Source organism: Streptomyces sp. GbtcB6 (assembly GCF_019091475.1).
Taxonomy (GTDB): domain Bacteria; phylum Actinomycetota; class Actinomycetes; order Streptomycetales; family Streptomycetaceae; genus Streptomyces; species Streptomyces hyaluromycini.
In genome coordinates this window covers 114132-170460 of the sequence record NZ_JAGXJL010000013.1, presented here as the reverse complement: position 1 = coordinate 170460, position 56329 = coordinate 114132, and the positions used below count along the sequence as shown (strand labels likewise).

Annotated in this window: 54 protein-coding genes (2 of these 54 only partly in view); 19 read left to right on the top strand and 35 right to left on the bottom strand. The window is 72.4% G+C overall.

Translation table 11 applies throughout. The features are described 5' to 3' along the window. The 4 genes from KVT45_RS23255 to KVT45_RS23240 all read left to right on the top strand — a co-directional run. Positions 1-370, top strand: the 3' portion of a protein-coding gene (locus KVT45_RS23255; RefSeq protein ID WP_217550454.1) for an FMN-binding protein. 413 nt of this gene lie to the left of the window's left edge; 370 of the gene's 783 nt are visible here — the last part of the coding sequence; its start codon lies beyond the left edge, outside the window; it ends in the stop codon at positions 368-370. 4 nt (positions 371-374) lie between these two features. Next, positions 375-1166 (top strand): FAD:protein FMN transferase, encoded by a 792-nt coding sequence (locus tag KVT45_RS23250; RefSeq protein ID WP_217550624.1) that lies wholly within the window; start codon positions 375-377, stop codon positions 1164-1166. A gap of 269 nt (positions 1167-1435) precedes the next feature. Then, positions 1436-1606 carry a hypothetical protein gene (locus KVT45_RS23245; RefSeq protein WP_217550452.1) on the top strand — a complete coding sequence of 57 codons (171 nt, stop codon included), beginning with the start codon at positions 1436-1438 and terminating at the stop codon, positions 1604-1606. 75 nt (positions 1607-1681) lie between these two features. Beyond that, positions 1682-3496: an ABC transporter ATP-binding protein gene (locus tag KVT45_RS23240; RefSeq protein ID WP_217550451.1), complete on the top strand. Its 1815-nt coding sequence runs from the start codon at positions 1682-1684 to the stop codon at positions 3494-3496. Between the two features lie 7 nt (positions 3497-3503). On the opposite strand, the gene KVT45_RS23235 is transcribed toward KVT45_RS23240, so the two are convergent. The 11 genes from KVT45_RS23235 to KVT45_RS23185 all read right to left on the bottom strand — a co-directional run bounded on the left by KVT45_RS23235 (position 3504) and on the right by KVT45_RS23185 (position 15627). After that, positions 3504-4259 (bottom strand): zf-HC2 domain-containing protein, encoded by a 756-nt coding sequence (locus tag KVT45_RS23235; protein ID WP_217550450.1) that lies wholly within the window; start codon positions 4257-4259, stop codon positions 3504-3506. Further along, complete coding sequence (locus KVT45_RS23230; protein WP_217550448.1) at positions 4249-4836, bottom strand: RNA polymerase sigma factor; 588 nt, start codon at positions 4834-4836, stop codon at positions 4249-4251. Before KVT45_RS23230 ends, KVT45_RS23235 begins: the two co-directional genes overlap by 11 nt. 141 nt (positions 4837-4977) lie before the next feature. Next, a complete protein-coding gene (locus KVT45_RS23225; RefSeq protein ID WP_089103158.1) occupies positions 4978-5523 on the bottom strand; it encodes an arginine repressor in 546 nt (181 codons plus the stop codon). A 7-nt stretch (positions 5524-5530) separates the two neighbouring features. Beyond that, a complete protein-coding gene (locus tag KVT45_RS23220) occupies positions 5531-6727 on the bottom strand; it encodes an acetylornithine transaminase (RefSeq protein ID WP_217550446.1) in 1197 nt (398 codons plus the stop codon). Beyond that, positions 6724-7632 (bottom strand): acetylglutamate kinase, encoded by a 909-nt coding sequence (gene argB / locus KVT45_RS23215; protein WP_217550444.1) that lies wholly within the window; start codon positions 7630-7632, stop codon positions 6724-6726. The genes KVT45_RS23220 and argB overlap by 4 nt, the downstream gene beginning before the upstream one ends. After that, the gene (gene argJ / locus KVT45_RS23210) at positions 7629-8780 is read right to left on the bottom strand and encodes a bifunctional glutamate N-acetyltransferase/amino-acid acetyltransferase ArgJ (RefSeq protein ID WP_217550442.1); all 1152 of its coding nucleotides are present in this window, start codon (positions 8778-8780) and stop codon (positions 7629-7631) included. The genes argB and argJ overlap by 4 nt, the downstream gene beginning before the upstream one ends. Continuing rightward, positions 8777-9805, bottom strand: a complete 1029-nt coding sequence (argC, locus tag KVT45_RS23205; protein ID WP_217550440.1) for an N-acetyl-gamma-glutamyl-phosphate reductase — start codon at positions 9803-9805, stop codon at positions 8777-8779. The genes argJ and argC overlap by 4 nt, the downstream gene beginning before the upstream one ends. 659 nt (positions 9806-10464) lie before the next feature. Next, complete coding sequence (locus tag KVT45_RS23200; RefSeq protein WP_217550438.1) at positions 10465-10884, bottom strand: GtrA family protein; 420 nt, start codon at positions 10882-10884, stop codon at positions 10465-10467. Continuing rightward, positions 10884-11858 carry a glycosyltransferase family 2 protein gene (locus KVT45_RS23195; RefSeq protein WP_217550436.1) on the bottom strand — a complete coding sequence of 325 codons (975 nt, stop codon included), beginning with the start codon at positions 11856-11858 and terminating at the stop codon, positions 10884-10886. The genes KVT45_RS23200 and KVT45_RS23195 overlap by 1 nt, the downstream gene beginning before the upstream one ends. A 24-nt stretch (positions 11859-11882) precedes the next feature. Then, positions 11883-14507: a YfhO family protein gene (locus KVT45_RS23190; protein WP_217550434.1), complete on the bottom strand. Its 2625-nt coding sequence runs from the start codon at positions 14505-14507 to the stop codon at positions 11883-11885. A gap of 196 nt (positions 14508-14703) precedes the next feature. Beyond that, positions 14704-15627, bottom strand: a complete 924-nt coding sequence (locus KVT45_RS23185; RefSeq protein WP_217550432.1) for a DMT family transporter — start codon at positions 15625-15627, stop codon at positions 14704-14706. 81 nt (positions 15628-15708) lie between these two features. Here KVT45_RS23185 and KVT45_RS23180 point away from each other — a divergent pair, with 81 nt between their 5' ends. The 3 genes from KVT45_RS23180 (at position 15709) to KVT45_RS23170 (ending at position 18212) form a co-directional block, all read left to right on the top strand. Continuing rightward, positions 15709-16617: a LysR family transcriptional regulator gene (locus KVT45_RS23180; RefSeq protein ID WP_217550429.1), complete on the top strand. Its 909-nt coding sequence runs from the start codon at positions 15709-15711 to the stop codon at positions 16615-16617. Positions 16618-16695: 78 nt separating this feature from the next. Beyond that, positions 16696-17682 (top strand): phosphotransferase family protein, encoded by a 987-nt coding sequence (locus KVT45_RS23175; RefSeq protein WP_217550427.1) that lies wholly within the window; start codon positions 16696-16698, stop codon positions 17680-17682. 95 nt (positions 17683-17777) lie between these two features. Continuing rightward, on the top strand, positions 17778-18212 hold the full coding sequence (locus KVT45_RS23170; protein ID WP_217550425.1) for a carboxymuconolactone decarboxylase family protein: 435 nt from the start codon (positions 17778-17780) through the stop codon (positions 18210-18212). On the opposite strand, the gene KVT45_RS23165 is transcribed toward KVT45_RS23170, so the two are convergent. Then, positions 18199-20685, bottom strand: a complete 2487-nt coding sequence (locus KVT45_RS23165) for an alpha-L-arabinofuranosidase C-terminal domain-containing protein (protein ID WP_217550423.1) — start codon at positions 20683-20685, stop codon at positions 18199-18201. The genes KVT45_RS23170 and KVT45_RS23165 overlap by 14 nt on opposite strands. A 175-nt stretch (positions 20686-20860) precedes the next feature. Between KVT45_RS23165 and KVT45_RS23160 the strand changes: the two genes are divergently transcribed. Continuing rightward, complete coding sequence (locus tag KVT45_RS23160) at positions 20861-21304, top strand: DUF6314 family protein (protein WP_217550421.1); 444 nt, start codon at positions 20861-20863, stop codon at positions 21302-21304. A 105-nt stretch (positions 21305-21409) separates the two neighbouring features. Here the strand turns inward: KVT45_RS23160 and KVT45_RS23155 are convergent, their stop codons facing one another. The 3 genes from KVT45_RS23155 to KVT45_RS23145 all read right to left on the bottom strand — a co-directional run bounded on the left by KVT45_RS23155 (position 21410) and on the right by KVT45_RS23145 (position 24054). Then, a complete protein-coding gene (locus KVT45_RS23155) occupies positions 21410-22003 on the bottom strand; it encodes a histidine phosphatase family protein (protein WP_217550420.1) in 594 nt (197 codons plus the stop codon). Between the two features lie 116 nt (positions 22004-22119). Next, on the bottom strand, positions 22120-22566 hold the full coding sequence (locus KVT45_RS23150; RefSeq protein WP_217550418.1) for a GNAT family N-acetyltransferase: 447 nt from the start codon (positions 22564-22566) through the stop codon (positions 22120-22122). Between the two features lie 42 nt (positions 22567-22608). Next, positions 22609-24054: a PLP-dependent aminotransferase family protein gene (locus KVT45_RS23145; RefSeq protein ID WP_217550416.1), complete on the bottom strand. Its 1446-nt coding sequence runs from the start codon at positions 24052-24054 to the stop codon at positions 22609-22611. On the opposite strand from KVT45_RS23145, the gene KVT45_RS23140 reads away from it, so the two are divergent. After that, positions 24053-25015: a DMT family transporter gene (locus KVT45_RS23140; protein WP_217550414.1), complete on the top strand. Its 963-nt coding sequence runs from the start codon at positions 24053-24055 to the stop codon at positions 25013-25015. The genes KVT45_RS23145 and KVT45_RS23140 overlap by 2 nt on opposite strands. A 13-nt stretch (positions 25016-25028) precedes the next feature. After that, a complete protein-coding gene (locus KVT45_RS23135) occupies positions 25029-25229 on the top strand; it encodes a DUF1918 domain-containing protein (protein WP_217550412.1) in 201 nt (66 codons plus the stop codon). 37 nt (positions 25230-25266) lie between these two features. Here the strand turns inward: KVT45_RS23135 and KVT45_RS23130 are convergent, their stop codons facing one another. Further along, positions 25267-26514 carry a glycoside hydrolase family 10 protein gene (locus KVT45_RS23130; RefSeq protein ID WP_217550410.1) on the bottom strand — a complete coding sequence of 416 codons (1248 nt, stop codon included), beginning with the start codon at positions 26512-26514 and terminating at the stop codon, positions 25267-25269. A 171-nt stretch (positions 26515-26685) separates the two neighbouring features. Here KVT45_RS23130 and KVT45_RS23125 point away from each other — a divergent pair, with 171 nt between their 5' ends. Beyond that, entirely contained in the window at positions 26686-27546 is an 861-nt protein-coding gene (locus KVT45_RS23125) for a 3-hydroxybutyryl-CoA dehydrogenase (protein ID WP_217550408.1), read from the top strand. Positions 27547-27753: 207 nt separating this feature from the next. After that, the gene (locus tag KVT45_RS23120; RefSeq protein ID WP_189264734.1) at positions 27754-28011 is read left to right on the top strand and encodes a hypothetical protein; all 258 of its coding nucleotides are present in this window, start codon (positions 27754-27756) and stop codon (positions 28009-28011) included. Here KVT45_RS23120 and KVT45_RS23115 read toward each other — a convergent pair. The 10 genes from KVT45_RS23115 to infC all read right to left on the bottom strand — a co-directional run bounded on the left by KVT45_RS23115 (position 28008) and on the right by infC (position 39132). After that, positions 28008-28544, bottom strand: coding sequence for an NUDIX hydrolase (locus KVT45_RS23115; RefSeq protein ID WP_217550406.1), 537 nt, complete (start codon positions 28542-28544; stop codon positions 28008-28010). The genes KVT45_RS23120 and KVT45_RS23115 overlap by 4 nt on opposite strands. Before the next feature lie 65 nt (positions 28545-28609). After that, entirely contained in the window at positions 28610-29950 is a 1341-nt protein-coding gene (locus KVT45_RS23110; RefSeq protein ID WP_217550404.1) for a transcriptional regulator, read from the bottom strand. Positions 29951-30161: 211 nt separating this feature from the next. Further along, entirely contained in the window at positions 30162-31289 is a 1128-nt protein-coding gene (locus KVT45_RS23105; protein ID WP_217550402.1) for a PP2C family protein-serine/threonine phosphatase, read from the bottom strand. Positions 31290-31556: 267 nt separating this feature from the next. Next, positions 31557-34070 (bottom strand): phenylalanine--tRNA ligase subunit beta, encoded by a 2514-nt coding sequence (gene pheT, locus KVT45_RS23100; RefSeq protein ID WP_217550400.1) that lies wholly within the window; start codon positions 34068-34070, stop codon positions 31557-31559. Continuing rightward, a complete protein-coding gene (gene pheS / locus KVT45_RS23095; RefSeq protein WP_217550398.1) occupies positions 34070-35191 on the bottom strand; it encodes a phenylalanine--tRNA ligase subunit alpha in 1122 nt (373 codons plus the stop codon). The genes pheT and pheS overlap by 1 nt, the downstream gene beginning before the upstream one ends. A gap of 125 nt (positions 35192-35316) precedes the next feature. Next, positions 35317-36453, bottom strand: a complete 1137-nt coding sequence (locus tag KVT45_RS23090) for an ATP-binding protein (RefSeq protein ID WP_217550397.1) — start codon at positions 36451-36453, stop codon at positions 35317-35319. A 53-nt stretch (positions 36454-36506) separates the two neighbouring features. Further along, on the bottom strand, positions 36507-37361 hold the full coding sequence (locus KVT45_RS23085; RefSeq protein ID WP_217550622.1) for an RNA methyltransferase: 855 nt from the start codon (positions 37359-37361) through the stop codon (positions 36507-36509). 237 nt (positions 37362-37598) lie between these two features. Beyond that, on the bottom strand, positions 37599-37982 hold the full coding sequence (rplT, locus tag KVT45_RS23080; protein WP_020938960.1) for a 50S ribosomal protein L20: 384 nt from the start codon (positions 37980-37982) through the stop codon (positions 37599-37601). Positions 37983-38082: 100 nt separating this feature from the next. Next, positions 38083-38277, bottom strand: coding sequence for a 50S ribosomal protein L35 (gene rpmI, locus KVT45_RS23075; protein ID WP_016576627.1), 195 nt, complete (start codon positions 38275-38277; stop codon positions 38083-38085). A 135-nt stretch (positions 38278-38412) separates the two neighbouring features. Next, positions 38413-39132, bottom strand: coding sequence for a translation initiation factor IF-3 (gene infC / locus KVT45_RS23070; protein ID WP_217550620.1), 720 nt, complete (start codon positions 39130-39132; stop codon positions 38413-38415). Positions 39133-39532: 400 nt separating this feature from the next. Here infC and KVT45_RS23065 point away from each other — a divergent pair, with 400 nt between their 5' ends. Beyond that, complete coding sequence (locus tag KVT45_RS23065) at positions 39533-39907, top strand: DUF1844 domain-containing protein (RefSeq protein WP_217550395.1); 375 nt, start codon at positions 39533-39535, stop codon at positions 39905-39907. Positions 39908-39922: 15 nt separating this feature from the next. Here KVT45_RS23065 and KVT45_RS23060 read toward each other — a convergent pair whose 3' ends face one another. After that, on the bottom strand, positions 39923-40657 hold the full coding sequence (locus KVT45_RS23060; protein WP_217550393.1) for an SseB family protein: 735 nt from the start codon (positions 40655-40657) through the stop codon (positions 39923-39925). A gap of 150 nt (positions 40658-40807) precedes the next feature. Between KVT45_RS23060 and KVT45_RS23055 the strand changes: the two genes are divergently transcribed. Next, on the top strand, positions 40808-41812 hold the full coding sequence (locus KVT45_RS23055; protein WP_217550391.1) for a serine hydrolase: 1005 nt from the start codon (positions 40808-40810) through the stop codon (positions 41810-41812). Between the two features lie 112 nt (positions 41813-41924). On the opposite strand, the gene mycP is transcribed toward KVT45_RS23055, so the two are convergent. Together mycP and KVT45_RS23045 are read right to left on the bottom strand one after the other, a co-directional pair. After that, positions 41925-43088, bottom strand: coding sequence for a type VII secretion-associated serine protease mycosin (gene mycP / locus KVT45_RS23050; protein WP_217550389.1), 1164 nt, complete (start codon positions 43086-43088; stop codon positions 41925-41927). Next, a complete protein-coding gene (locus KVT45_RS23045) occupies positions 43085-43903 on the bottom strand; it encodes a hypothetical protein (protein WP_217550387.1) in 819 nt (272 codons plus the stop codon). Before KVT45_RS23045 ends, mycP begins: the two co-directional genes overlap by 4 nt. Positions 43904-44771: 868 nt before the next feature. Here KVT45_RS23045 and KVT45_RS23040 point away from each other — a divergent pair. Both KVT45_RS23040 and KVT45_RS23035 read left to right on the top strand, forming a co-directional pair. Continuing rightward, the gene (locus KVT45_RS23040) at positions 44772-45260 is read left to right on the top strand and encodes a hypothetical protein (RefSeq protein WP_217550385.1); all 489 of its coding nucleotides are present in this window, start codon (positions 44772-44774) and stop codon (positions 45258-45260) included. 665 nt (positions 45261-45925) lie between these two features. Next, positions 45926-47128 carry an amino acid deaminase/aldolase gene (locus tag KVT45_RS23035; RefSeq protein ID WP_217550383.1) on the top strand — a complete coding sequence of 401 codons (1203 nt, stop codon included), beginning with the start codon at positions 45926-45928 and terminating at the stop codon, positions 47126-47128. A 4-nt stretch (positions 47129-47132) separates the two neighbouring features. Here KVT45_RS23035 and KVT45_RS23030 read toward each other — a convergent pair whose 3' ends face one another. Genes KVT45_RS23030 through KVT45_RS23015 form a run of 4 tightly spaced genes read right to left on the bottom strand, consistent with a single transcriptional unit; the run spans position 47133 to position 51522 of the window. After that, on the bottom strand, positions 47133-47933 hold the full coding sequence (locus KVT45_RS23030) for a DUF2510 domain-containing protein (protein ID WP_217550618.1): 801 nt from the start codon (positions 47931-47933) through the stop codon (positions 47133-47135). A 48-nt stretch (positions 47934-47981) separates the two neighbouring features. Then, on the bottom strand, positions 47982-48773 hold the full coding sequence (locus KVT45_RS23025) for a 3-oxoacyl-ACP reductase (RefSeq protein WP_217550382.1): 792 nt from the start codon (positions 48771-48773) through the stop codon (positions 47982-47984). Then, positions 48770-50149 (bottom strand): aldehyde dehydrogenase, encoded by a 1380-nt coding sequence (locus tag KVT45_RS23020; protein ID WP_217550381.1) that lies wholly within the window; start codon positions 50147-50149, stop codon positions 48770-48772. The genes KVT45_RS23025 and KVT45_RS23020 overlap by 4 nt, the downstream gene beginning before the upstream one ends. Before the next feature lie 8 nt (positions 50150-50157). Continuing rightward, on the bottom strand, positions 50158-51522 hold the full coding sequence (locus tag KVT45_RS23015) for a glutamine synthetase family protein (RefSeq protein ID WP_217550380.1): 1365 nt from the start codon (positions 51520-51522) through the stop codon (positions 50158-50160). 99 nt (positions 51523-51621) lie between these two features. Here KVT45_RS23015 and KVT45_RS23010 point away from each other — a divergent pair, with 99 nt between their 5' ends. Together KVT45_RS23010 and KVT45_RS23005 are read left to right on the top strand one after the other, a co-directional pair. After that, entirely contained in the window at positions 51622-52356 is a 735-nt protein-coding gene (locus KVT45_RS23010; RefSeq protein WP_217550378.1) for a FadR/GntR family transcriptional regulator, read from the top strand. Between the two features lie 59 nt (positions 52357-52415). Continuing rightward, the gene (locus KVT45_RS23005; RefSeq protein WP_217550376.1) at positions 52416-53108 is read left to right on the top strand and encodes a gamma-glutamyl-gamma-aminobutyrate hydrolase family protein; all 693 of its coding nucleotides are present in this window, start codon (positions 52416-52418) and stop codon (positions 53106-53108) included. Here the strand turns inward: KVT45_RS23005 and KVT45_RS23000 are convergent. After that, positions 53086-54045 carry a phosphotransferase family protein gene (locus KVT45_RS23000; RefSeq protein WP_217550374.1) on the bottom strand — a complete coding sequence of 320 codons (960 nt, stop codon included), beginning with the start codon at positions 54043-54045 and terminating at the stop codon, positions 53086-53088. The genes KVT45_RS23005 and KVT45_RS23000 overlap by 23 nt on opposite strands. Before the next feature lie 331 nt (positions 54046-54376). Next, positions 54377-55297, bottom strand: a complete 921-nt coding sequence (locus KVT45_RS22995) for a LysR family transcriptional regulator (RefSeq protein ID WP_217550373.1) — start codon at positions 55295-55297, stop codon at positions 54377-54379. A 70-nt stretch (positions 55298-55367) separates the two neighbouring features. On the opposite strand from KVT45_RS22995, the gene KVT45_RS22990 reads away from it, so the two are divergent. Next, positions 55368-56329: the 5' portion of a TDT family transporter gene (locus KVT45_RS22990; RefSeq protein WP_217550371.1), read on the top strand. The gene runs 157 nt beyond the window's last position; only the first 962 of its 1119 coding nucleotides appear in the window; it begins with the start codon at positions 55368-55370; its stop codon lies beyond the right edge, outside the window.

Below are 56329 nucleotides of genomic sequence, written 5' to 3'. Positions count from 1 at the left end.
CAAGCAGTCGCTGCAGTCGGCGCTGGACAAGCTGAAGGAGGCGAGCGCCTCCGGTTCGTCGGGCTCCTCTTCCTCGTCCGGGTCCGCGCAGGCGCAGGCCAAGACGGTGACCGGGCAGGTCGCGCAGACCCAGTACGGGCCGGTCCAGGTCCGGATCACCGTCTCCGGCGGGAAGATCACCAAGGCGGAGGCGGTGCAGGCGCCCAGCGGCGGCACCAGCGACCAGAAGACCGCGCTCTCCGTCCCGAAGCTCAACCAGGAGGCGGTGGCGGCCGGGAACGCCAACATCGACTCCGTCTCCGGGGCCACCTACACCAGCACCGGCTACAAGCAGTCGCTGCAGTCGGCGCTGGACCAGGCCGGTGGCTGAGACCGTGGCCGAGTCCGCGGAAGCTCCCGCCGCGGTGCGTCATGCGGAGGAGGTCATGGGGACGGTCTTCTCCTTCGACGTCCGCGGCGGGGATCCGGATGCCGTACGGGCGGCCCTCGAAGAGGCGGTCGCCGGGCTGCACCGGGTCGACGAGGTGTTCAGCACCTACCGCGAGGACAGCCAGGTGTCCCGGCTGGCGCGGGAGGAGATCGGCGTCGCCGACTGCGATCCCGAGGTGGCCGAGGTGCTGGAGCTGGCGGCCGAGGCGGAGCGGGTGAGCGACGGCTGGTTCAGCACGCGCTACCGGGGGCGGCTCGATCCCACCGGGATCGTGAAGGGCTGGTCCGCCGAGCGGGCGGCGCGGGTGCTCCGGCAGGTGGCCGGGGTGAGCGGTGTGAGTGTGAACGGCGGCGGTGACGTCCAGATGTTCGGCGCGCCCGAGCCGACGCGGGCGTGGCGGGTGGGGATCGCCGATCCGCTCCGGCCCGGTGGGCTGGCGGCGGTGATCTCGGCGGCGGGGGTCGAGGAGCTGGCGGTGGCGACGTCGGGGACGGCGGAGCGGGGCGCCCATATCGTCGATCCGCGGACGGGGAAGTCGGCGGTGACGGACCTGGTGGCGGTGACGGTGGTGGGTCCGCGGCTGACGTGGGTGGACTGCTGGGCCACGGCGGCGTTCGCGATGGGATCGCGGGCCGGGTTGACGTGGCTGGAGTCGCTGCCGGATGTGGAGGGGCTGTTGATCACTGCGGGGGACGAGGTGCGGTGCACCGGGGGGCTGGCCGCCCGTCTGGGCTGAGGTGGCGGGTGGGGACGCTCACCGGCGCTTGCCGGGTGCCGCTGCGCCCACCCGTGCCGCCCTGCGGCACGCCTGCCCGCAGCTATGTAGCCGACGCGACTGCAGCGCCCCGTAAGGGGCGCGGGGAACTGCGCGACCAGCCACGAACCACCCGCGGACGAACGCTGAGCGCACACAGCTGCGACATTTTTCGGATTTATCCCACCGAACGCCATCCAAACTCCCCCTTCGGCCGTACCCCCTGTGAAGCAAGTTTCGGGAGGAACACCATGGCCGTCTTCAGCAACCTCATGCCGTTCAACCATCGGGACCGCGACCGCGATCACAACGACCGTCACGGCCACGACCACGGGCACGGCCACGACCACGATCGCGACCGCCACGACCGCCACGGGCACCGGCACGACCACGGCGACCGGCACGGGCACGACCGCTACTGACCACACCTGAAGGCGGAGCGGACCGGCGCCGGGTCAGCCGGTCCGCTCCGTCGGCGGTTTCCGAGGAACCCTGTCATGGCGCAAGTGCTGCGGCGTCTGCTGTCGGCCGGCGAACCCTCCGGCACCGTGGTCGCGGCCGCTCCCCCGGTCTCCCCACGCGAGGTCTTCCGGCGGTTCTGGCCGTACACCCACGGCGGCCGCCGCTGGCTCGTGCCGCTCGTCCTGCTGAGCCTGACCTCCCCCGTGTTCGACGCCGCGGAGCTGTGGCTCTTCAAGTTCGTCGTCGACGACGTGCTCGTCGCGCGGGAGTTGCGACCTCTGCTGTGGATCGCGCCCGCCTACCTGGGCCTCGTCCTCTGCTCCGGCGCCCTCGGCTTCGCCGACGACGTGACGTCCACCTGGGTCGGCGAACGCTTCCTGCTCACGCTGCGCTCCGGGGTGTTCCGGCATGTCCAGGGGCTCTCGCTCGGCTTCTTCGAACGCCGGCGGCTCGGGGACGTGCTGTCCAGGGTCACGGGCGACGTCGACGCGGTGGAGACGTTCCTGCTCTCGGGTGTCGCGGACGCCCTGTACTACCTGATCAGCCTGGGCGTCTACCTCGGCATGCTCTTCTACCTCCGCTGGGACCTGACCCTGCTCGCCCTCGTCGTCGTACCGCTGTTCTGGGGCTCGGCCCGGCACTTCTCGCGGCTGGTCAGGGAGGCCTCCCGGGAGCGCAGGCGCCGTGGCGGGGCGCTCGGCGCGATCGCCGAGGAGTCGCTGGGCAACGTCGTCCTCGTGCAGGCGTACAACCGGCAGGACTGGGAGGCACGCCGGTTCGAGCGGGAGAGCACCGGCCGGTTCCGGGCGGCGATGGCCTCGGCTCGGATCCATGCCGTGTACACGCCGGTGGTCGAGTTCGTGGAGGTGGCGGGCGGCCTCGCGGTGCTGGCTCTCGGCACCTGGAAGCTGGCCCAGGGCCAGCTCACGCTCGGCGGACTGCTGGTGTTCCTCGCGCTGATCGGCAAGCTGTACAGCCCGGTCCACGGGCTGTCCGGGCTCGGCACCACCTTCTACACGGCCTCCGCCGCCGCGGAACGCATCATCGAACTGCTCGACGAGCGGCCCCAGGTGACCGAGGCGGCCGGGGCACGCCGGATCGGCCGGGCACGGGGTGCCGTGGAGTTCGACGGGGTGTGGTTCCGCTATCCCGGTACGGCGGCCTGGGCGCTGTCGGACGTGTCGTTCCGGGCGGCTCCCGGGGAGACGCTGGCGCTGGTCGGGGCGAGCGGGGCGGGCAAGTCCACGCTCGCGAAGCTGCAGTTGCGGTTCTACGACCCCGACCGGGGCGCGGTCCGGCTCGACGGGACCGATCTGCGCGAACTCAGCCTGACCGACGTCCGGGAGAACATCGCCGTGGTGCTGCAGGAGACGCTCGTCTTCCACGGCACCGTGCGGGAGAACATCGCCTACGGCCGGCCGTCGGCCACGGAGGCGGAGATCGTCGCGGCGGCGCGGGCCGCGGACGCCCACGAGTTCATCGAGCGGCTCCCGGACGGCTACGACACCCTCGTCGGACAGCGCGGCCGGACGCTCTCCGGCGGACAGTGCCGACGGCTGGCGATCGCCCGGGCGATGGTCCGGGACGCACCGGTGCTCCTCCTGGACGAGCCGACCGCCGGGCTGGACGTCCGCTCGGCGCGGCGGGTGATGGAGCCGCTGCGCCGGCTCATGGCCGGGCGGACCACCGTGGTCGTCTCGCACCAGCTGCCGGCCGTCCGCGACGCCACCCGGATCGTGGTGCTCGACCGCGGCCGGGTCGTCGAGGACGGCGCGCACGCGGATCTGCTCGGGCGGCAGGGGCCGTACGCCCGGCTGCACCGGCCCGGCACGGGAGCGGTGCTGTCCTGACCTCCGTTCACACCACCGGGGTCACCACCTTGCCCTTCTGCAGCTGGGCGGTGGCGAGGACGGTGCCGTCGGGAGAGGTGAGGCGGGCGGCGGAGTACCGGGTGAGGTCGACGGGGACCGCCACGCCCCAGTTGCCGCGTCCGGCGCGCAGCGGGAAGTCGCCGACCCGCGTGGTCGTACCGTCGGCGCGGGCGAGGAGGCAGGCGACCTTGCCGTTGTAGGGGGTGCCGGGGAGGGCGACGGACACGAAGATCCAGGCGGGGCTGCCGGGGTGGGCGTAGACCTCGCCGACGGGCTGGCCGCCGCCGGCCGGGATCATGTCCCCGACCAGCACGGGCTCGGACTCGACGGCGGGCGACGAGGCGGCGGTGACGGCCCCCTCGACGGCGCTGCCGATCGCCCAGCCTGCGAAGCCGACGGCGACCGCGGCGGTGGCGGCGACCGCCGCGAGCCGCAGCCGGAGGCGCCGGACGCGGCCGCGCCGGCCCTGAGCGGCACCGGCCGGCCGGGCGCCCTCCGGCCCCGCCGTCTGCTCGGCCAGGCTGCGCGCCACCCGGGTCTCGAAGCCGGGCGGCGGGTCGCTCTCCGGCAGCAGGCCGATCAACCGGTCGCCGATCCCGGTGAGTTGGCGTACGTACTCCCGGCAGTCCGCGCACCCGTCCAGATGGGCGACCGCCTCGGCCCGCTCGCGCCCGGGCAGGACGCCCAGCGCCAGTTCGGCGCCGACCTCGCGCAGCTTCTCGCAGTGCGCGTCACCGGACATGGTCGCCTCCCTTCGGGGACGCGAGCGCGGTGCGGAGTTTCGCCATCGCGGCTCTGATCCGGGTCTTGGCCGTGCCCAGCGGGATCCGCTCCGCGTCGGCGATCTGCTGGGCCGTCATGCCGTAGATGCCGGCCATCATCAGGGCCCGGGCCTGGTCCCGCGGCAGCCGGGCCAGCGCGGCCCGGAGCTGGGTGGAGGCCTCGTCGGCCAGGGCCCACCGTTCGGGGGTCTCGGTGACGGCGTCGAGGAGGGGGTCGAGGTCCTCGGGTGCCATCGGTTCGGTCCGCCGGGCGCGGACGGCGTCGACGGCGAGGTTGTGCGCGATGGTCGTCAGCCAGGTCCCGACCGAGCCGCGGCGCGAGTCGTAGATCTGGGCATGCCGCCATGCGCGCTCGAACGTCTGCTGGGCGACGTCCTCGGCGAGCTGCTGCTCCCCGGTGACCGCCATGGCGACCCCGAAGACCCGGTGCTGGAATCGCCGTACGAAGAGCTCGGCGAGCTCCGGGTCTCCGGTGGCCAGCCCGGACAGCAGGGCCTCGTCCGGGAGGCGGCCGACGGGGAACCGGAATCCCGACACACCCCGGTATACGTTCGACGGCCGCCAGGGGATTGCCCGCCCGCCTGACCGCTCGCCGCGGAAGATCACACGGCCATTGTCCGTCGGCCGGCGGGGCCCCGCACGCGGGTGTCAGCGGCTGCCGGCGGCCGTCGGCGGCCGTCAGTGGCCGTTCTGGGCCAGGCGCAGCAGATGGTCCGCGAGGGCCTGCCCGCCGGTCGGATCACGGCTGATGAGCAGCAGGGTGTCGTCCCCGGCGATGGTCCCCAGGATGTCCTGGAGCTCCGCCTGGTCGATCGCCGAGGCGAGGAACTGGGCCGCGCCGGGCGGGGTGCGCAGGACGACCAGGTTCGCCGAGGCCTCCGCCGAGATCAGGAGCTCCTGGGAGAGGCGGCGCATCCGCTCCTCCTTGGCCGACTCCCCCAGCGGGGCGCGGGGCGTGCGGAAACCCCCCTCGCTCGGCACCGCGTAGATCAGCTCGCCGTCGGTGTTGCGGATCTTCACCGCGTTCAGCTCGTCGAGGTCCCGGGAGAGCGTCGCCTGGGTGACGGTGAGCCCGTCGTCGGCGAGCAGCTTGGCGAGCTGGCTCTGCGAGCGCACCGGCTGCCGGTTGAGGATGTCCACGATCCGGCGGTGCCGGGCGGTCCGGGTCTGCGGCACCGCGGGCCCCGCCCCGCCCGACTGGTCGAACTCCTGCGCCTGGCTCATCGTCGTCTCATTCTCCGGATCGTCCGTCCCCGCTCGCTGCGTCGAGGATGCCGGGCAGGGCGCTCAGCAGCGCGTCCGCCTCGTCGTCGCGGAGGTTCAGCGGCGGCATCAGCCGTACGACGTCCGGGGCGGGCGCGTTCACCAGGAACCCGGCCTCCTGAGCCGCCTGCTGGACCTGCGCTGCCAGCGGCTCGGTGAGCACGATACCCAGGAGGAGGCCCGCGCCCCGGACATAATCGATCAACCCGTGGCCGAGACCCTCGATTCCGTCCCGCAACCTCTCGCTCTGCCGCTTGACGTTCTCCAGCAACCCCTCGTTCTCGATGGTGTCGAGGACGGCGAGGCCGGCGGCGCAGGCCACCGGGTTGCCGCCGAAGGTGGTGCCGTGGTGGCCGGGCTGGAGCAGTTCGGCGGCCCGGCCGAAGGCCACGGTCGCGCCGAGCGGCAGGCCGCCGCCGAGCTGCTTGGCGAGGGTGACGACGTCGGGCAGCACGCCCTCGTGGGCCTGGTACGCGAACCAGGTGCCGGTGCGGCCGGTGCCGGTCTGCACCTCGTCGAGGACGAGCAGCGCGCCGGTGGCGGCGGTGATCGCGCGGGCCGCCTTGAGGTAGCCGGGCGGCGGTACGACGACGCCGTTCTCGCCCTGGACGGGCTCGATGATCACCAGGGCGGTGTCCTCGGTGACGGCTGCTGCCAGGGCCTGCGCGTCGCCGTAGGGCACGTGGGTGACGTCGGCGGGCAGCGGGCGGAACGGGTCCTGCTTGGCGGGCTGCCCGGTGAGCGCGAGGGCGCCCATGGTCCGGCCGTGGAAGCCGCCGTCGGTGGCGACCATGTGGGTCCGCCCGGTCAGTCGGCCGATCTTGAAGGCGGCCTCGTTGGCCTCGGCGCCGGAGTTGCAGAAGAAGACCCGGCCGTCCCGGCCGAAGAGCTGGAGCAGCCGCTCGGCGAGGGCGACCGTGGGCTCCGCCATGAAGAAGTTGGAGATGTGGCCGAGGGACGCGATCTGCTTGCTGACGGCCTCGACGATCGCCGGGTGGGCGTGGCCGAGCGCGTTGGTGGCGATGCCGCCGACGAAGTCGTGGTACGGGCGGTCCTCGGAGTCCCAGACCTTGACGCCCTCGCCGCGGACGAGGGGCAGGCGCGGGGTGCCGTAGTTGTTCATGAGCGCGCCCTGCCACCGGGTGGTCAGCTCCTGGTTGCTCACGACTGCTTCCCCTCTTGCTCGTCGGGCACGACCATCGTGCCGATGCCTTCGTCCGTGAAGATCTCCAGCAGGATCGAGTGCTGGACCCGGCCGTCGATGACCCGGGCGGTGGTGACGCCGTTGCGCACGGCGTGCAGGCAGCCCTCCATCTTCGGCACCATGCCGGAGCTCAGCTCCGGCAGCAGCTTCTCGAGTTGGGAAGCGGTGAGACGGCTGATCACCTCGTCGGAGTTCGGCCAGTCCTCGTAGAGGCCCTCGACGTCGGTGAGGACCATGAGGGTCTCGGCGCCCAGAGCAGCAGCGAGTGCCGCAGCCGCCGTATCAGCATTGACGTTGTAGACATGTCCGTCGTCCTCGGAGCGGGCGATGGAGGAGACGACCGGGATCCGGCCGTCGGCGAGCAGTGCCTCGATCGCGCCCGTGTCGATCGCGGTGATCTCGCCGACCCGCCCGATGTCGATCAGCTCGCCGTCGATCTCGGGCCGGTGCTTGGTCGCGGTGATGGTGTGCGCGTCCTCGCCGGTCAGCCCGACGGCGAGCGGCCCGTGCTGGTTGAGCAGGTTGACCAGCTCGCGCTGGACCTGCCCGGCGAGCACCATCCGTACGACGTCCATGGCGTCCTCGGTGGTGACCCGGAGCCCGGCCTTGAACTCGCTGACGATGCCGTGTTTGTCGAGGGCGGCGCTGATCTGCGGGCCGCCGCCGTGCACGACGACCGGCTTGAGGCCGGCGTGGTGGAGGAAGACGACGTCCTGGGCGAAGGCGGCCTTCAGGTCCTCGTCGATCATGGCGTTGCCGCCGAACTTGATCACGACGGTCCTGCCGTTGTGACGGACCAGCCAGGGCAGCGCCTCGATGAGGATCTGCGCCTTGGGCAGCGCGGTGTGCTTTCGCGTGGTGCTCATGACGAGTAGGCGCTGTTCTCGTGGACGTAGTCGGCGGTCAGGTCGTTGGTCCAGATGGTGGCGGTCTCGGAGCCGGCGGCGAGGTCGGCGACGATGTGCACCTCGCGGTAGCGCATGTCGACCTTCTCGCGGTCCTCGCCGACGCCGCCGTCCTTGCACACCCAGACGCCGTTGATGGCGACGTTGAGCTGGTCGGGCTCGAAGGCGGCCTTGGTGGTGCCGATGGCGGAGAGGACACGGCCCCAGTTGGGGTCCTCGCCGTGGATGGCGCACTTGAGGAGGTTGTTGCGGGCGATGGAGCGGCCCACCTCGACGGCGTCGTCCTCGCTGGCCGCGTTCACGACCTCGACCTTGATGTCCTTGCTGGCGCCCTCGGCGTCCCGGATCAGCTGCTGCCCGAGGTCGTCGCAGACGGCGCGGACGGCCTCGGCGAACTCCGCGTACTCCGGGGTGACCTCGGCGGCGCCGGAGGCGAGCAGCAGCACGGTGTCGTTGGTGGACATGCAGCCGTCGGAGTCGACGCGGTCGAAGGTCGTGCGGGTGGCGGCGCGCAGCGCCTTGTCGAGCGCCTCGCTCTCGACGACCGCGTCCGTCGTCAGCACGACCAGCATGGTGGCGAGGCCGGGGGCGAGCATGCCCGCGCCCTTCGCCATCCCGCCGACGGTCCAGCCGTCCTTCGTCACGACGGACGTCTTGTGCACGGTGTCGGTGGTCTTGATGGCGATGGCGGCCTTCTCGCCGCCGTGCTCGGAGAGCTGCGCGGCGGCGGTCTCGACACCCGGGAGCAGCTTGTCCATGGGCAGGAGCACGCCGATCAGGCCGGTCGAGCAGACGGCGACCTCGATGGCCCCCCTCCCCAGCACCTCGGCGGCCTTCTCGGCCGTCGCGTGCGTGTCCTGGAAGCCCTTGGGGCCCGTACAGGCGTTGGCGCCGCCGGAGTTGAGGACCACGGCCGAGACCTGGCCGCTCTTGAGCACCTGCTCGGACCAGAGCACGGGGGCGGCTTTCACGCGGTTGGAGGTGAAGACGCCCGCGGCGGCACGGCGGGGCCCGGTGTTGACCACGAGGGCCAGGTCCGGGTTGCCGTTCTCCTTGATCCCGGCGGCGATGCCCGCGGCCGTGAATCCCTTCGCTGCCGTCACGCTCACGGCGCAACTCCGATCGTGGTCAGCCCGGTGGACTCGTCGAGTCCGAGGGCGATGTTCATGCTCTGCAGGGCGCCACCGGCGGTGCCCTTGGTCAGGTTGTCGATGGCGCTGATCGCGATGATGCGGCCGACGGCCTCGTCGTATGCGACCTGCACCTGAACGGCGTTGGAACCGTGGACGGACGCCGTGGCGGGCCACTGACCCTCGGGGAGCAGGTGGACGAAGGGCTCGTCGGCGTAGGCCTTCTCGTAGGCGGCGCGCACGGACTCGGCCGTCACCCCGGCCACGGCCTTGGCGCTGCAGGTGGCGAGGATGCCCCGGGGCATCGGCGCGAGCGTCGGCGTGAAGGAGACGGCGATCCGCTCCCCCGCCACCGCGCTGAGGTTCTGGATCATCTCGGGGGTGTGCCGGTGGCCGCCGCCGACGCCGTACGGGGACATGGAGCCCATGACCTCGCTGCCCAGCAGGTGCGGCTTGGGCGCCTTGCCCGCACCGGAGGTGCCGGACGCGGCGACGATCACCGCCTCGGGCTCGGCGATCTGGGCGGCGTAGGCCGGGTAGAGGGCGAGGGAGACGGCGGTGGGGTAGCAACCGGGTACCGCGATGCGCTTGGACCCCTCCAGCGCGGCGCGGGCACCCGGCAGTTCGGGGAGGCCGTAGGGCCAGGTACCGGCGTGCGGGGAGCCGTAGAAGCGCTCCCAGTCGGCCGGGTCCTTCAGGCGGAAGTCGGCGCCCATGTCGACGACGAGGACGTCCGGGCCGAGCTGCTCGGCGACGGCGGCGGACTGCCCGTGCGGGAGCGCGAGGAAGACGACGTCGTGCCCGGCGAGGGCTTCGGGGGTCGTCTCCGCCAGCACGCGGTCGGCCAGCGGGAACAGGTGCGGCTGGAGCGCGCCCAGGCGCTGGCCCGCGTTGGAGTTGCCGGTCAGGGTGCCGATCTCGACCTCGGGGTGCGCGAGGAGCAGCCGCAGGACCTCTCCGCCCGCGTACCCGCTCGCTCCGGCCACCGCCGCACGTACCGCCATGTCCATCCTCCTCCAGATGGCATGACTATACGGTTCGCCGCACTTTTATGCAACGGAGTGCGCCGGCGGCACCCTGGTCATGCCCAGGCGACGGCCGCCGAGAACGTCCTCCCCGCACACCTTCCCGCACACCTTCTCTCGCGCCCTGCGGCGTCCTCGACGGCAGGATGTCCGGCGGGGAGCCGGCTTGCCGGGATCACGGGGGCGGGAGTGGCGGACATGGCCCTGGGCGCGCTGGACGATGTGCCGTGGGAGCGACTGGAGTCCGCCCGCGCGGACCGCCCGGCCGAGGAGATGCGGCACGCCCTGGTGGCGATGGGGCCGGCCGCGGCGTCCGCCGAGGCCGCCGTGCACGGTTGTGCGGTCCTCGACCATCCCGCCAACCATCAGAGGGCGGCATGGGGGGCCTGGCGCCTCGGCGGCGACCGTGACCGGGCGTTGCGAATCGTCGGCGAGGCGGTGCTGTCCGAGGACCGGCCTTGCGGCGCCGTCCTCCTCCTGGGCGACTTCGGCCCGGCGGCCCTGCCGTATGCCGACCGGGTACGGCAGCTCATGGCCGACTCCGACAACTGGTGCGAGGTGTCGGCGGCGACTCCTTCGTCAGCCTCCTCGAGGCTTTGCGCGCCGTCACCCGGATCGGCACGGCCTCTCCGGTCCGCCTACGCCGCCTCCGCCTTCGGCAGCATGACCCACCGCGACACCACGAAGGTGACCGGAATCGCCGCGGCCGACGCCATCAGCGGAGCGAACTTGCTTCCCACATGGAGCATGTCGACGATCACGTACACCCCCACTGTGGTGATCACGAAATTCGTCGCGTTGGTCAGCGGGAACAGCAGGAATTTCCGCCAGGTGGGACGCGTCCGGTAAGTGAACTTCGCATTGAGAAAAAACGAGCCGATCATACTCAGGAAAAACGCGAGAATATGCGCGGCCAGGTACGGCAAATACATCAGAAAAATCAGGTAAAGGCCGTAGTAGGTCGCCGTGTTGACGACACCCACCAGCGCGAAGGTGATGATCTGCCCGGATATCGGGCGGGTGGGTCCGGTGGCGGTCGACAGGGTGGCGTTCGGCATCAGGGGATGAGGTCCTTCGTCGTGCCGCGGGTGCGGTCTTCCGTTCGGTCCACGTTCGTCGCCTTCACCAGGAAGTGCGGGCGCCCCTTGACCTCGTAGTAGATCCGGCCGGTGTACTCGCCGATGACCCCGAGCATGATCATCTGTACGCCGGCCAGGGCGGTGACGGCTGTAATGATGGTGACATAGCCGGGCGTCTGCACGCCGTTGATCATCGCGGCGCCCACGATCCACGCCGTGTACGCGCCGGCGAGCGCCAGCAGGGTCATGCCGAGGTAGAGCGCGGCGCGCAGTGGGCGGTTGTTGAAGGAGAGCAGCCCGTCGAGGCCGTAGTTGAGCAGGCTGCGGAACGACCAGGAGCTGCTGCCGTGTTCGCGCACCGCGTTCTCGTACTCGAAGGTGGTGCTGGGGAAGCCCACCCAGGCGAACAGGCCCTTGGAGAACCGGTTGTACTCGGTGAGGCTCACGATCGCGTCCACCACCCGGCGCGACATCAGCCGGAAGTCGCCCACGCCGTCGACGAGTTCGACGTCGACGAGCCGGTTGATGAGCCGGTAGTAGAGGCGGGCGGTGAGGGTGCGGGTGACCCGGTCGCCCTGCCGGGTGCGCCGGGCGATGACCTGGTCGTAGCCCTCGCCGCGCAGTTCGACCATCCGCTTGATGAGGGCCGGCGGGTGCTGGAGGTCGGCGTCCATGACGATCACGGCGTCGCCGGTGGCGTGCTTCAGGCCGGCCAGCAGGGCCGCCTCCTTGCCGAAGTTGCGGCTGAAGGAGACGTACCGGACGCGCGAGTCACCGTCGGCGATCTTGCTGAGGAGGGGCAGGGTGCGGTCACGGCTGCCGTCGTCGACGTACACGAACTCCATGTCGTGGCCGAGCGGCAGAAGCTCGTTGGCGATCTTCTGGACCTGCTCGTGGAAGCGTTCTATGACGTCTTCCTCGTTGTAGCAGGGCGCCACGATCGATATCAGCATGGGTTTCTTCCCCCTGGGGACGGGTCAGTGAGCGGTGGTCGTGCGCTCGCCGGAGCGGACGGCGGTTCTGCGGCGTACGGCCGAGACGGTGCCGATGAGGATCAGGACCAGCAGCGAGGCGCCGCCGACGGCGGTGCCCAGGCGCAGACCGGGCGGGTGGAAGGTGCAGGTCAGGCTGGTGGCGGAGGCGCCCAGCGGGACGGCGATCAGGCCGTGGAACTCGCCCGCCGCGGCCTCGTGACCGCCGGCGGAGCAGCGCCAGCCGGCGATCCGCGGGGCGGCCACGACGGCGGTCCCCCTGCTGCCGGCGGGCAGTTCGGCGTGCAGGGTGCCGTCGGAGACGGTGACCTTGGTCGCGCCGGTGGACTTCAGGTGCTGTACGGCGGTGCGCAGTCGCGCGGTGTCGAGGCAGCCGACCGCGCCCTGCGCCGGGACGCGGCTGAGCCGGTTGGGCTGGAGGTCGATCCGGACCTGTCCCGCGGCGCGTACCGTGCCGAGCGGCTGCATCGCGGCGATCTTCGTGTTCTCGGCGTCGGACCGGTACAGCTTCTGCGCGCCGCCACCGACGAGTTGGGCGGTACCGGAGTAGTGCGGTGCCCACAGGAAGACCGAACTCCCGGGCCGGCACTGCGCGGTGATCGTCCGCTCCCCGCCGACCAGCAGTCCCCGCGCCGCGCCGCCCTTGCGCGCGCCGCTGAGGGTGGTGCGGGGCAGGGTGTAGACGCGGGCGCCGAGCAGGAGTTCCTGGTTGCGGTACGGGGACGGGCCGAAGGCGGCGGGGGTGGAGTGCGCGGCGGTGGGCCGTACCGTCACCAGCGGCGGGACGTCCTCGCGGGTGACGGTGGCCGGGCCGCCGCTCTGGGGCAGCCACTTCTGGTGCGGATCCGGCGGGTTGTGCACCCGGGCGCCCACCGAGAAGACGGCGTCGGTGACCGGGTTGTCGAGGCTCTGCAGGCTGCGGCCGCGCGAGGTCCAGCCGTCGCCGAGCGCGGTGAGGGTACGGCTGAGGACGTCGGCGGTGAGGCTGCTGTAGTACTGGGCGCCCTGGCCGCCGACCATCATGGGGTCGTTGGCGACGGTCTGGTCACGGCCGGGTTCGGTGCGGTACGCGGGCCAGTTGTCGGCGCTCGCGACCGCGTCCGCCTCCTGCTGCTGGCGGTCGCCCCAGGGCGCGTAGTCGTCCATCTGGCCGAGCCGCATCCGGGTGGCCACGGCCGAGGTGGCGGCGGCCTCGCCGAACTGCGCGCCGATCAGCAGCGCCACGGCCAGGCCGGCCAGCACCGGCCTGCCGTTGCCGAGGCCGAGCAGCACGAGCCCGCCGAGCGCGCCCGCGACCGCGAGCAGCACCACCGGCCAGGTGTGGTGGCTGTGCTGCTGGGTGAGGGTGCTGCGGCTCGCGGCGGCGGCGATCAGGACCAGCAGCACGGCGGCCGCGCCGAGTGCCCGCCGGTCCGGCAGCCCGTGGGCGAGTGCCTGCCAGGCGGCGATGACCAGCAGGGCGCAGAGCACGAAGGCCTGCCGGTAGGAGCTGCCGTTCGGGGCGGCGAAGGCGTGCCAGGCCAGGCTGGTCGGCGCCCACTGCAACGACAGGGCCACCGCGAGCACCAGGACCGTCCAGCCGGCCCGCACCCGGACCGGGACCTTCCGGTGGAATGGCAGGGCGAGGGCGAGCACCAGCGCGGTGACGCCGACGTAGAGGGCCGGGGAGCTGTAGCTGTAGGTGGTCGGGAGTAACCGGGCGAGCAGGTCCTCGGTGCCGACCGGGGCGAAGTGGCCCTCGCGGCCCGGGTAGGCGTGCTTGGTGCCGGAGTACACGACGATCACCAGCGGCGCGGCCAGGCCGATGCCCAGTCCGACGGTCACCGCGGCCCGGCCCGCCACCGCCAGGGCGCGCCGCCACGGCAGTTCGGCGAGGACCAGCCGGAGCAGCAGCACCAGGGCGGCGCCGAGGGTGGCCATGTAGGCGGTGTAGAAGTTGGCGATCCAGGCGAGCGCCACGATCGTCACCCCGAGCAGCGGGCGCCGGCCGGCCATGGCCCACTCGCCGACCAGGCACAGCAGCGGCAGTGCGATCAGGCCGTCGAGCCACATCGGGTTGTAGGAGGCGAGGGCGAGGCTCCAGCCGCACAGGGCGTAGGAGGCGCCCAGCACGCCGGCCGCCCACCAGCGGCCCCGGCGCAGGCTCATCAGCAGCCAGGCCATGGCGGCGCCGGCGGCGGCCGTCTTCAGCACGGTGATCGCGTACACCGCGAGGTCGATCTCGTCGCGCGGGAAGAGGGCGACAAGGAGCGCGAACGGACTGCTCACATAGGTGCCGAGGTCCGGCAGGAAGCTGGAGCCGTAGCCGGACTGCCAGTTGACGAGGAGGCCGCCGTCGGCCCTGCCGTGCAGCAGGTCCCACAGGTGGGCGTGGAAGGGCACGTACTGGTTGCCGAGGTCGTTGACGCTGCGGGTGCGGGACCCGAACGGGTAGCTGCGGGCGATCACGTCGGCGGCACAGAACGCCACGGTGGCGAGAAGGGCCGCGAACAGCGCGGCGGCCGCTCTCGGATCAACGCTCCGCCATTTCACGGGCCCGGTTTCCCGTTCCTCTTCGCCCCCTGCCGGTTTCGCCCCCTGTTCGCGCCCGGCCAGGGTGGTGCGATTCATTCTGTGCGGCCCCCAGATAAAAAACGGGGGCGTTACTCCCCGCAGGTCGGTGCTTCGCCGACTTAGACGGGGTGAGGTTCCTGATGGTTGTGCCACGCCTGTGAAGTAATAAGCAGAATTCCGAATCCGTGTGCGCTATCGGAAAGAATTCGCGACTTCGGAGAGAACAGAAGATTTCCGGAAAATGATTCGCAGGTTAACGAGCCGGTGTGGAACCCGTACCTGCACCAGGGCGGACCGCATCGCGGACCGCCGCCGGGGCGGGCCGGCGATGGGCCCGTTCGACGGCCTGGCCCCAGTACGTCCCCGTGACGATCAGCGCGGCCCCCAGGACGGAGAGCCCGGTGAGCCGCTCGCCGCCGAGGCCGGTGCCGACCAGCAGGGCCCACACCGGTTCGGTGCCCAGCAGCAGTCCGGCCCGGGTCGCCGAGGTGCGCTGGACCGCCCAGGTCTGGGCGAGGAAGGCGAACAGGCCGCAGAAGAGGGCCAGATAGAGGAGCTGGGCCCAGGTGGTGGCACCGGTCCGGGCGAGCGCCGGCAGCCCGGGGGCCGCGGGCAGCAGGAACAGGGCGGTGCCCACGGCACACTGCACGGCGGTCAGCTGCAGCGGGCGCAGGGCCCGGCCCGTGGTCACCCGGCCGACCAGCACCACATGACCCGCGCGGACCACGGCCGCCGCGAGCATCAGCAGATCACCGGCACCGGGGGCGCGGAGCCCGTTGCCGGAGACGAGCAGTCCGACACCCGCCATGCACACCCCGGCGGCGAGGAAGAACCTTCCCGGCAGACCGACCCGGTCCAGGACGGGGGTGAGGACGAGGGTGAGACTGATGATCAGGCCCGCGTTCCCGGCGCTGGTGTGGGCGACGCCGTACGTCTCCAGGGCGAGGACGGCGGCCTGGGTGAGGCCGAGCAGACAGCCATAGGCCTTCTCGTCCCGGGTGAGGCCGCCGAACCGGCGCAGCACGGCGGCGCACGCGAGCGCGGCGACGGCGTACCGCAGGAAGAGCACGGTCGGGACGGGGAGGGCGTCCGTGGCGGTCTTGGCCGTCAGGTAGCTGGAGCCCCAGACGACGGCGACGGCCAGGAGCACCAGGTCGATGCGGCGGGTGGTCGGCATGCCGTTCACGATCCACGGCCTGCATGTTGAAGTAAACGACGACCTTCTCAACCAACCCTTTAGCGAAGCTACACTCACATCGTGGACGAACGGCAGCTGCGGGTCCTGCGGGAGCTGGGCGAACTGGGCAGTGTCACGGCGGTCGCCGAGGCGCTGCGGGTGACGCCCTCGGCGATCTCGCAGCAACTGCGCCTGCTCCAGCGCTCGATCCCGGTGCCGCTCACCGAGCGGGCCGGCCGCCGGCTGGTCCTCACGCCGGCCGGGCAGGCCCTGGCGGACGCGGCGATCGGCGTGGAGACGGCGCTGGCGCGGGCCCGCCACACCATCGACGCGTACGTCGACGAACCCGACGGCACGGTGTCGCTGGCGGCCTTCCACAGCGGGGCCGCCGCGTTCTTCCCCCTGCTGCTACGACGGCTGGGCGGGCCGGGATCCCCCCGGCTCGCCCTGCACGACGAGGACGTGGCCCAGGCCGACTTCCCGCCCCTGACCCGCGGCTACGACCTGGTCCTGGCCCACCGCCTGGACCACGCCCCGCCCTGGCCACGGACCGCCACGGCCACCCCGCTGCTGCGCGAACCGCTCGACATCGCCCTGCCGGCCGGCCACCCGCTGGCCGCGCGGCCCGCCCTGACCGCGCAGGACGTCGCCGGGCAGCCCTGGATCACCGTGCACGACGGTTTTCCGCTGCTGGCCACGGTCGAGGCCATCGCGGCGGCGGCCGGGCGCGGAGTCGACATCGTCCATCGCGTCAACGAGATCGCCGTGGTCGCCGAGGTGGTCGCGGCGGGCGGCGGAGTCGCCCTGATGCCCCGCTGGACGTCCCGCCCGCACCCGGGCGTCACCCTCAGGCCGCTCAGCGGTATCGAGGCCCACCGCCACATCGATGTACTCCACCGCCCCGAGCGCACGGCCCGCAGGGCGGTGCGCACCGTTCTAGGCGAACTCCTGGAGGCCGCGGAGGTCGTCCGAAGCCGGGGTCACGGCTGACCCGGATCCCGTATCTTCGGGAGCGCTCCCCCGCACCGCACGCACGCATCGCACCGCCGGACGAGAGCGAGTCGCCGCATGCAGAGCCTGACCAAGCGCCGGTTGTCCGCCGCCGGGCTCGACACCCTCCTCCGGGAGGCGACGGGCGTCGGATGCCGGCTGGAGACGGAGCTGACCGACGGCTGGTTCAACACCGCCTACCGGGTCCGTCTCGACGACGGACGCGCGGCGGTGGTGAAGCTCGCGCCGCCCGCCGAGGCCCCCGTGCTGCGGTACGAGCGCGGGATCATGGGCACCGAGGCCATGGTCTACCGGCGCCTGGCCGGCCTGCCCGACGGCGCGGTGCCGACCCCCGAACTGCTGTACCGGGGAGAGGACTTCCTCGCCGTCTCCGTGCTGGAGGGCACCCCCTGGGACAAGGCGGCCGAGCGTCTCCCGGCCGCCACCGCCTCGGCGCTGCGCCGCGAACTGGGCGCCATCACAGCCCGGTTGCACACCCTGACCTCCGAGGACGGCCGGTTCGGCTATCCGGCGCCCGAGGCGGAGCTGTCCGCCGCCGACTGGCGCACCGCCTTCACCGCCATGGTGGACGCCGTGCTGGAGGACGCGGCCCGCTGGGGCTCCGACCTCGGGGTGCCCGCCGCCGGGATACGGACCCTGGTGGCCGAGGGCGGCCCGGCACTCGACCAGGTCACCGAGCCCAGGCTCGTCCACTTCGACCTGTGGCCGGGCAACATCTTCGTCGACGGCCGCGCGGGCGCCCCCCGGATCACGGGCCTCATCGACCACGAACGGGCCTTCTGGGGCGACCCGGCCGCCGAACTGGTCTCCCTGGAGTTCGGCGGGGACATCGGCCCGGACAGCGACCTGGTCGCCGGGTACCGCGCGGCGGGCGGCCGCCTCGACCTCTCCCCCGCCCTGCGCCATCGCCTGGCCCTGTACGGCCTCTACCTGGGCCTGATCCTCATCGTGGAGTGCGGCCCCCGCGGCTACGACGGGGACCATGCCGGCTGGACCCGGCGCTACCTGGCCGAACGGGTCGCCGCACTGCGCGCGCTGGGGTGACCCCGGCGCCGGCTTGACCTGGAGCACACTCCAACTCCTAGCGTTCTCGTCATGACCGGCGGACAGCCGCTCCCGAGGAGAACGGAAGAGCTGACATGAGCGACAGCACCACCCGTGAAGAGCGTTTCGCCCGCGGTCTGGCGGTCCTGCGGAAGGTCGACGGCGAGGCCGGGCAGCGGGTCATCGACTCGCTCGCCGACATCAGCCCCGAACTGGGCCACCAGATCGTCTCCTGGGGTTTCGGCGAGATCTACGCCCGGCCCGAACTCGCGCCGCGCGACCGCCAGTTGGTGACCCTGGGCATGCTCACCGCGCTGGGCGGCTGCGAGCCCCAGCTGGAGGTGCACGTCAACGCGGCCCTCAACGTGGGCCTCACCCCGGAGCAGATAGTCGAGGCCCTGATGCACGCGGCCGGGTACTGCGGCTTCCCCAAGGCGCTCAACGCGACCTTCGTCGCCAAGAAGGTCTTCGCGGAGCGCGGGCTGCTGCCGGTCGGGCAGCGGCCCGCGCCGGACGCTACTTCTGCCTGATCCGCAGGAAGGTGACCGAGTTCGCCGGGAAGGTGTAGGTGAACCGGTCGGCGACGCCGGTGAAGGTGGACGTGACCGGGGCGACCGCGGTGGACGTCTCGGTGTTCACCGCGTCGGGCGCCGCCGCCAGCGTGGTGACCTTGGCCTTCTTGGCCACCTTGGCGCCGCCGAGGTCGACGGCCGTACGGGCCGCCGCGGACTGGGCGTTGACGACCTTGACGATCAGGTCGCCGGTCTTCTTGTCCTCGGTGACGACCTGCCGGAACGGCTCGGCCGGCTTGTCGTCGGTGAAGCTGCCCCACTCCTGGCCGTCGAGCAGGAGGGTGACCTGTCGGCCCCGCACCTTGATGTCGACGTCGTAGGCCCGGCCGGTGTCGACCGACCCGGGCTTGGCGATGAGCGTCGACTTGCCGCCGTCGACGGCCTGTTCGACCGCGGTCTGGGTGTTGTTCCAGCCGCCGATGTTCCACCAGTAGTAGTTGCCGGTGTCCTTGACACCGAAGGCGACGAGGAAGCCCTCCTTGCCGGACTTCTTGGTCGCCTTCACGTGCAGGTCGTAGTCGTGCCAGGACGGGTCGCCGGCCTGGACCATGGTGTTCTCGGCGGTGTCGGAGGTCTCGACGTACTGCCCGTCCTGGACCGCCCAGCTGCCGCCGCCGGTGTGCGTCCACTGGGCGGCGTCACCGGAGAAGTCGTCGGTGAGCAGCGTGTTCCCGTCGGCGCCGGTCACCTTGACGTCGTCGTAGGCGGCGCTGGTGTTCCAGGTGGACAGGCCGACGGCGCCGGTGATCGGGGCGAGCAGGGAGGGGGTGCCGGTGGCCGTGGAGGGCACGACCCGGTCGCCGACGTTGTTCATGAACAGCTTCTGGACCTCGTAGTTCGCCGAGCCCCAGGAGGCGTGGTTGTTGAACCAGACCAGGTCCGGGCGCCACTGGACGTAGTCCTCGTTGGCGAACAGCGGGGCGTAGGAGGCGAGTTCGACGACGTCCGCGTTGCGTTCGAGGCCGGTCATGTAGGCGGCCTCGGCGAGGCCGTTCTTGAAGGTGTTGCCGCCGGAGGCGTACTCGCCGACGAAGACCTTCGGCCCGCTCCGGTCGTAGGAGTCGTAGCGGTCGTTGTTCTGCAGGAACCACTGCGGGCTGTTGTAGTAGTGCTCGTCGACCATGTCGACCTTGGCGTCCTTGTTGAGCTGCCAGGCCGCGTCGAAGGTCGTACCGGAGTCGTCCGGGCCGGAGTTGGAGATGACCTGCATGTACGGGTACTCCGCCTGGACAGCCGTCCGGAACTGGGTGAAGCGGGCGAAGAACGCGGCGGGCAGGTTCTCCTCGTTGCCGACCTCGATGTGCGTGAGGTGGAAGGGCTTCGGGTGCCCCATCTCGGCGCGCAGCCTGCCCCACTTCGAGGTCACCGGGCCGTTGGCGAACTCGATGAGGTCGAGGGTGTCCTGGATGTGCCGCTTGAGCAGCGCGTCGTCGTCGACGGCCTGGTTCTGGCCGCAGCCGGTCACCAGGGCCGGGACGACGGGCAGCGGCATGGCGCCGATGTCCTCGGCGAAGCGGAAGTACTCGTAGTAGCCGAGGCCGTACGACTGGTTGTAACCCCAGAAGTTGGCATTCGTGGCGCGGGTCTCGACCGGGCCGACGGTGTCCTTCCACTGGTAGGACCGCTTGCGCTGGTAGCCGGAGGCCTCGCTGTAGTCCTGCATCGAGCCGGTGTTGACCAGGCAGCCGCCGGGGAAGCGGACGAAGCCCGGGTGCAGGGCGGCGATCTTCTCGGCGAGGTCCTTGCGCAGGCCGTTGGGCTCGTGCTTGTAGGTGTCGCGCGGGAAGAGCGAGACCATGTCGAGCGCGGCGGCGTCCGCCGTGGCCACGGTGAGACGGGCGGCGGAACTGGTCCGGGTGGCGGTGAAGGTCGCCTTGTACCGGGCCCAGCCGTTCTTCTTCACGGCCACCTGGCGGGCGGTGGCGAGGGCGCCGCCGGAGTCCTGCAACGACACGGTCAGTGCCGTACGGGCCTCGGCGCGGGCCCAGACCGAGAAGTCGTACCTCTTGCCGTCCTCGACGCGGATGCCGGTGTTGTAGCCGGAGTTCGTGACGGCCGAACCGGCGGACAGGGACAGGTAGTTGCGGTTACGGGCGTTCAGCCGGCCGTCGTCGTTCACGACCCGGGCGCCGCCCGTGACCGACCAGGCGGTGAGCGGGGTGTACGACTTGTTGTCGTCGGCCGTGTACTCGAAGGACCGGTTCTGGACCAGCTCCGCGTACAGACCGCCGTCGGCGGCGCGGTTGATGTCCTCGAAGAAGACGCCGTACATCGTCTTGTCGATCTCGGCGCCCGGGGTGGCCGGGTCGACGGTGATCGAGTAGTCGGTGACGTCCTCGGCGTGGGCGGGGACCGGGAGGAGACCGGCAGCGAGAAGGAAAGCGCTTGCCCCAAGGCCGAGTCTCAGCCGGGTGCGCATGGTGCGTGACATGGATACTCCGCGGCTCGTGAGGAGAATTATGTCGTTCGAAATATCGGACAACGGTCAGCACTTCGAACGGCAAGATAGGTAAAGGGTCATGAGCGCGTCAATGGGGCGGGGGTGCCGGGCACCTCGGCCGAGGGCTGGGGGCGGCGTAGGGTTGTGGGCCGACGAAGGGACGACCGTGGGCGAGTTCTGGCCGGTGGCGGACGTACTGGCACATCTGGCCGGGCGGTGGCGGGTGGACCGGACCGTGCGGGACCTGGCGAGCGGGGACGAGGGCCGCTTCGAGGGGGCCACGGTGTTCCGGCCACTGGACGGCGGCGGCCTGCTGCACGAGGAGTCGGGGACGTTCACCTGGCAGGGCGTGGCCCGGCCCGCCGAACGCACCCTGCGCTTCCTGCCCGGCCCGCGCCCCGGCACGGCGGACGTACGCTTCGCCGACGACCGCCCCTTCCACGACCTGGACCTCACGTCGGGCCGGTACATCACCGACCATCCCTGCGTGGCCGACCTCTACCGGGGCGAGTTCACGGTCCAGGACGCCGACCACTGGCACACGCTGTGGCGGGTGGCCGGCCCGGCAAAGGACTTGGTGTTGACGACCGAGTACGCGCGCGACCGCTGAGGGACGGTTCGGCAGCGCCCCGTAAGGGGCGCGGGGAACTGCGCGACCAGCCACAACGACGCCGCAGCCAACCGACGACGCATCGCGGCCCTCCCAGCGGAGCGCCTACGTACGCGAGGCCTGAGCCGACGCCGTGTCGAAGCGCAGGTTCCAGCGGCCGCCCCGGCCCGTCACCGTGGTGGTCGAGAGCGGGCGGACATCGATGTTCCAGTAGGTCGACGGCGGCGCCTTGAGCGCGTAGACGAGGGCGGCCCGGATCACCGAGGGCTCGGCGACGGCGACGATGCGGCCGCCGTCGTCCACGGGGCGGGTGTCGAGCCAGCCGCCGACCCGGGAGATGAACGCCAGCAGCGACTCGCCGCCGTGCGGGGTGGCGCGCGGGTCGGCGAGCCAGGCGTCCACCTGGTCCGGCTCCCTGGCCATCGCCTCGCCCAGCGTCAGCCCGCGCCAGCGGCCCATGTCGCAGTCGCGCAGGGCGAGCTGGACCAGCGGCGCGTAGCCGAGGACGTCGCCGGTCGCGCGGCTGCGCGGGGTCGGCGAGCAGTAGCGCAGCTCGGCCGCCGCGAGGGGCAGCAGCTCACCGGCGACGCGCTGCACCTCGTCCCAGCCCGCCGTGTCCAGCGGGCGATCGTCCTCGAAGCGCTCCGCGAGCAGCGGTGAGCTGCGAGCGGCCGCGACGAACGTGACCCGAAGTGGCATGCGGCGATGGTGTGACGCGCATGTGCGCAGGTCAAGGGCGATCGGGCTGTGAGTTGTCGGACGTGGAGGAAATGTTACTCAGAGGTCAGGAGGTGTCCGACAAGTCGGCCGGAATGTCACTCGGGCGACGGGTAGTAGAGCGCCATCCACTGGTCCGGGTGTTCGAGCGGGGCGAATCCGAGCTTCGCGTAGACCCCGTGGGCGTCGTGGGTGGCCAGCAGCACGCGCCGCACACCGGACGGCCGCAGGTGCTCGCGGACCGCGCCGACCATCGCCGTGCCCACGCCCTTGCCGCGCACCGACGGGTCGACGTACACGTCGCAGAGCCAGGCGAACAGCGCCCCGTCGGTCACCACGCGCGCGTACGCCACCTGCTCCCCGGTGACCGTGTCGTAGACCCCGAAGTTGAGCGAGGCCGCCATCGCGCGCTCCTGCTGCTCCGACGGGCGGCCGGTCGCCCAGTAGGCGTCGGTCGACAGCCAGCGGTGGACGCGTTCGACGTCCACGCGGTCGGTGTCGGCGGAGAACTCGTAGCCCTCGGGGAGGCCGGGTGTGTCGCTCATGCGGGGATCCTCGCCGGTCGGGCCCCCGGCGTCGATCGGATTTCAGGGTCTGGGACGCAGCACCTCGTCGCACGCGGCCCGCAGCCGTCGTACCCCCTCCAGGATCTCCCCCGTCCCGGCGACCGCGGCGAAGCTCAGGCGGACGTGGGCGGCCGGGGCCTCGGCGCTGAAGTAGGGGCGGCCGGGGGTGATGGCAACGCCCGCGCGGAGGGCGGCGGCGGTCAGGGTCGCGTCGTCGGTGCCCTCGGGGAGGCGCGGCCAGAGGTGGTAGCCGCCGGAGGGGATGTACGGAAGGGCGAGTTCGGGGATGTGGTGGGCGAGGGCGCCGGTGAGCGCGGCGCGGCGGGTCTTCAGCTCGGCCGCGAGGTTGCGCAGGTGGCGGGGCCAGGCCGGGGAGCCGACGAGTTCCAGGGCGGCCTCCTGGAGCGGGCGGGGGACGAAGAAGGTGTCGACGATCTGGATGGCGCGCAGGCGTTCCAGGACCGGGCCGCGGGCGGCCAGGGCGGCCACCCGGAAGCTCGGTGAGGTGGCCTTGGTGAGCGAGCCGACGTGGACGACGACTCCGTCGGGGTCGTCGGCGGCGAGCGGGCGGGGCAGCGGGCCCGCGTCCGCGTGCACCAGCCGTCGTACGAAGTCGTCCTCGATCACGAACGCGCCGGCCTCGCGGGCGATGCGCAGCACCTCGGCGCGGCGGTCGGGGGCGAGGACCGCGCCGGTCGGGTTCTGGAAGAGGGGCTGGCAGACGAAGACCCGGGCGCCGGTGGCCCGGAAGGCGTCGGCGAGAAGGGCGGGCTTCACGCCGTCGGGGTCGACCGGGACCGGGACCGGGCGGAGGCCGGCGGCGCGGGCGATGGCGAGCATGCCGGGGTAGGTCGGCGACTCGACCAGGACCGGGGCGCCGGGCGGGGCGAGTGCGCGCAGGGCGGTGGCCAGGGCGGACTGGCCGCCGGACGCGATCAGCACCTCGGCGGCGGTGACCGCGCCGCCGATGTCCCGCGCGAACCACTCGCGCAGCTCGGGAAGGCCTTCGAGCGGCGGCCGGCCCCAGGCGCCGGGACGGCGGCCGGCCCGCGCCAGTGCCGCCGCCAGCGCGCGCTCGGGCTCCAGGGAGGCGTGCAGATAGCCGCCGCTGAGTTCCAGGACGCCGGGCGGCGGGGCGGCCAGGCACACCGTGACCCCGGAGGCGTCGACGGTGCGCGGGACCACGTCGAGGGCCCCGTCGGCGCTGAGCGCCACCTCCTGCCAGGAGGTGTCCCCGGCGGGCTCGGCCGCGGTGCGCGGCGGGGCCTTGAAGGCACCGGCGCCGGGCCGGGTGACGACCAGCCCCTCCGCGACCAGCTGGGCCAGCGCCCGGGAGACGGTCACCGGACTCACCCGGAACCGCTCGACCAGAGCCCGGCTCGACGGGAGCTTTCCACCAGGTGAGTAGCGGTCGAGGTCCCGTCGCAGCTGTTCCGCCAGTTCCAGCACACTGCTACGCTCTTGCATGAGAGCACAGAGTAGCGCTACCAGCCCGACTTCGATAGCGGTCAGCACGCCCCCGGCCGACGCCCCGGCCCCTCCCCCGGCCGACGCCTCCGCTGTCCGCTCCGCCCAGCGGCTCGGCACCCTGCAGGCCGCGCTCGGTGTCGTCGCCTTCTCCCTCACCTTCCCGGCCACGGCCTGGGGCCTGGAGGGCTTCGGGCCGTGGGCGCTGGTGGCGGTGCGCTGTGTGCTCGCGGCGGCCATGGCGGGCGGCTGCCTGCTGTTCCTGCGGGTACGACTGCCCGAGCGCCGGCACTGGGCGGGGCTGGCGGTCGTAGCGGCCGGGGTCGTCCTCGGCTTCCCGATGCTGACCACGCTCGCCCTGGAGACCTCCACCACCTCGCACGCGGCCGTCGTGGTGGGCCTGCTCCCGCTGACCACCGCCCTCTTCTCGGCCCTGCGCATGGGTATCCGCCCCTCCCGCACCTTCTGGGCGGCGGCCCTGGCGGGCGCGGCGGCCGTGCTGGCGTTCACGGTCGCGCAGAGCGGCGGGGCGCTCACGACGGCCGACGGCTACCTGTTCGCGGCGCTTGTGGTGTGCGCGGCCGGCTACACCGAGGGCGGCCGGCTGGCCCGGATCATGCCGGGCTGGCAGGTCATCGGCTGGGCGCTGGTGTTCTGTCTGCCGCTGACCGTGCCGGCCGCCGTGGTGGCGCTGTCGTACGAGCCGGTCGTCTGGAACGCGCACGGGGTGGCCGGTGTGCTGTGGGTGGCGGCGGGCTCGCAGTTCCTCGGTCTGGTGGTCTGGTACCGGGGCATGGCGGCCGTCGGCATTCCGAAGGCCAGCCAGTTGCAGTTGGCGCAGCCGCTGCTCACACTGGTGTGGTCGGTGCTGCTGCTGGGCGAGCACCTCAGCGCGGCCGCTCCACTCACGGCCGCCGCCGTGCTCGTGTGCATCGCCGTCACCCAACGATCGCGATCGTGAGGAGGCCCTGGAGATGCGTGCATCCGAGGGCGACCAGCTTGTCCAGCACGGCAGGGTGGTCGGTCAGCACGACCAGGTCTCGGAAATCGTCCAGGTACTCGGCCCCGAGGGCAATCCGCCCTACCGGGTCCGCTTCGAGGACGGCCACGAGGCCATCATGTCCCCCGGTCCCGACTGCCAGGTCAGGCACCGGGAGACCCACCGGCAGAAGTAGCCCGCGACGAGACGAGGAGATCGCCGGCCGCTCGCGGTCAGCCCGGCGGAAGCGCGGGCTGCTGGTAGTGGTCGGCGACCACCCGTGACAGGGCCCCGATCGGATCCGCGGCCACGTCCTTGGCCGCGAAGTACACATGCCCGCCGACCTGCGGGTACTGGTCGGCCAGGGTGAGGTGCCGGGACAACTCGGCCGGGTCCTGCCAGGCCGAGGGGGCGTCTGCGGCCCCTGCCTGGTAGAGCGCCTCCCCGATGTACAGCGCGGTCCCCGACCCCTTGGCCACCCCCGCCCACCAGTCGACCACCTTGGCGTAGTCCGCGGCCGAGTTGCCGATCTGCCAGTACACCTGCGGGACGATGTAGTCGATCCAGTTCTTCTGCACCCACTTCCGGGTGTCCGCGTACAGGTCGTCGTACGTCTCGACGCCCGCCTTGGTGTCCGAACCACGGGAGTCGGTGGTGGCGTTGCGCCACACCGCGAACGGGCTGACCCCGAAGCGGGTGCCGGGCCGCAGCTTCTTCACCCCGTCGGCGATCTCGGTCACCAGCTTGTCGATGTTGTCCCGCCGCCAGGCCGCCCGCGACGAGAAGTCGCCGCCGTGGGCGTCGTACGCCTCGTCGTCGTCGAAGGTCTGGCCGGCCACCGGGTACGGGTAGAAGTAGTCGTCGAAGTGGACCGCGTCCACGGGGTACTTGGCGACCGCGTCCAGGATCGCCTGCTCCACGAAGGTGCGGACGGCCGGGATGCCCGGGTTGTAGTAGAGCTTTCCGCCGTACGGCACCACCCAGTCCGGGTGCTTGCGGGCCGGGTGCGAGGCGACCAGCTTGCCCGGGTCGGTGTTGTTGGCGATCCGGTACGGGTTGAACCAGGCGTGCAGTCGCAGGCCCCGGGCGTGCGCCTCCGCGACGGCGGTGCCCAGCGGGTCCCAGCCGGGGTCCTTGCCCTGGGTGCCGGTGAGGTACTGCGACCAGGGCTCGTACGTCGAGGGCCAGAAGGCGTCGGCGGTGGGCCGCACCTGGAACATCACGGTGTTGAGCCGGTAGTGGACCGCCTTGTCGAGGAAATCGGTCAGCTCCTTGCGCTGGTCCGCTGCCGACAGCCCGGTGCGGGAGGGCCAGTCGCGGTTGGAGACTGTCGCCAGCCACATGCCGCGCATCTCGGTGGCCGCCCGGCGTGGCCGCCCCGCCGGCGCGGCCGGGGCCGGCGCGGCCGACGCGCCCGGTGCCGTCGACGCCACCAGGGACAGCGCCGCCAGCGCGAACGCCCTGCGAGACACTCGTGCCATCGTAAGACCCTCTCACTCTCCGGATCCGCTCGATCACGGATCGCCTCCGCGGCACAGGATGCCCCCACCCGGACGATCGATCATCGATACTTACGGGTAACGTGCACGAACGGAGCAGGCACCGGATCCGGAGGTCCTGCCGGCCGCCCGTAGATCAGCGAAGGGGACGATGTGACCGACATCGAGAAGGTCGGAGTCGTGGGCTGCGGCCAGATGGGAGCGGGCATCGCCGAGGTCATCGCCCGCTCCGGTCTGGACGTGCGGGTCGCCGAGACCACCGGCGAGGCCCTGGAGTTCGGCCGCACCCGGCTGTTCGGCTCCCTGGCCAAGGCCGCCGAGCGCGGCAAGATCTCCGAGGAGGAGCGGGACGCCACGCTGGCGCGGCTGAGCTTCACCACGGACCTCGGCGAGTTCGCCGACCGCGACCTGGTGATCGAGGCCGTCGTCGAGAACGAGCAGGTGAAGACGGAGATCTTCCAGGTGCTCGACCAGGTGGTGACCCGCCCGGACGCGATCCTGGCCTCCAACACCTCCTCGATCCCGCTGGTGAAGCTGGCGGTCGCCACCTCCCGCCCCGACCACGTCATCGGCATCCACTTCTTCAACCCGGCCCCGGTGCAGAAGCTGGTCGAGCTGATCCCCGCGCTCACCACCTCCGAGGGCACCATCAGCCGCGCCCAGGTCTTCGCCGAGAAGGTGCTCGGCAAGCACGCGATCCGCGCCCAGGACCGCTCCGGGTTCGTGGTCAACGCGCTGCTGGTGCCGTACCTGCTCTCCGCCATCCGGATGTTCGAGTCCGGCATCGCGGGCCGCGAGGACATCGACAACGGCATGGAGCTGGGCTGCGCCCACCCGATGGGCCCGCTGAAGCTGTCCGACCTGATCGGCCTGGACACCATCGTCTCCATCGCGAACAGCATGTACGCCGAATACAAGGAGCCGCTGTACGCCGCTCCCCCGCTGCTCCAGCGCATGGTCGAGGCGGGCCGGCTGGGCCGGAAGACCGGCTCGGGCTTCTACACCTACGGCTGAGCACACCCCGCCGGTTACAGGGAGCGATCTGCCACGGGCCCAGCACCGTCACCGGTGCCGGGCCCGCGTGTTTCACACACCGTGTGCACCACGGGCACGCATATGCCCTTCGCACACTCTCCCCACACGCTCACCAGGCGAGTTCACTCTTCATGCGCATGTAAAGGGATGCGGAACAACACCCTCGATCACGCAAAGGAGTGGACCGTGACCGCCGAACCGGAGCATCCCGTGGTCCAAGGAGAACTCGCAGAGTTACGTCGTCGCCTCGATGTGGCCTACGCCCAGGTCGAGGGAGGGCTGAACCTGCTCAGCCACCGGACCAAGGAGACCGCCAAGGAACTGGACGAGCTCAACACCCGCCTGGCCTCGCTGGAACACGCCCGCTGGCCCCTGCCCTCCATCGCCGCGCTCACCGCACTGGGCGCCCTCGTCGTCACGGTCTGGCAGGCGCTGGCCCACTAGTCGTCGGTGAGCCTCATGTGATGCAACAGGAGTAACGCGGCCGCCATGTTGGCGGCCGGGACCTCCCCGCGGGCGATCATGTCCGGGACGAGCTTGAGGGGGACCCACTCCCGGCGGTCCGATTCGAAGTCGTCCACGGGGTGTCCGACGTACTCGCCCTCGTCGGACCAGTAGATGTGGTGCCGGGCGTCGGTGAGGCCGTTGGACGGCTCCACTGTCATGAGATGGTGCAGGGTTCCCGGCCGCCAGCCGGTCTCCTCCTCCAGTTCCCTGGCGGCCGCGACGGCGATGTCCTCGCCGTCCTCGACGACTCCCGCCGCGAGTTCCCAGCCCCAGCTGTCGGTGATGAAACGGTGGCGCCACAGGAGGAGGACCTCGCCCGCCTCGTTGACCACCGTCGCCACGGCCACGGGCCGCAGCCGTATCAGGAAGTGGTCGAGGTGCCGGCCGTCCGGCAGCTCGACATCTGCGAGATTGACGCTGAACCAGCGGTTTTCATACACAGTTTGTTCGTTCTGTTTCGTCCACTGCACGGTTCTGCCACCTTCCGCCGAGTAAGTGGCAATATCGCAGCAGCGGCTCTGAAGGCCTACCGCGCCTAGAGCGGTACGCGCAGTGCGCCGTCGATCAGTTCGGCGGCCTCGGCGGTTCCCACACCGCCGCTGCGCACGAGGTGCTCGCGTACCGCGCGGAGTCTGTCGCGCAGGCGCTGGGACTCCATTCCGCGGGCCTGCTCGGCCATCTGCACGGCCGTGGCCACCGCGTTGTCGGCGTTTCCCTGGCGCAGTTCGATGGTGCTCAGCATGGCGAGCCGGTGCACCCGCCCCCGGTCGTGGGCGGGGTTGTCGACGGCGGCCGCGGCATGCTCCCGGGCGGCGGCGAGCTCGCCGAGGCTGAGCAGCGCCTCGGCCACCTGCACATTGACCAGACCGGGCTGGACATAGCCGGTCTCGTCGGGTTCGTGGCCCCGCCGGATGCGTTCGGCGGCCGTCTCGGCCCGCCGGATGCAGGACAGCGCGCTCGTGCCGTCGCCGAGGTGGGCGTACGCCTTGGCCTGCATCGCGTAGAGGTCAGAGGCGAGGGCGGGGGTGATGTGCTTGCCGGCGGTGCGCAGCGCGGCCTCCGCGAAGGCGACGGCCTGCCGGAACTCCCGCATGAACAGCGACTGGTTGACGAGCAGTGCGATGACGTAGGCGCCGAGTCCCCGGTCCCCGCTGGCCTTTGCCAGCCGCAGCGCCTGGTGGAAGTAGCGCTGGGCCAGCCCGTGCGCGTCGGAGTCGTACGCGCAGATGCCCGCGATCGCCACCAACCCGCCGGTCGCCCGGTGCAGTTGACGCCCCGTGGCATCCGTGTAGCTGCCGCGCAGCAGCGGCGCCGCCTCGGCGTTGAGGAAACCCACGATCCGGGTGCGGGTGGCCATGCCGCCGGCCTTGCGGTACATCTGCTCGTAGTGGGCCCGGGCGGCACGCAGCATCTCCAGGTCGGCCTGGGTGACCCGGTGCCGCCCGCCACGCGAGACGTCCACGTCCTCAGGCGGGTTCTCCCACTCCCACACCGGCATCACCGCGGGCGTGCCGGTGACGGCGGGGGCGCCGAGTATGTGCGGGCGCTGCTGTTCGTCGGAGCGCCACAGGGCGGTGGCCCGCTCCACGAAACCGGAGAGCGAGGTAGCGTGCGGGACGCTGGGTTCGCCGGGGACGCCGAGCCCGATGTCGTCGAGGGTGACCTGGCGGTGCAGCCGGGCGGCGAGCACCTCGCAGATCAGGTCCGGCACCTGGCCGCGCGGCCGCTGGCCCTTCAACCACCGCGCGACGGCGGTGTGTTCGTAGCGCAGCGAGAGTCCACGGGCCCGGCCCGCCTGGTTGACGTGGGCGGCGAGCCCGGCGTGCGAGATCCCCGCCTCGTCCAGGATCGCGTCGAGCAGAGAGTTGGGCTGCATGGATGCCCCCCGAGTGGCCTGGTGCCGTCAGCGTAGTGCGGTTGCGTTCACACGGGGTGTGAACGAAGTGCGCGCATCCGTAGCGTGCGCGCACTGTCGCGGAGCGTGTCGGGCCGGTTGACTTAATTGCCTCGCAAGAGGCCGGCCGGGCCGCCGGCTCCCCCTCGTACAGTGCGGTGGCCTGGCCGTTGGGTTGGCCGACGTTCGGGGGCTAGCCGTGCGTTGTCGGCTGCGGGTGCGCTGTGGTTGCTCGCGCCCGCGCGGCGGAGCCGCTGATGTCATCGCCCCGCGCCCCCAAGCAGGCGTGTTGGTGCCTGCGTTCGTTGCGTAGCACCAGGAGTGCGATGTCGTCGGTCGGGCGGCCGTTGGTGTGGTGGAGCAGGGCGGTGAAAACCGTGCGGAGGATGGTCTGAGGGGAGACCGGGTGGCTTCGCACCGCTTCCGCCAGGGCTTCCGGCAAGGAGAAGAAGCGGCCCCGGGCGTCTCTGGCGTCTTCGGCGCCGTCCGTGTACAGGACCAGGGACTCGTCGGCGTGCAGTCGGCCACAGGGCGTGGCGGTCAGGTCCGCCGGAAGCGGGAAGGGCCCGAGGGGCGGAAGCGGATCGGCCAGTGACAGGGGCTCCACTCGCGCACCGCTCAGCACGTACGGCCATGGGTGACCGCAGTTGATCGCCCGAAGCTCGCCGTCTCCCGCGATCTCCAGCAGCAGCAGCGTGACGAACTCCTCGGCCACCGGGCTGTCCGGGTCCTGGCCGCTGGACGGATGCTCGGCCCTGGCCCGTTCGCGTAGGTGTCTGGCGAGGGCGCGGTCCAGGCGGCCGAGCACACGCTCCAGTTCGGGTTCGTCGTGGGCGGCCTCGCGGAAGCTGCCGAGAACCGCGGCAACCGTACCGATCGCCGACAGTCCGTGCCCGCGTACGTCGCCCATCACGACCCGTACGCCGTGTTCGGTGGCGACGGCCTCGTAGAGGTCGCCGCCGATGCTCGCGCCCCGGTCGGCGGAGAGCTGGGCGGCGACGTTCAGCCCGGCGAGCCGGGGCGGCGGCGGCCGCAGCAGCACGCTCTGCGCGGCGCCGGCGACCATGCGGGCCTGCCGCAACTCCCGGAGCAGGGCCCGGCGGACATGCAGTATCAGCCCGGTGCCGACCGCGAAGAACACGGCGCTGGTGACGATCCGCGCGCCGAGCCCGGTCTGCTCGGCCAGCGGGCATCCGAATTTGTAGCCGACCGCGACGGCTCCCCACACCGTGGGCAGCCCCAGGGCGAGAGCACGGCGCCCGGGCCGTGCATTCGTCCGGGGCCGCCTGCTGCGGGGAACTCCGGCTTTGCTGCGGATCATGCCAATGGCCCCCATGTAGGCGCCTGACAGAACAGACGGACCGACCCCGAAAGGCCGGTCCGATTCTGTCGACGGCATGCCCCGAAAGGGCCATGTCTCGGATGGATCTCACCCAAATGAGTGACCACCACCGAGATACCCGCATTTATGCAGGTGGCAGTACATGTTTCACGCCGCGAGGGGCAGCGCCCCGTCAGGGGCGCGGGGAACTGCGCGATCAGCCACAACGAACCCGCAGCCGGCCGACAACAGTTCCCCCTACGGCGCCTAGCCCCGCAGCACCGCTCCCGTACGCTCCCCCGCCAGGGCAACCGCAGCGTCACGGGCCGCCGACGCCTCATCGACCGTCAGCGTCCGGTCACCGGCCCGGAACCTGAGCGCATACGCCAGCGACTTCTTCCCGCCGCCGAGCTGCTCGTCGTTGACATACACGTCGAACAGCCGGATGGCCTCAAGGAGTTCACCGGCACCTTCGCGCAGCGCCGCCTCGACCTCCGCCGCCGGCACCGGCTTGTCCACCACGAGGGCGACATCCTGCGTGGCCACCGGGAACGTCGAGATGCTCGGCGCCTGCGGGGTGCCGTCGCCGACCTGCTCCAGGGCGTCCAGGTCCAGCTCCATCGCGCAGGTGCGCGCGGGCAGCCCCAGGGCCTTGAGCACGCGCGGGTGCAGCTCACCGGCGTGGCCGACGACCTGCTCGGCGCCGTCGGCGACGACCACCAGCTCGGCGCACCGGCCGGGGTGCCACGGCCCGTACTGGCCCTTGCGGACGATCAGCTCGGCCCCGGCCTCACGCGCGACCGCGCGCCCCGCCTCGACCGCGTCGGCCCAGTCGGCCGGACGGCCCTTGCCCCACCAGCCGGCCTGCTCGCGGGCGCCCGCGAGGACGACGGCGACATGGCGCGGCTGCTCGGGCAGCACCGCGTTCAGCGCGGCGAGCTCCGCGTCGGTCGGGCGGCGGTCCACCGGCAGGTGACCGGCGATGCCCTGCTCCTCGCGCGGCAGGAAGACCAGGCCGGTCTCGAACAGCGCCAGGTCGTGCGCACCGCGCCCGTCGTTGCGGCGCAGCGCACCGAGCAGGCCCGGCAGCAGCGAGGTGCGGAGCGCGGGCTCCTCGTCGTTGAGCGGGTTGGTCAGCCTGACGACGCGGCGGGCCGGGTCGTCGGCGGCCAGACCGAGCTGGTCGAAGACCTGCTCGCCGACGAACGGGTAGTTCGGCGCCTCGACATAGCCGGCCCCGGCCAGCGCGCGGCCCACCCGGCGGTGCAGCCGCTGCCGGTGGGTGAGGCCACGGCCGGCCGGCGGCTTGGGCAGCGTGGAGGGCAGGTTCTCGTAGCCCTCCAGGCGGATGACCTCTTCGGCCAGATCGTTCCGTTCGAGCAGGTCGGGCCGCCAGGACGGCACGGTGACGAGCAGTTCGTCCTGCCCGTAGACGTCGCAGCCGACCTCCTGGAGGCGGCGGACGACGGTCTCCCGGCCGTACTCGACGCCCGCGACCCTGTCGGGGTGGTTCGCCGCGAGGGTGATGGTGTGCGGCGCGGACGGCGCGATGACCTCGGTGACACCGGCCTCGGCGGTGCCGCCGGCGAGCAGCACCAGCAGGTCGACCGTGCGCTGCGCGGCGGCGGCCGCGGCCTGCGGGTCGACACCGCGCTCGAAGCGGCGGGAGGCCTCGGAGGACAGCTTGTGCCGGCGGGCGGTGCGCGCGATCGCGACGGCGTCGAAGTGGGCCGCCTCGATGACCACGTCGGTCGTGGCGTTCTCCACGTCCGCGTGGTCGGCGATCTCCGTGTTGGCGCCGCCCATGACGCCCGCGAGGCCGATCGGGCCGCGGTCGTCGGTGATGACCAGGTCCTCGGCGTGCAGCTTCCGCTCGGTGCCGTCGAGGGTGACGATCTTCTCGCCCTCGGCCGCGCGGCGGACGCCGATGGTGCCCTGGACCAGGGAGCGGTCGTAGGCGTGCAGCGGCTGGCCGAGCTCCATCATCACGTAGTTGGTGACGTCGACGGCGAGCGAGATCGGGCGCATGCCGACCTTCTGCAGGCGGCGCTGCAGCCAGATCGGGGAGCGGGCCTCGGGGCTCAGCCCGGTGACGGTGCGCGCGGTGAAGCGGTCGCAGCCGAGCGGGTCGGAGACCTGGACCGGGTAGCCGAAGGCGTTCGGGCCGGGCACGTCGAGGAGCGCCGGGTCGCTCAGCGGCAGGCCGTAGGCGATGGCGGTCTCGCGGGCCACGCCGCGGATGGACAGGCAGTCGCCGCGGTTGGCGGTGACGGCGATGTCCAGGACCTCGTCGACCAGTTCCAGGAGCTCGATGGCGTCCTTGCCGACCTCGGTCTCCGGCGGCAGCACGATGATGCCGTGGGTGCCGTCGTCGCCCATGCCCAGCTCGTCGCTGGAGCAGATCATGCCGTGGGAGGTCTTGCCGTACGTCTCGCGCGCGGCGATGGCGAAGCCGCCGGGGAGCACGGCCCCCGGCAGGACGACGACGACCTTGTCGCCGACGGCGAAGTTGCGCGCGCCGCAGACGATCTCCTGGGGCTCACCGGTGCCGTTGGCGGTGCCGACGTCGACGGTGCAGAAGCGGATCGGCTTCTTGAAGCCGTCCAGCTCCTCGATGGTCAGCACCCGGCCGACGACCAGGGGGCCCTTGAGGCCGTCGCCGAGCTGCTCGACGGTCTCGACCTCCAGACCGGCCGAAATGAGCTTGGCCTGCACATCGCGGCCGGTCTCGGTGGCCGGCAGGTCGACGTACTCCCGCAGCCAGGAAAGCGGGACCCGCATCAGATCTCCATCCCGAACGGCCGGGTGAACCGGACGTCACCCTCGACCATGTCTCGCATGTCCTCGACGTTGTGGCGGAACATCAGCATCCGCTCGATGCCGAACCCGAAGGCGAAGCCGCTGTACTTCTCCGGGTCGACACCGCAGGCGTTGAGCACCCGCGGGTTGACCATGCCGCAGCCGCCCAGCTCGATCCAGCCCTCGGAGGAGCAGGTACGGCAGGGGCGGTCGGGGTTGCCGACGGACTCGCCCTTGCAGACGTAGCACAGCATGTCCATCTCGGCGCTGGGCTCGGTGAAGGGGAAGAAGTTCGGCCGCAGCCGGGTCTTCATGCCCTCGCCGAACAGCGACTGGACCATGTGGTCCAGGGTGCCCTTGAGGTCGGACATGGTCAGGCCCTCGTCGACGGCGAGCAGCTCGACCTGGTGGAAGACCGGGGTGTGGGTGGCGTCCAGCTCGTCGGTGCGGTACACGCGGCCGGGACAGATCACGTAGACCGGCAGCTCGCGGTCGAGCAGGGAGCGGATCTGGACCGGGGAGGTGTGGGTGCGCAGCACCACACCGGACTCGGTACCGCCGTCCGGGCCCTGCACGAAGAAGGTGTCCGCCTCGCCGCGGGCCGGGTGGTCCGGGCCGATGTTGAGGGCGTCGAAGTTGAACCACTCGGCCTCGACCTGCGGGCCCTCGGCGACCTCGTAGCCCATGGCCACGAAGATGTCCTCGATGCGGTCGGACAGGGTGGTCAGCGGGTGGCGGGCGCCGGCCGGGACGCGGTCGTACGGCAGCGTGAGGTCCACCGCCTCCTCGACCAGCACCCGGGCGTCGCGCTCGGCCTCCAGCTCCTCCTGGCGGCCCGCGAGGGCCTTGTTCACGGCGCCCCGGGCCTGGCCGACCAGCTTGCCGGCGGCGGCCTTGGCGTGCGGGGGCAGCGCGCCGATCTCGCGGTTGGCGAGGGCCAGCGGGGAGGCGCCGCCGGTGTGGGCGACCTTGGCCTCCTGGAGCGCGTCGAGGGAGTCCGCGGCGGCGAAGGCGGCGAACGCCTCGTCCCGCATGCGCTCGATCTCTTCCGGTTTCAACGCCTCGACCTCGACAGGGTCGTACGACTTATTCGGTGCCGACATCTCTTCCCGTGCTTCCGATTGGCTGGCGGATGGTCCCCGAGACCGTTGATGGGCCGTGAGAAGGACACAAAGGTGCCAAAGGCCGAGTCTAACGGGGTGGAGGTATACGAAGAGCCCGTGGGCCGTCAGGCGAGATACGCCGGCGCGCTCACGGGCAACGTAAATCGGAACTCGGCGCCGCCGCTGGGGGCGCGTCCGACGGTGATGGTGCCGCCGTGGGCTTCGACGATGCCCTTGACGATGTACAGCCCGAGGCCGGTGCCACCGCGCTTGCTGCCCCGCCAGAAGCGGGTGAAGACGCGGTTCATGGACTCCTCCGGGATGCCGGGCCCCTCGTCGCTCACCGTGACCGACGTACCGACGTCCTCCCCTTCGCGCGGGGACGCCGTGGCCGTGATGTCAATCGTGACGGTTCCCTCGCCGTGCCGCACGGCATTTTCGATGAGGTTGCTGAGGACCTGGTCGACCTTGTCGGGGTCGGCCCAGAGCGCGGGCAGCGGCTGCTCGACTCGGAGCAGGAAGCGGTCGGCGGGCTGCCCGGCGGCGACGTACGCCTGGATGTGCCGTCCGACGGCCGCGCCTATGTCCACCGGCTGCCGGCGCACCTCGAGCCGCCCGCTGTCGATCCTCGAGATGTCCAGCAGCTCGGCGATGAGCCGGGTGACCCGGTCGGCATCCGCGTCGACGGTCTCCAGCATCAGCCGCTTCTGGTCGTCGGTGAACCGTTCCCACTTGGCGAGCAGAGTGGCGGTGAACCCCTTGACGGAGGTCAGCGGCGAGCGCAGCTCGTGCGCGACGGTGGCGATCAGCTCGGCGTGACTGCGTTCGGTACGGCGCCGGGCTTCGGTGTCCCGCAGCGATACGACGACTCGGCGCACGGGCCCGGTCGGCTCGGCCCGCACGTACCTGGCCGACACCAGCACCTCCCGGCCGCCGGGCAGCAGGAGGTTCCGCTCGGGCTGGCCGACCCGGATGGCGAGGCCGCCGTAGGGGTCGGTGAGCTGCCACCAGCGCCGCCCCTCCAGATCCTCTAAAGGGAGGGCCTTCTCCAGGCGCCGGCCGAGGGCGTCGGCGGGGGCGGTGGCGGTGATGCGGGCGGCGGCCGCGTTGAAGCAGACGACCAGACCGTGCTCGTCGGCGATCACCAGGCCGTCGGGCAGTTCGTCGGGGTCGATGCCGAGCCCGGTGAGGTCGCCGTGCCGGGGTGCGGGTACACGGCCGGTGCCGCGGCCACCCGGCGCGTTGCTGGTGCCGACACTCATCCCCGTACTCCACCTCTCAGACGGCGCAGCAGGCCCCCGAGCTGGTCACCCTACTAGCTCTCGGTGACGGAACGGCACCCTCCGGAGGCGCGCTGTGCACGGGCCGATGCGTAGAGACATACGGCGGCGGCGGTGGCGAGGTTCAGGCTTTCGGCCTTCCCGTGGATCGGGACGCGCACGACGGCGTCCGCCAGCGCGCGGGTCTCCTCCGGGAGCCCCCAGGCCTCGTTCCCGAACACCCAGGCAGTGGGCCGGCCCATGGTGCCCTTGTCGAGCTCGTCGTCCAGGTCGTCGGTCCCGGCCCCGTCGGCGGCGAGGATCCGCACGCCGACGCCCTTCAGCCCGGCCACGGCCTGCTCGACGGGGACGCCGACGGCCACCGGGAGGTGGAAGTGGGAGCCGACGGAGGCCCTGACCGCCTTGGGGTTGTACAGGTCCACGGACGCGTCGGTCAGGACGACCGCCTCCGCCCCGGCCGCGTCGGCGCACCGCAGCACGGTGCCGGCGTTGCCGGGGTCGCGGACGTTGGCGAGGACGGCGACGAGCCGGGGGCGGGCGGCGAGGATCTCCTCGAAGGGGGTGTCGAGGAACCGGCACACGCCGACCAGCCCCTGGGGGGTGACGGTGGTGGAGATGTCGGCGATGACGTCCTCGGAGGCGAGGTGGATCCGGGCGCCGGCGGTCCCGGCCTCTCCGATGATGTCGGCGTACCGCTCCGCGGCGTCCACGGTCGCGAACAGCTCGACCAGCGTGGGCACGTCACCGACCCGATGCCCGGCCGCCTCCCGCACGGCCTGCGGCCCCTCGGCGAGAAACAGCCGGTCCTTGCCCCGGAAGTTCCGCCGCCCCAGCCGCCGGGCAGCGGCGACACGGGCGGAGCGGGGGGAGATCAGCTCGGGGGTGGGCATCTTGTCGTTCACCTTCGGAGACATCAGTAACTTTCTTACCGCCGGGCCGACAGTGTCACTCGCCCGCGTTGCCGGGGTGCCGCAGCTGCGACGTGCCCCGTAAGGGGCGCGGGGAACCGCGCGACCAGCCCCCACCGGCCCCCGGCCGAAGGACAAGGCCGCGACAGCAACAGCAGGACCCGCAAGCCATTCAGCCTGCGGGTCCTTCAGTCACGTCGGCTCAGAGCCAGCGCAGCGTCACGCCGCCTTGGGGGCGTTGACGTCCGACGGCAGCGCCTTCTGGGCCACCTCGACGAGCGCCGCGAAGGCGTTGGCGTCGTTGACGGCCAGCTCCGCCAGGATCTTGCGGTCGACCTCGACGTTCGCGGCCTTCAGACCCTGGATGAAGCGGTTGTAGGTGATGCCGTTGGCGCGGGCAGCGGCGTTGATGCGCTGGATCCACAGCTGACGGAAGTCGCCCTTGCGCTTCTTGCGGTCGTTGTAGTTGTAGACCAGCGAGTGGGTGACCTGCTCCTTGGCCTTGCGGTACAGGCGCGAACGCTGACCGCGGTAGCCGGAGGCCGCCTCGAGGATCGCCCGGCGCTTCTTGTGGGCGTTGACTGCCCGCTTGACGCGTGCCACTTTTTACTCCTTGTAGCGGGGCCGCGGTTGGACTCACGCGGCCCGGAAACGACTTGGGTCCCGGTACTTCTGACTCAGGGCGCCGGCAGGCACCCGCGGGTCACTTGCCGAGAAGCTTCTTGATCTTCGCGGCGTCGCCCGGGGCCATCTCGGCGTTGCCGGTGAGGCGGCGCGTCACGCGGGACGACTTGTGCTCGAGCAGGTGGCGCTTGCCGGCGCGCTCACGCAGGACCTTGCCGGAACCGGTGACCTTGAAGCGCTTGCTGGCACCGCTGTGCGTCTTGTTCTTCGGCATAGCGCCGTTATCTCCTCGTCGGTGGCGCTCCGGTGCCCGGTCGCTAAACCGGGCACGGCGGAACGTCGCTCTTGTATCGGTTACATCCTGGGACTCTCGCCCCTGGGTGCTGACCTGGGGCGGGTTACCCCGGGGTCACGCCTCGACATGCTCCTCGGCGGGCGCCTCGACCTCGACCTCGGCGGCCTCGACCTCGGCGGCCTCGACCTCGGCGGCCTCGACCTCGGCGGCTTCGTCCTCGGCGGCGTCGAATTCCGCGGCGTTCTGCGAGCGACCGGGGTTGGCCTTCGCTTCCGCCTTGCGGGCCTCCTGCGCCTGCCGGGCCTCGGCCATGGCCTCGGTCTTCTTCTTGTGCGGACCGAGCACCATAATCATGTTCCGGCCGTCCTGCTTCGGGTTCGACTCGACGAAACCGAGGTCCTGGACGTCCTCCGCGAGCCGCTGAAGCAGTCGGTAGCCCAGTTCGGGCCGGGACTGCTCGCGACCACGGAACATGATCGTGATCTTGACCTTGTCGCCCTGCTTGAGGAACCGGACGACGTGACCCTTCTTGGTGTCATAGTCGTGCGGGTCGATCTTCGGCCGGAGCTTCATTTCCTTGATGACCGTGTGCGCCTGGTTCTTGCGCGCCTCACGGGCCTTCATGGCCGACTCGTACTTGAACTTCCCGTAGTCCATGAGCTTGCAGACCGGCGGACGCGCGCTCGCCGCCACCTCAACCAGGTCGAGGTCGTACTCCTGCGCAAGCTCCAGCGCCTTGGCAAGCGGAACAATCCCGACCTGCTCGCCGCTGGGACCGACAAGTCGCACCTCGGGAACGCGAATCCGGTCGTTGATGCGGGGCTCGGTGCTGATGGATCCTCCTCGGTAGCACCACGCGGCGGTCTGGCGGACAGCCGCGTAACGTCTGTTTTCGTAAGACCTAACCGCACCGAAGCAGAAAAAATGCCCCAGACGATCACAGGCGGGGCTCCTCGAACTACCGGAGCACCGCCGCGGGGATCGCGGGGCGCACTATCGGACGGAACGCCGTCGCCTTAGCGGCGACGCGACCGTCTGACCGGTGACCTGCCGCCCGAGAGGGTGGTCAGGTGGGAGTTCGGAGCCTCCACTTGTGGGCCGGTTCAGCTAGCGGTAAGGCATATCTGTCCGGCCGGTCGTCACACAAGGCTAGCAGCAAAGCCGAGACAGGGCTAATTGAGACGACCTGGGGCTAAGTAAGAGCCCCCTCCCCTCTGCGCCTATCGTGTGGGGCATGAGTGAGACGCCCCTTCCCGGCCCCGGTGACGCCGGGCAGCCCGACTTCGACGAGATGACCCGCGACATCGCGGAGGTCCCCGCGGTCGAGGTGATCGTGACGGTCGCCGTCAACCTGATGAGCGCCGCGGCCGTGAAGCTCGGTCTGACCGAGGAGGGCGACAAGTACAAGGACCTGGACGAGGCCCGCAAGCTGGTCACCGCCCTCGCCGGGCTGCTCGACGCGTCCGCGACCGAGATCAGCTCCTTCCACGCGGCCCCGCTGCGGGACGGCCTGAAGTCGCTGCAACTGGCCTTCCGCGAGGCCTCGATCGTCCCCGACGAGCCCGGCCAGGGCCCCGGCGAGAAGTACACCGGTCCGGTCTACGGCTAGCGCTCGGTCCGGCGGTCAGTCCCTGACGTACAAGGGCTCGCCCGGAGGCGTGGTCCCGGCCGGCAGCAGTGCCAGGTCGAGGCCGCGCACCAGGCGGGCCCTCAGTGTCTCGTCGGCGGCGAGCCGCTCGGCGACCGCCCGGGCGGCCTCGGCGGGCTGCGCGGCGGCCGGGTCGAGGACCAGCGCCAGCGTGCCGTCGGCCGACCCGGGCCCGAGGTGGGCGCTGAGCACGGCCGGCTCGGCGGCCACCGCGGCCCGGACGGCCCCGACCACGGCCGGGTCGGCGAGCGGATCGGTGGTCGTACGCCCCTCGGCGAGGGCGAGCAGCGTGGAGCCGGTCAGTTCGAACGGCACCGGCCCCGACAGGTCGAGGACCACCGTGTCGGCGTTCTCGTGCGCGGCTGCCTGGAGCGCCTGGTGCAGGGGTACGGCGACGGGCCGGGCCGCCGGGTCCCAGCGGGCCAGCGAGGCGGTGGAGGTGAAGGCCGGCAGCGCGGTGCGGTGGCCCGCCTTCAGGGTGGGGACGGCCATGTCGCTGGTCTTCTCGCGGCGCAGCCCGTTCTCGTCCTCTTCGACCTCGCCGAGCACGGCGACCACCGGAACCAGCAGCCGGGCGTCCTTCAGCGCCTCCAGGACCGGTCCGACGGCGCTGCGGTCCCCGGCCCAGGCGGCCAGCGCGGCGGTCAGCCGGGGGTCGGCGGAGCCGTCGTCGTCGGAGTAGCCGGAGTCTGGAATGTTCTTGTTCGCCACGGTCCCCGACCCTATCGGTGGGATGCTGCTGCGCTTGTGCGGCCCCCGAAACCCGTCCGACACGGGTTTCACCGGAATCTCAGATTTCCCTGACCTACTTCTAACGTCCAGCAAACGGCTCACACAGTCCCCGCCCCGAGCATCGCGGGCATGGAGTCCCCCAGAGCCACCTCAGGATCCCGCCGGGCCCGGCGCCGCGGCCGGCCCCGGCGCCGGGCCCTTCTCTACGTCTCGCTCGCGACGGTCGCCGTCGTCGGTGCCACCGCGGCGGGCACCGTGTACGTGAAGGCGCACGCGCACGGCAACGCCGTATCCTCGGCGGCGTCGCCGACGCCGTCCTCCTCGGCCTCGGTCGCGGCGAGTGGGGAGGCATCGGTGGAACCCGTGACGGAGCCGGCCGTGGACCGGGACGCGCTGCTGAGTTCGGCGATGGGCAAGGTGACCGTGCCGTCCGGAGCGAAGGTCTCGGCGGCGGTCCTCGACCTCGACTCCGGCGACAGCGCGAGCTACGGCGACTCGGCCTTCGACACCGCGAGCATCGTCAAGGTCGACATCCTTGCGACGCTGCTGCTGCAGGCGCAGGACGCCGGCCGGCATCTGACGGCGACGGAGAAGGCGTACGCCACGAAGATGATCGAGAACAGCGACAACACGTCGGCGTCTCAGCTGTGGGACATCATCGGCAAGGCGGCGGGCCTGGACGCGGCGAACAAGCGCTTCGGGCTGACCGGCACGGAGGGCGGCGACGGGGCGCTGTGGGGGTTGACGCAGACCACCGCCGCCGATCAACTCACCCTGCTCCAGCAGGTGTTCGGGGACGACTCGAAGCTGAGCGAGGCCTCGCAGGCGTACGTCAAGGGGCTGATGAAGACGGTCGAGTCGGACCAGCGGTGGGGCGTCTCGGCCGCCGCCGACGGTTCGGAGTTCGCGCTGAAGAACGGGTGGCTGGCGCGCAGCACGACGGGGTTGTGGGACGTCAACAGCATCGGGCGGGTGACGGTGGACGGGACGGACTATCTGGTCGCCGTGCTGTCCAAGGGGACCGTGAGCCAGGCGAAGGGGATTTCACTGGTGGAGGCGGCTGCGAAAGCGGCGGTGGGGTCGTTCACCGAAGCTGATTCGTCTGCGTCCGCGTCTGCTTCGGCTTCGCAGTAGGGGTTGGGGCGACAGGTTCGGAGGCGACTGCGGCTGCGTGGGGGCTGGTCGCGCAGTTCCCCGCGCCCCTTGGGGGCGCTACACCTCGGGGCGTTTCAACAGTCAAAGCTTTTCAGACGGTCCTGCGGCGGCCCCGCCACAGCACCACCGCCGCCACCGCCAGCACCCCGCCCGTGCCGCCGGCCAGCGGGGCCGCCCAGTCCGTCGCACTGGTCGCCTTCTCCTTCGGGTCCGGGCCGGAGCCGAAGTACTTCCTGGCGTAGGACGCCGACGTCAGGTTCTGTGTCTTCAGCCTGGCCGCGGCCTTGATCGCCGCCGCCGGGTCGATCATGCCGAAGCCCCGGGAGTCGTCACGGCCGCCCGCCGGGGCGTCCCGGGCGGTGTCCTCCAGGAGCTTCTTGATCTGGGCCGGGGTGAGGCCCGGGTGGGCCGCCTTGACCAGGGCCACGGCGCCGGAGACGAAGGCGGAGGCGGCGCTGGTGCCCCAGCCCTCGTAGTACTTGTGGTCCGGGTCGGCGATGACGATGTCGACGCCGGGTGCGCTGACCGTGGCGTACCAGCGGCGGGTGGAGAAGTCGGCGCGGGTGCCGAACTTGTCCACCGCGGTGGCGGCGATGACGCCCGGGTAGGCCGCCGGGTAGGAGATGTGGTCGCCCTTGTCGCCGCCGTTGCCGGCCGAGGCGACGACCACGACGTCCTTCTTCAGGGCGTACTGGATCGCCTCGTCCTCGCTGGGCTCGGGGTGCGCGGAGTCGGAGTCGTCGCCGAGGGAGAGGTTGATGACGTCGGCGCCGTGGTCGGCGGCCCACCGGATGCCCTCGGCGAGGGCGTTGCCCCGCGTGGAGCGGGCCTTGCCGCGGGCGCTGTCACCGTCTTCGAGGATGACCCGGACGGGCAGGATCCTGGCCTCCGGGGCCACCCCCATCACCCCGTCCTCGTTCCCGACGCCATGGCCGTGACCGGCGATGATGCCGGCCATGGCGGTGCCGTGCCGGGCCCAGGTGCGGTCACCGGGCTTGGCCCCGAAGCCGATCATGTCCTTGGCGGCCAGGACGTTGCCGACGAGGTCCGGGTGGTCGGCCTCGACGCCGGTGTCCAGGACGGCGACGGTGATGCCCTTGCCCTTGGTGGTCTGCCAGGCCTCGTCGAGGTGCAGGGCGGACAGGCCCCACTGCTGGGCGCGGATGCTGTCCGCGTACGCGGTCGTGGACGGCAGCAGGGCGAGCGAACCGGCGAGCAGCAGGCTCACCGCGGCCCCGGTTGCGCGGCGCTTCATGAGGGCTTCTCCGTTGCTGCCGGGCCGGCGATGTTCTGGCGCAGTCGCCGTTCGATCCGGTCGGCCAGGCCCTGCGCCTCGTTGCCGAGGCCGGCCTGGGCCGCGGCCGTGGTGGCACCGGACGTCTCGGCGTCGGCGGCGGGCTGCGGGGTGTCGACGGTACGGCCGTCGGCCCAGCCGGATACCGCGTAGGCGACGACCGGGGCGTCGGTGAGCACGGAGATCGTCCAGGAGGCGCGCTGGTGCGGCCCGAACCGCTCGGCGGCGGTGTTCTTCGCCGCGTACGGGCGGGGCAGCAGGTCGGTACGGCGGTCCAGACGCTCGTCGGTGAACCGCTTGGCGAGGGCGGTCATCCCGGCCGGGTCGGCCTTCGTGAACAGCAGGCCGACGGTCGTCACATAGCTCTGGGTGGCGTCCGTGTAGGTGGCGCGGATCAGGCGCTGGCAGCCGACGGGGGCGAGCGCCTTGCGCAGCAGCGGGTCGAAGGCGTCGGCGCAGCCGCCGGCCGGGGCGACGGCGATCCGGGTCCAGGTGCGGTCGGCTCCGCCGGGGCCGGCGCCGGTGCCCTGCACGGTCGGCGGGAACAGCTCGTCGACCGGCACGTTGTGCCACAGGCCGGAGGCGGTGCTGAAGCTGGTCGCCGCGGTCGTGTCACCGTCGTCGTCGACGATCCAGCCCCCGGTCACCGCGCCGCCGATGAGTCCGAGGCCGAGCACCATGCAGGCGGCGGCAGCGGCGGTACGAGGCGCCACGCGACCGACCAACGACAGCCCCCGCCCACGCTCGTCGTACCCCTCGGGCTCACCGAACGTCACAACGGGCCGCTCCCGGCCGGGAGTTCCCGCGGAGGCGCTCCAGGACATGGCGGGGTCCGGGGCGGGGCCGAGGGTGTGGGCCGGCGGGGCGGTGTCGCGGTAGGAAGGAGGAACGGGGGCGGGACGCGGCGCGGTGCCGGAGTCCCGGTGGGCCGGGGCCGGCGCGGCCGGCTGTGCCGGGGCAGTCGTGGGTCGCGGCGGCGCTCCCGCCGCGGACCGTGCGGGAGTGTCGACGGCCGGGAACGCCGTACCGGTCGCCGACGAGGCCGCGGGCCGCGCCTGGACACCGCTGTCCGGGAGCCCCGCCGGACGCGGAGGGCCGGAGGGCGCCTGGGCACCGGGCCGGTTCGGCGCATCGGCCCCCGGGGCCTTGCCGGGCTGCGCCGGCGGCTCGGTCGGACGCGGCGGAGCAGCGGGCGGCGGGACGCTCGTCGGACGCGGGGGAATGCCGGTCGCCGCAGGCTCCGCCGGACGCGGTGCGGCACCGGATGCCGGAGGGCCGACCGGGCGCCACGGTGTGCCGGGCGCCGCGGCGCCCGTCGGACGCGAGGGATCGCCGGTCACGGCAGGCTCCGCCGGACGCGGCCCGTTACCCGTCGCCGAAGGACCCGCGGGACGCAGAGGTGTGCCGGTCGCCGCAGGCTCCGCCGGACGCGGTGCGGCGCCCGCCGCCGAAGGGCCGGAAGGACGCGGGGGTGTACCGGTCGCCGGAGGGCCGGACGGACGCGGCTGTGTGCCGGACGCCGGGGCGTCGGCCGGACGCGGCGGAGTGCCTTCGGCCGGAGGCCGGGGCGGGCGGGGTGGCGGTGGGGTGGCCTTAGGGGGCGTCGTGGGGCGTGGCGGGGCCGTCGGTACCGGGAAGGTCCGCATGTGCGGGCTCCACGCGCTGCCCGAGTCCGGCGTGCCGGGGAAGTCGCCGCGGGGCCGTTCGAACCGTCTGGGCCCGGTCGCACCGGACGTGCCCCCGGCCGGGTCGCTCGACGGCGCGGCCGGGCGCGCGGACGACGGCCCTGCGGTGCCACGCCGCTCGTCCGACGACGGCTCCGTTTCCTCCGCCGCGCGCAGGGGGCGTAGCGAGGTGGTCGGTTCCGGCCCGGGCGGCGTGCGCCGTGGCGACGGGCCCGGACCGTGGGACAGCCGGAACGGCGCGGTACGCCCGGTCTCCCGCCCGGAGGACGCGGGCGGCACCGGTCGGCCGGACTCCCGGCCCAAGGAGGTCGGCGGCACGGCCCGGCCGGTCTCCCGGCCGGAAGGCGCCGGGGGCAGGTCCGGGAAGCGGGCCGAGGCCGGTGGCGGCGGGGACGCGGTGGCCGCGCCCTGGGACGGCGGGCCCTGCGGCGGACGGAAGTTGGGATAGCGGGGCCGAACGATGCGTTCGGCGGACGTCGAGCGGCCGACGGCCCGGTCCCCCGCATCCTGTTCGCCCTGCCCCACCGCACCGCCCCGACTCGTCCGGTCATCACGACTCTGCTGCCCGCCGGGCCGTCCCGGCAGCTGGTCCTGCCCGGAGCTCCCGGCCCCACCGGTGGATACGTCCGGCCGCTGCGACCGGTTCACCCGGCTCGGCCGGTCGAAGAACCCCGGCCGGTCCACGCGGCCGGACGCACCGGACGCGTGCGGGACGTCGCCCTGGCCGGTCCCGCCGTTGCCCGGCCGGGTTCCGTCGGCCGTCGGCGCGGGCTCCCCCGGGGAATTCGCCGGGGCGGGGTCGGGCGAAGGTCGTCGCGGGATCGGGGCGTGCCGCGCTTCACTGCTCATGCGCCCCCCGTTTCCTCGTGCCCGGGCCAACTCCTCGTACGCGTCGTCGTGCTCACCGGCGCGGAGACGTCCACCCCCGGGCACGCATACCCGCACGCGCGGATCCGCATCCCGGCGCGGGTCAGGCGGCCGGGTCCGTTCCGCCGTACGTGCGCGTCACTCTACGGGTTGTCCGAGGGCGAACGGGAACCAGTCCGCGGCCCCGGGGCATCTGCCCGGATCGTCCCCCTACCCTGCGGTAATCCTGTCTGGCAGGCTTCCTTCATGACTGCGCGCGCCGCCGACCGGGCCCGTTACGACCGGGCCACCGCCCACCTGGACGCCCCCCTCGCGATCGTGGATCTTGAGGCCTTCGACGCCAACGCGGACGATCTGGTGCGCCGGGCCGGCGGCAAGCCGATCCGGGTCGCCAGCAAGTCCGTCCGCTGCCGCCACCTGCTGGAACGGGTCCTCGCGAAGGAGGGGTTCGCGGGGATCATGTCGTTCACGCTCGCGGAGTCGCTGTGGCTCGCGAGGTCGGGGTTCGACGACATCCTGCTGGCGTACCCGTCCGCCGACCGGGCCCGGTTCGCCGAGCTGGCCGCCGACCCGAAGCTGGCCGCCGCCGTGACCGTGATGATCGACGACCCGGCACAGCTCGACCTGATCGACGCCGCCCGGGACGGCGGGAGTGAAGTGGTCCGGATCTGCCTGGAGTTGGACACCTCGCTGAAGCTGTTCGGGGGGCGGGTGCGGGTCGGGGCCCGGCGCTCGCCGCTGTACTCCCCCGCCCAGCTCGCCGACCTCGCCCGGACCGTGGTCGGGCGGCCGGGGTTCAAGCTGGTCGGGATCATGGGATACGAGGGGCACATCGCCGGGGTCGGGGACGATGTCGCCGGCCGGCCGCTGCGGTCGCGCGCGGTGCGGCTGATGCAGACCACCGCCCGCCGTGAGCTGGCCGAGCGGCGCGGCGCGGTGGTGCGGGCGGTCCGGGCGGTGGCACCGGACCTGGAGTTCGTCAACGGCGGCGGCACGGGCAGTGTGCAGACCACGGCGGCGGAGGACGCGGTCACCGAGATAGCGGCGGGGTCGGGTCTGTACGTGCCGCGCCTCTTCGACAACTACACGTCGTTCACCGGCCGGCCGGCCGCGCTGTTCGCCATGCCGGTGGTGCGCCGGCCCGGTGTGGGGGTCGTCACGGTCCTCGGCGGCGGCTACCCGGCCTCGGGCGCCGCGGGCCCGGACCGGCTCCCGGTGCCGTACCTGCCGGAGGGGCTGTCGTACGACGCCCAGGAGGGCCCCGGCGAGGTGCAGACCCCGCTGCTCGGCTCCGCGGCGGACGACCTGCTGATCGGCGACAAGGTCTGGTTCCGGCACGCCAAGGCGGGCGAGCTGTGCGAGCGGTTCGCCGAACTGCAGCTGATCGAGGGCGACCGGGTGACGGCGACCGTACCGACGTACCGGGGTGAGGGTCACACGTTCCTGTAGAGGTCTAGCGCGCCGGGCGGATGCCCTTCGTGATCGCGTCCATGTCGGACAGCGGCGGTCCGTCCGGGCCCGCGTCGAAGACGAACCGGACGACGACCGGGGCCGGGATGCCGGTGTCGGACGGGAAGGCCAGGGACTGGACGTAGCCGCCCGGTCCGTCGGCCGTCCGTACCCGCCAGCGCACCAGGTAGCCGTCGCGGCCCGCCACCGCGACCCGCCCGGCCTTGACGACCCGGTGGGACCGGATGCCCCCGAAGGGCCGCCCGCCGCCGGGATCGTGGCCGTACGCCGCCTCGGCCGCGTCGGGTACGTCCCGTTCGGCGACGGTGCGCGGGGAGGCGCCGTCGGCGCTGGCCGCCGTACGGCTGATGACCTGGCCGTGGCGGCACCGGCCGGTGTCGGCCGGGCAGGCGTAGGTGCCGTCGGTGGTCATCACGACGTCGTCCTGGGCGAGGTACGAGGAGCCGGTCCAGCCGGCCGGCACCGGCAGGGTGATGCCGTTGAGCTGGTCGACCACGAGGGACGGGGGCGCTGCCGCGCTGGGGGCGGCGTGGACCGTGGTGTCGGCTCCGCCGCTCGCCTCGTCGGTGCGCAGCACGGTCGCGCCGGAGACGATCGCCGTCGCCAGCACGGCGGCGGCGGATATCAGCGCGACCGCCCTGGCCCGTCCGGACGCCCCGGTCGCCGGGGCCGGCGGCGCGGGGAGGCCGGACGGGGTGCGCCGGTGCTCGGTCCAGGCCCGTCCGTCCCACCAGCACTCCAGGTGCGGGGCCTGCGGGTCGGCGTACCAGCCGGGCGGCGTCATGCTCACTCCCGCACTGTAGGACGGGGGTCGGGGTCCGTACACGGACTCCTAGAGGGGCGTGACGTACGCCCCAGAGATCCCGCCGTCCACCAGGAAGTCGCTGGCGTTGACGAAGGAGGAGTCGTCGCTGGCCAGGAAGGCGACGGCGGCGGCGATCTCCTCGGCTTCGGCGAACCGGCCGAGCGGGATGTGCACCAGGCGCCGGGCGGCCCGCTCGGGGTCCTTGGCGAACAGCTCTTGCAGGAGGGGGGTGTTGACCGGTCCCGGGCAGAGCGCGTTGACGCGGATGCCCTCGCGGGCGAACTGGACGCCGAGTTCACGGGACATGGCGAGAACGCCGCCCTTGGACGCGGTGTACGAGATCTGCGAGGTGGCCGCGCCCATCCGGGCCACGAAGGACGCCGTGTTGATGATGGAGCCCTTGCCCTGCCGCCGCATGTAGGGGATCGCGGCCTTGCAACACAGGTAGACGGAGGTGAGGTTGACCTCCTGGACGCGCTTCCAGGCCTCGAGTCCCGTCTCCAGGATGGAGTCGTCGTCGGGGGGCGAGATACCGGCGTTGTTGAAGGCGATGTCGACGCTGCCGTAGGTGTCGAAGGCGGTCTTGAAAAGGGCCTCGACCTGCTCCGGGTCGGTCACGTCGACCTTCACGAAGATGCCGCCGACCTCCTCGGCGGCCGCCTTGCCGCGGGCCTCGTCGACGTCGCCGCAGACGACATGGGCGCCCTCGGAGGCCAGCCGCCGCGCGGTGGCGAGGCCGATGCCGCTGCCGGCTCCGGTGATGACGGCGGTGCGGCCGACGAGTCGGCGGCAGACGATGTCAGGGGTCTGAGCGGTCACTGTGCGGGGCCTTCCGTGCTGATGAAGACGTTCTTGGTTTCGGTGAAGGCGGTGAGCGCGTCCGGGCCGAGTTCCCGGCCGATCCCCGACTGCTTGAAGCCGCCGAAGGGGGTCCAGTAGCGGACGCTGGAGTGGGAGTTGACGGACAGGTTGCCGGCCTTGACGGCCTGGGAGACGCGCAGGGCGCGGCCCACGTCCCGGGTCCAGATCGAGCCGGAGAGGCCGTACTCGGTGTCGTTGGCGAGGCGGACGGCGTCGGCCTCGTCCTCGAAGGGGAGGACCACGGCGACGGGTCCGAAGACCTCCTCGACGGCCACGCGCGCGTGCGGCTCGACGCCGGTGAGGACGGTCGGCGGGAACCAGAAACCGGGGCCCTCGGGGGCCTTGCCACGGATGCCGGGCGCGTCGGCGTCGACGTACGAACGGACCCGCTCCAGCTGGGACCTGGAGATCAGCGGGCCCATGTCGGTGCTCTCGTCGGCCGGGTCGCCGACGGTGACGGACTCGATCGCGGGGGCGAGGAGTTCCAGGAAGCGGTCGTAGACCGGGCGTTGGACGAGGATGCGGGTGCGGGCGCAGCAGTCCTGGCCGGAGTTGTCCAGGAAGGACATGGGGGCGGCGGCCGCGGCGGCCTCGATGTCGGCGTCGGCGAAGACGAGGTTGGGGCTCTTGCCGCCGAGTTCGAGGGTGACGCGCTTCATCTGGTCGGCGCAGAGGGCCATGATGTGCTTGCCGATCCGGGTGGAGCCGGTGAACACGATCTTGGCGACGCCGGGGTGGCGGACCAGCGCCTCGCCCGCGATGTCGCCGCGGCCGGGCAGTACCTGGAAGAGGTGCTCGGGAAGGCCTGCCGCCAGGGCGAGTTCGGCGAGCAGGAGGGCGGTGAGCGGGGTCGTCTCGGCGGGCTTGAGGATCACCGCGTTGCCGGCGGCGAGGGCGGGGGCGGTGCCCCAGGCCGCGATGGGCATGGGGAAGTTCCAGGGGGCGATGATCCCGACGACCCCGAGGGGTTCGAGGAGGGTGACGTCGAGGCCGCCCGGGACCGGGATCTGCCGGCCGGTCAGCCGCTCCACTCCCCCGGCCGCGTAGTCGAGCAGTTCGCGGACGTTGCCGGTCTCCCAGCGGGCGTTGCCGATGGTGTGCCCGGCCTCGCGGACCTCCAGCTGTGCGAGTTCCTCGCGGTGTTCGTCGACGACGACGGCGAACCGGCGCAGCAGCCGGGCCCGTTCGCCGGGCGCGAGCGCGGCCCAGCGCTGCTGGGCCCGCGCGGCCCGTCGTACGGCGGTGTCGACGTCCCCCTCCACAGCCCCCGGGACGGTCGCGATCACCTCCTCCGTGGCCGGGTTGAGGACGTCGAGTTCGTACTGTTGCGACAAGTGATGCCTCACATGCGTTCGAAGGAGCGGCGCAGCTCCCAGTCGGTCACCGCGGCGTCGAAGGCCTCCAGTTCGACGCGGGCCATGTTGCGGTAGTGCGCGACAACCTCGTCGCCGAAGGCGGCCTTGGCGACGGGGCTGTTCTCCCAGAGCTCGGCGGCCTCGCGGAGGGTGGTCGGGACGTGCGCGAAGTCGGCGGCGTAGGCGTTGCCGGCGCAGGCCTCGGGCAGTTCCAGCTTCTGCTCGATGCCGTACAGGCCGGCCGCGACCAGACCGGCGACGGCGAGGTGCGGGTTGACGTCGCCGCCGGGCAGCCGGTTCTCGAAGCGCAGCGAACGGCCGTGGCCGACGACCCTCAGCGCACAGGTGCGGTTGTCCTGGCCCCAGGCGACGGCGGTGGGGGCGAAGGAGCCCGGCTGGAACCGCTTGTAGCTGTTGATGTTGGGGGCGTAGAGGAGCGAGAAGTCGCGGAGGGCGGCGAGCTGTCCGGCGAGGAAGTGCCGCATCACGTCGGACATGCCGTGCCCGTCGGGGGCGGCGAAGACGCCCTGGCCGTCCGCGTCCGTCAGCGACAGGTGGATGTGGCAGGAGTTGCCCTCGCGCTCGTTGTACTTGGCCATGAAGGTGAGGGAGACGCCCTCCTGGGCGGCGATCTCCTTGGCACCGGTCTTGTAGATCGCGTGCTGGTCGCAGGTGACGAGGGCCTCGTCGTAGCGGAAGGCGATCTCGTGCTGGCCGGGGTTGCACTCGCCCTTGGCGGACTCGACGGTCAGCCCCGCGCCCGCCATCTCGTTGCGGATCCGGCGGAGCAGGGGCTCGATCCGGCCGGTCCCCAGTACCGAATAGTCGATGTTGTACTGGTTGACCGGGGTCAGCCCTCGGTAGTTCGCGTCCCAGGCCGCCTCGTACGTGTCCTTGAACACGATGAACTCCAGCTCCGTACCGACCTGTGCGGTGTAGCCGAGTTCGGCGAGGCGCTCCAGTTGACGGCGGAGGATCTGCCGGGGCGCGGCGACGACCGGGGAGCCGTCGTTCCAGGCGAGGTCGGCGATGAGCATCGCGGTGCCCGCGTTCCAGGGCACGCGGCGGAGGGTGGAGAGGTCGGGGTGCATGGCGAAGTCGCCGTAGCCGCGGTCCCAGGAGGACATGGCGTAGCCGTCGACGGTGTTCATCTCGGTGTCGACGGCGAGGAGGTAGTTGCAGCCCTCGGTGCCGTGGCGCAGGACCTCGTCGAGGAAGAAACGGGCGGCGAACCGCTTGCCCTGCAACCGCCCTTGCATGTCTGGGAAGGCCAGGACGACAGTGTCGATCTCACCGCCCGCGACGAGGGTGTGCAGTTCCTCGACGCTCAGCGGGGGTGTGCGGTCTGCCACGGGAGCTCCTTCGGCTTCTTTCACGCAGCGCTTCTGGGGCCGGTCGGGGAGCTCTAAGGTATTGAAGAGAACCATTGCTTGGGAAGGGGGTACGGCCATATGTCGTTGGACGCGGACGGCGCCCTCGACGACCCGTTGACTCCGGTGCTGCGACCGGTGCGGGCGGGCAACGGCTTCGAGGAGGCACTGGAGCAGATCCTGCAGGTCGTCCGGCTGGGTCTGGTGCCGGGCGGCGAGCGGCTGCCCGCCGAACGGGAGCTGGCGGAGCGGCTCGGGATCAGCCGGGTGACGCTGCGCGAGGTGCTGAAGGTGCTCCAGGACCAGGGCCTGGTGGAGTCCCGGCGCGGCCGGTACGGCGGGACGTTCGTGCTGCCGCGCACGGACGCGGGCGGCGAGGACGAGCTGCGGCGCCGGATCGCCGAGGTCGACATCGAGGACGTGCTGCGCTTCCGGGAGGTCCTCGAGGTGGGTGCGGCGGGCCTGTGCGCGGCGCACGGGCTGACCGGCGAGCAGGCGCTCCGGCTGCGGGAGGCACTCGCCCGCACGCACGAGGCGCCGCTGGCGGACTACCGCCGCCTGGACACCCTGCTCCATCTGACGATCGCCGAGCTGTGCGGCTCCCCCTCCCTCACCGCCCAGTACGCGGCGGTCCGGGCGACGGTCAACGACCTCCTCGACTGCATCCCGCTCCTGGTCCGCAACCTGGAGCACTCGCAGCGCCAGCACATCGCCCTGGTGGAGGCGGTACTGGACGGGGACGCGGACGGGGCGCGGGAGATGATGCGGGAGCACTGCGCGGGGACGGCCGCGCTGCTGCGGGGCTTCCTGGCGTGACGGCCCATGCGCATGTCATAAAGGTAGGCACGCGCACCTTTATGACACGGGAGGGGACCATGACCGGACGGCCGCTGATCGGCGTGAGCACATACCTGGAGGCCGGGGCGCGCTGGGGCGTCTGGGAGCTGGAGGCGGCCCTGCTGCCGGCCGGCTACCCACGTCTCGTCCAGCGGGCCGGCGGCCTGGCGGCGATGCTGCCGCCGGACGCGCCGGAGCACGCGGCGGCGACGGTGGCCCGGCTTGACGGCCTGGTGATCGCGGGCGGCCCGGACGTGGAGCCGGTCCGCTACGGCGCCGAGCCCGACCCCCGCACCGGCCGCCCCGCCCGCGCCCGGGACGCCTGGGAACTGGCCCTCGCCGACGCGGCGCTGGCCGCGGGCATACCGCTGCTCGGCATCTGCAGGGGCATGCAGCTCCTGAACGTCGCGCTCGGCGGCACCCTCGTCCAGCACATAGACGGCCACGCGGAGGTCCCGGGTGTCTTCGGCCGCCACCCGGTCAAGCCGGTGCCCGGGACGCGGTACGCCGACACGGTCCCGGAGGAGACCTCGGTCCCGACCTTCCACCACCAGGCGGTGGACCGCCTCGGGGCGGGGCTGCTGGTGTCGGCGCACGCGGCCGACGGCACGGTCGAGGCGATCGAACTGCCCGCCGAACGCGGCTGGGTACTCGGGGTGCAGTGGCATCCGGAGATGGGCGAGGACCTGCGGGTGATGCGCGCCCTGGTCACCGCCGCAGCCGCGTCCTGAGCCAGGCCAGGGCCGCCTCTCCCTGCGCCCGCTGGAACGGGCGCAGGGTGGGCAGCCCGGGCGGCGCGGGCCGCACCGAGTGCTCCAGGAAGAAGCCGGTGAGCGCGGCGAGGGCGGCGGTGACGGCGTCCGGGTCGGCGTCCCGGCCGAGCGGATGCGCGCCGAACACGCCCTCCGGATCCGGGCCGCCCTGTGCCGTGACGCACGGCAGCATGACGAGCAGGTCGAACCAGGGGGCGGCCCGGACCGCGTGCGGCCAGTCCACGAAGACGACGCCTCCGTCGTCCGTCAGCAGCATGTTGTCGGCGCGCAGGTCGGCGTGGGCGAGGGTGTCACCGGCCGCGGACTCGGACCAGGGGGCGGCGAGTTCGGCCAGTTCGGCGAGGTGGGAGACGGTCCAGTCGCCGAGGCGCCCGGTGGCCGCGCCGGGGCTGTCGATCAGCCTGCGCCAGCCGTCGAAGGTGTCGGCGAGGTGCTCGGCGGCGGGTGGGGCGTCGACCGGGGACGGGGTGAGGGTACGGCCGAGGGCGGCGACGGCGTCGAGGACGCGGCGGAGTTCGTCCGGGCGCCAGGGGATGTGCGGCTGACGGCCCTTCACCTCCTCGAAGACGAGGGCCACCCAGGTGCCGTCGTCGTAGCTGCCGAGGAGGCGGGGTGCGGGGACACCGGCCGGGAGGGCGGCGGTGTTGCGGGCCTCCGTGCGGTGCAGGGCGGGGCTGTCGGGGTTGGCGTCGGCGCTGACCGCCTTGACGAAGGCGGTGCGGTGGGCGGCGGTGCGGATTCTGGCGGCGACGCCCGGGGAGAAGCCGCCGGGCTGGGTGACGGCGTGGGTGACGGGGGCGCCGCCGAGGAGGTCGGCGACGGCGGTGCGGACGGGGGCGGGGAGAGCTTCCCAGGGGGTGCGGGTGCCTTCGGCGGGCGGGGCGGGGGTGGGCATGGAGGGATGGTGGGGGCTGGACGCCGGCCCCCGCGAGGGATTTTCGCCCCCGCCGCCCCTACCCGTCCCGTCCCGTCCTCCAGGGGGTGGGCCCCCTTCGACCGCCCGTTCCGGGGGCTGCCGCCCCCGCACCCCCGCATCGGCCTGAACGGCCTCGTCCTCAAACGCCGGACGGGCTGGAGAGTGGGGTGCGGACCGGCGCTCGGCCTCGGACGCCGGACGGGCTGAAGGAGGTGCAGACCGTCCTTCGTCCTCGGACGCCCGACGGGCTGTCCTTTCAGACCGCTCCTCTTCAGGTGACCGAGTCGGGTGGTGGGCGGGCGAAGGTCCCTCACCCCCGGGTCAGGGAGAGCAGCTCGCGTGCCGGGCCGGTCGGGCGGTGGCCTGTCGGCCAGACCGCTCGTAGGTCGCGGCGCAGGGCGATGCCCTCCACCGGGATGCTGACCAGCCGCCGCATCGCCAGTTCCTCCCCCACCGCCAGTTCGCTGAGAACCGCAGGGCCCGCGCCGCTGACCGCCGACGCCTTCACCGCCGTGGTCGACGACAGTTCGATCAGCGGTCGGGCCAGGCCGCCCAGTGCCGCGTCGAGGACCTGCCGGGTGCCGGAGCCGCGCTCGCGGAGGATCAGCGGCGTCGCCGCCAGCTCCGCCGCCGCGAGCGGGCGTCGGCGGCGGGCCCAGGGGTGGGTGGGGGCGACCACGACGATCAGCCGGTCGTGGGCTATCACCGCCGAGTCCAGGCCGTGCGGCACCGTCAGCCCCTCCACGAAGCCCAGGTCCGCCTCGTCAGCGAGCAGCCGCTCCGCCACCGCCGCCGAGTTGCCGGCGAGCAGGGACACCGCCGTGTCGGGGCGCTGGGCGCGCAGTGCGAGCAGCCAGCCGGGCAGGAGGTACTCGGCGATGGTCATGCTCGCCGCCACCCGCAGCCGCGAGTCCCGACGGTCCCGGAGCGCCTGGGCACCCGCGTCGAAGGCCTCCGCCGCCTCCACCACCCGCCGCGCCCAGTCGGTCACCAGCGCCCCCGCGTCCGTGAGCCGGGAGCCGCGCGGTGAACGGTCGACCAGGGCCACGCCCAGCTGCCGTTCCATGGAGCGGATCCGGCTGCTGGCCGCCGGCTGGGTGATGCCGACCTCCCGCGCCGCCGCCCCGAGGCTGCCCAGCCGTGCCACCGCCAGCAGCAGCTCCAGCGCGCCGAGGTCCGGCACCCGGTGCGCCAGCGTGCCGCCCGCCGCCCGCTCCTCCGTCTCACTCATAAGACCAGCTTATGCCCCCATAGGTAAGGACTCCCTGGTCGGCGGCGCGAAGCCGCGGCACGTTGGACCCATGGTCACCGCAGTCCGCCATATCGGCCCCAACTGGTACGCGTCCGTCATGGGCACCGCCGCCCTCGCACTGGGCGGCGGCGCGCTCGGCGGCGCCGGCTCGCGCGAGCTCTTCGTCGGCGTCTGGGCGCTGTCCCTGCTGCAACTCGTGGTCCTGCTGTTCGCCCGGGCCCTGCACTGGGCCTGCCACGCCGACCAGGCCCGCGCCCACCTCCGCGACCCCGCGGTGGCCCCCTTCTACGGCTGCCTCTCCATGGCCCTGCTCGCCGTCGGCGGCGGTGCCCTCGCCCTCGGGCGGGACTGGATCGGCGAGCCGGCCGCCGTCGCGCTCGACTCCGTGCTGTTCGTCGCCGGTACCGCCGTGGGGCTCGTGGCCGCGGTCGCCGTGCCGTACCTCCTGGCCGTACGGCACCGGGTCGAACCCGGTCAGGCCTCCCCGGTGTGGCTGCTACCGCTGGTCGCGCCCATGGTGTCGGCCGCGCTCGGGCCGCAGCTCGTCCCGCACCTGCCGCCCGGGCAACCTCGCGCGGCCCTGCTCTACGGCTGCTTCGCGCTCTTCGGGCTGAGCCTGCTGACCACGCTGCTGATGCTGACGCTCGTCTTCGCCCGGCTGGTCACCGGCGGTCCGCTGCCGCTCGAGCTGACCCCCACGGTCTTCCTGGTGCTGGGTCCGCTCGGGCAGTCGACGACGGCGGTGGGCGCCTTCGCGGACCTCGCCCCCGGGGTCGTACCGCCGCCGTACGCCGCCGGTTTCGGCCTCCTCGCCGTGCTGTACGGCGTTCCCGTCATGGGGTTCGCGCTGCTGTGGCTGGCGCTGGCGGCGGCGCACGTGGTGCGGGCGTGGCGGCAGGGGATGCGGTTCGCCATGACGTGGTGGGCCTTCACCTTCCCCGTGGGGACGTGTGTCACGGGCGCGGCAGCGCTGGGGCGGCACACCGGGCTCGCCGCGTACCACTGGCTGGC

Bases quoted from the DNA above. Each gene is read 5' to 3' on its own strand.
- KVT45_RS23130 (WP_217550410.1), bottom strand. From the start codon at position 26,514: ATGGCACGAGTGTCTCGCAGGGCGTTCGCGCTGGCGGCGCTGTCCCTG.
- pheT (WP_217550400.1), bottom strand. From the start codon at position 34,070: ATGCGGGTCCCGCTTTCCTGGCTGCGGGAGTACGTCGACCTGCCGGCC.
- KVT45_RS23055 (WP_217550391.1), top strand. From the start codon at position 40,808: ATGGAGTCCCCCAGAGCCACCTCAGGATCCCGCCGGGCCCGGCGCCGC.
- KVT45_RS23245 (WP_217550452.1), top strand. From the start codon at position 1,436: ATGGCCGTCTTCAGCAACCTCATGCCGTTCAACCATCGGGACCGCGAC.
- KVT45_RS23150 (WP_217550418.1), bottom strand. From the start codon at position 22,566: ATGAGCGACACACCCGGCCTCCCCGAGGGCTACGAGTTCTCCGCCGAC.
- rpmI (WP_016576627.1), bottom strand. From the start codon at position 38,277: ATGCCGAAGAACAAGACGCACAGCGGTGCCAGCAAGCGCTTCAAGGTC.
- KVT45_RS23135 (WP_217550412.1), top strand. From the start codon at position 25,029: ATGCGTGCATCCGAGGGCGACCAGCTTGTCCAGCACGGCAGGGTGGTC.
- argC (WP_217550440.1), bottom strand. From the start codon at position 9,805: ATGGCGGTACGTGCGGCGGTGGCCGGAGCGAGCGGGTACGCGGGCGGA.
- KVT45_RS23035 (WP_217550383.1), top strand. From the start codon at position 45,926: ATGACTGCGCGCGCCGCCGACCGGGCCCGTTACGACCGGGCCACCGCC.
- KVT45_RS23085 (WP_217550622.1), bottom strand. From the start codon at position 37,361: ATGCCCACCCCCGAGCTGATCTCCCCCCGCTCCGCCCGTGTCGCCGCT.
- KVT45_RS23090 (WP_217550397.1), bottom strand. From the start codon at position 36,453: ATGAGTGTCGGCACCAGCAACGCGCCGGGTGGCCGCGGCACCGGCCGT.
- KVT45_RS23040 (WP_217550385.1), top strand. From the start codon at position 44,772: ATGTGCGGGCTCCACGCGCTGCCCGAGTCCGGCGTGCCGGGGAAGTCG.
- KVT45_RS23195 (WP_217550436.1), bottom strand. From the start codon at position 11,858: ATGCTGATATCGATCGTGGCGCCCTGCTACAACGAGGAAGACGTCATA.
- KVT45_RS23185 (WP_217550432.1), bottom strand. From the start codon at position 15,627: ATGCCGACCACCCGCCGCATCGACCTGGTGCTCCTGGCCGTCGCCGTC.
- KVT45_RS23000 (WP_217550374.1), bottom strand. From the start codon at position 54,045: ATGCCCACCCCCGCCCCGCCCGCCGAAGGCACCCGCACCCCCTGGGAA.
- KVT45_RS23200 (WP_217550438.1), bottom strand. From the start codon at position 10,884: ATGCCGAACGCCACCCTGTCGACCGCCACCGGACCCACCCGCCCGATA.
- KVT45_RS23240 (WP_217550451.1), top strand. From the start codon at position 1,682: ATGGCGCAAGTGCTGCGGCGTCTGCTGTCGGCCGGCGAACCCTCCGGC.
- KVT45_RS23175 (WP_217550427.1), top strand. From the start codon at position 16,696: ATGCAGAGCCTGACCAAGCGCCGGTTGTCCGCCGCCGGGCTCGACACC.
- KVT45_RS23155 (WP_217550420.1), bottom strand. From the start codon at position 22,003: ATGCCACTTCGGGTCACGTTCGTCGCGGCCGCTCGCAGCTCACCGCTG.
- mycP (WP_217550389.1), bottom strand. From the start codon at position 43,088: ATGAAGCGCCGCGCAACCGGGGCCGCGGTGAGCCTGCTGCTCGCCGGT.
- KVT45_RS23165 (WP_217550423.1), bottom strand. From the start codon at position 20,685: ATGTCACGCACCATGCGCACCCGGCTGAGACTCGGCCTTGGGGCAAGC.
- KVT45_RS23140 (WP_217550414.1), top strand. From the start codon at position 24,053: ATGAGAGCACAGAGTAGCGCTACCAGCCCGACTTCGATAGCGGTCAGC.
- KVT45_RS23065 (WP_217550395.1), top strand. From the start codon at position 39,533: ATGAGTGAGACGCCCCTTCCCGGCCCCGGTGACGCCGGGCAGCCCGAC.
- KVT45_RS23030 (WP_217550618.1), bottom strand. From the start codon at position 47,933: ATGACGCCGCCCGGCTGGTACGCCGACCCGCAGGCCCCGCACCTGGAG.
- KVT45_RS22995 (WP_217550373.1), bottom strand. From the start codon at position 55,297: ATGAGTGAGACGGAGGAGCGGGCGGCGGGCGGCACGCTGGCGCACCGG.
- KVT45_RS23145 (WP_217550416.1), bottom strand. From the start codon at position 24,054: ATGCAAGAGCGTAGCAGTGTGCTGGAACTGGCGGAACAGCTGCGACGG.
- KVT45_RS23235 (WP_217550450.1), bottom strand. From the start codon at position 4,259: ATGTCCGGTGACGCGCACTGCGAGAAGCTGCGCGAGGTCGGCGCCGAA.
- KVT45_RS23105 (WP_217550402.1), bottom strand. From the start codon at position 31,289: ATGATCCGCAGCAAAGCCGGAGTTCCCCGCAGCAGGCGGCCCCGGACG.
- KVT45_RS23005 (WP_217550376.1), top strand. From the start codon at position 52,416: ATGACCGGACGGCCGCTGATCGGCGTGAGCACATACCTGGAGGCCGGG.
- KVT45_RS23170 (WP_217550425.1), top strand. From the start codon at position 17,778: ATGAGCGACAGCACCACCCGTGAAGAGCGTTTCGCCCGCGGTCTGGCG.
- pheS (WP_217550398.1), bottom strand. From the start codon at position 35,191: ATGTCGGCACCGAATAAGTCGTACGACCCTGTCGAGGTCGAGGCGTTG.
- KVT45_RS23190 (WP_217550434.1), bottom strand. From the start codon at position 14,507: ATGAATCGCACCACCCTGGCCGGGCGCGAACAGGGGGCGAAACCGGCA.
- KVT45_RS23110 (WP_217550404.1), bottom strand. From the start codon at position 29,950: ATGCAGCCCAACTCTCTGCTCGACGCGATCCTGGACGAGGCGGGGATC.
- KVT45_RS23225 (WP_089103158.1), bottom strand. From the start codon at position 5,523: ATGAGCCAGGCGCAGGAGTTCGACCAGTCGGGCGGGGCGGGGCCCGCG.
- argB (WP_217550444.1), bottom strand. From the start codon at position 7,632: ATGAGCACCACGCGAAAGCACACCGCGCTGCCCAAGGCGCAGATCCTC.
- KVT45_RS23010 (WP_217550378.1), top strand. From the start codon at position 51,622: ATGTCGTTGGACGCGGACGGCGCCCTCGACGACCCGTTGACTCCGGTG.